This window comes from Photorhabdus bodei, from assembly GCF_003287735.1.
Classification (GTDB): domain Bacteria; phylum Pseudomonadota; class Gammaproteobacteria; order Enterobacterales; family Enterobacteriaceae; genus Photorhabdus; species Photorhabdus kayaii.
The window spans coordinates 1-57,671 of sequence record NZ_NSCM01000027.1; the positions used below are offsets into that span (position 1 = coordinate 1).

The 57,671-nt window shown below is 43.4% G+C and carries 50 protein-coding genes, 1 tRNA gene and 3 pseudogenes (1 of these 54 running past the window's edge); 26 read left to right on the forward strand and 28 right to left on the reverse strand.

Annotated features, from left to right (window positions below; genetic code table 11):
- Window positions 1–167: 167 nt before the first annotated feature.
- Window positions 168–425: pseudogene (locus tag CKY02_RS14725) on the reverse strand (recombinase family protein); the annotation flags it as partial.
- Between the two features lie 190 nt (window positions 426–615).
- On the opposite strand from CKY02_RS14725, the gene CKY02_RS14730 reads away from it, so the two are divergent.
- Together CKY02_RS14730 and CKY02_RS14735 are read left to right on the forward strand one after the other, a co-directional pair.
- On the forward strand, window positions 616–1,206 hold the full coding sequence (locus CKY02_RS14730) for an RNA polymerase factor sigma-70 (protein WP_112895864.1): 591 nt from the start codon (window positions 616–618) through the stop codon (window positions 1,204–1,206).
- Entirely contained in the window at window positions 1,199–1,399 is a 201-nt protein-coding gene (locus tag CKY02_RS14735) for an anti-sigma factor family protein (protein WP_112878422.1), read from the forward strand. The genes CKY02_RS14730 and CKY02_RS14735 overlap by 8 nt, the downstream gene beginning before the upstream one ends.
- Before the next feature lie 10 nt (window positions 1,400–1,409).
- On the opposite strand, the gene CKY02_RS14740 is transcribed toward CKY02_RS14735, so the two are convergent.
- Genes CKY02_RS14740 through CKY02_RS14755 form a run of 4 tightly spaced genes read right to left on the reverse strand, consistent with a single transcriptional unit; the run spans window position 1,410 to window position 3,853 of the window.
- A complete protein-coding gene (locus CKY02_RS14740) occupies window positions 1,410–1,889 on the reverse strand; it encodes a DoxX family protein (protein WP_112895865.1) in 480 nt (159 codons plus the stop codon).
- Window position 1,890: 1 nt separating this feature from the next.
- Entirely contained in the window at window positions 1,891–2,640 is a 750-nt protein-coding gene (locus tag CKY02_RS14745) for an HvfC/BufC N-terminal domain-containing protein (protein WP_112895866.1), read from the reverse strand.
- The gene (gene bufB, locus CKY02_RS14750) at window positions 2,621–3,532 is read right to left on the reverse strand and encodes an MNIO family bufferin maturase (protein ID WP_112895867.1); all 912 of its coding nucleotides are present in this window, start codon (window positions 3,530–3,532) and stop codon (window positions 2,621–2,623) included. The genes CKY02_RS14745 and bufB overlap by 20 nt, the downstream gene beginning before the upstream one ends.
- Before the next feature lie 27 nt (window positions 3,533–3,559).
- Entirely contained in the window at window positions 3,560–3,853 is a 294-nt protein-coding gene (locus tag CKY02_RS14755; RefSeq protein ID WP_112895868.1) for a BufA1 family periplasmic bufferin-type metallophore, read from the reverse strand.
- 215 nt (window positions 3,854–4,068) lie between these two features.
- Between CKY02_RS14755 and CKY02_RS26335 the strand changes: the two genes are divergently transcribed.
- The gene (locus tag CKY02_RS26335) at window positions 4,069–4,200 is read left to right on the forward strand and encodes a hypothetical protein (protein ID WP_274382173.1); all 132 of its coding nucleotides are present in this window, start codon (window positions 4,069–4,071) and stop codon (window positions 4,198–4,200) included.
- A 377-nt stretch (window positions 4,201–4,577) separates the two neighbouring features.
- Here the strand turns inward: CKY02_RS26335 and trpS are convergent, their stop codons facing one another.
- From trpS to pilM, 11 genes are all read right to left on the reverse strand, one after another.
- Window positions 4,578–5,615, reverse strand: a complete 1,038-nt coding sequence (gene trpS, locus CKY02_RS14760) for a tryptophan--tRNA ligase (RefSeq protein ID WP_112895869.1) — start codon at window positions 5,613–5,615, stop codon at window positions 4,578–4,580.
- 4 nt (window positions 5,616–5,619) lie between these two features.
- Entirely contained in the window at window positions 5,620–6,324 is a 705-nt protein-coding gene (locus CKY02_RS14765) for a phosphoglycolate phosphatase (RefSeq protein ID WP_112895870.1), read from the reverse strand.
- The gene (rpe, locus tag CKY02_RS14770; RefSeq protein ID WP_112895871.1) at window positions 6,314–6,994 is read right to left on the reverse strand and encodes a ribulose-phosphate 3-epimerase; all 681 of its coding nucleotides are present in this window, start codon (window positions 6,992–6,994) and stop codon (window positions 6,314–6,316) included. Before rpe ends, CKY02_RS14765 begins: the two co-directional genes overlap by 11 nt.
- A 60-nt stretch (window positions 6,995–7,054) precedes the next feature.
- On the reverse strand, window positions 7,055–7,867 hold the full coding sequence (gene dam / locus CKY02_RS14775) for an adenine-specific DNA-methyltransferase (protein WP_112895872.1): 813 nt from the start codon (window positions 7,865–7,867) through the stop codon (window positions 7,055–7,057).
- A gap of 84 nt (window positions 7,868–7,951) precedes the next feature.
- Window positions 7,952–8,854: an SPOR domain-containing protein gene (locus CKY02_RS14780; RefSeq protein ID WP_112895873.1), complete on the reverse strand. Its 903-nt coding sequence runs from the start codon at window positions 8,852–8,854 to the stop codon at window positions 7,952–7,954.
- A 181-nt stretch (window positions 8,855–9,035) separates the two neighbouring features.
- The gene (gene aroB / locus CKY02_RS14785) at window positions 9,036–10,124 is read right to left on the reverse strand and encodes a 3-dehydroquinate synthase (protein WP_112895874.1); all 1,089 of its coding nucleotides are present in this window, start codon (window positions 10,122–10,124) and stop codon (window positions 9,036–9,038) included.
- A 47-nt stretch (window positions 10,125–10,171) separates the two neighbouring features.
- Window positions 10,172–10,693, reverse strand: coding sequence for a shikimate kinase AroK (gene aroK / locus CKY02_RS14790; RefSeq protein WP_011144496.1), 522 nt, complete (start codon window positions 10,691–10,693; stop codon window positions 10,172–10,174).
- 370 nt (window positions 10,694–11,063) lie between these two features.
- Window positions 11,064–12,098 carry a type IV pilus secretin PilQ gene (gene pilQ, locus CKY02_RS14795; protein ID WP_112895875.1) on the reverse strand — a complete coding sequence of 345 codons (1,035 nt, stop codon included), beginning with the start codon at window positions 12,096–12,098 and terminating at the stop codon, window positions 11,064–11,066.
- The gene (locus CKY02_RS14800) at window positions 12,091–12,636 is read right to left on the reverse strand and encodes a hypothetical protein (protein ID WP_112895876.1); all 546 of its coding nucleotides are present in this window, start codon (window positions 12,634–12,636) and stop codon (window positions 12,091–12,093) included. The genes pilQ and CKY02_RS14800 overlap by 8 nt, the downstream gene beginning before the upstream one ends.
- A complete protein-coding gene (locus tag CKY02_RS14805; RefSeq protein ID WP_112895877.1) occupies window positions 12,623–13,174 on the reverse strand; it encodes a PilN domain-containing protein in 552 nt (183 codons plus the stop codon). Before CKY02_RS14805 ends, CKY02_RS14800 begins: the two co-directional genes overlap by 14 nt.
- 2 nt (window positions 13,175–13,176) lie before the next feature.
- Window positions 13,177–14,007: a pilus assembly protein PilM gene (gene pilM, locus CKY02_RS14810; RefSeq protein ID WP_112895878.1), complete on the reverse strand. Its 831-nt coding sequence runs from the start codon at window positions 14,005–14,007 to the stop codon at window positions 13,177–13,179.
- Between the two features lie 119 nt (window positions 14,008–14,126).
- Between pilM and mrcA the strand changes: the two genes are divergently transcribed.
- Entirely contained in the window at window positions 14,127–16,658 is a 2,532-nt protein-coding gene (mrcA, locus tag CKY02_RS14815) for a peptidoglycan glycosyltransferase/peptidoglycan DD-transpeptidase MrcA (RefSeq protein ID WP_112895879.1), read from the forward strand.
- 42 nt (window positions 16,659–16,700) lie between these two features.
- On the opposite strand, the gene nudE is transcribed toward mrcA, so the two are convergent.
- Window positions 16,701–17,249, reverse strand: coding sequence for an ADP compounds hydrolase NudE (gene nudE / locus CKY02_RS14820; RefSeq protein WP_112895880.1), 549 nt, complete (start codon window positions 17,247–17,249; stop codon window positions 16,701–16,703).
- Between the two features lie 351 nt (window positions 17,250–17,600).
- Here nudE and CKY02_RS14825 point away from each other — a divergent pair, with 351 nt between their 5' ends.
- The 5 genes from CKY02_RS14825 to pckA all read left to right on the forward strand — a co-directional run bounded on the left by CKY02_RS14825 (window position 17,601) and on the right by pckA (window position 24,323).
- Complete coding sequence (locus CKY02_RS14825; RefSeq protein ID WP_112895881.1) at window positions 17,601–19,751, forward strand: intracellular growth attenuator family protein; 2,151 nt, start codon at window positions 17,601–17,603, stop codon at window positions 19,749–19,751.
- Between the two features lie 174 nt (window positions 19,752–19,925).
- Entirely contained in the window at window positions 19,926–21,095 is a 1,170-nt protein-coding gene (locus tag CKY02_RS14830; protein WP_112895882.1) for an RNA-guided endonuclease InsQ/TnpB family protein, read from the forward strand.
- An 82-nt stretch (window positions 21,096–21,177) separates the two neighbouring features.
- Window positions 21,178–21,594 carry a ribosome-associated heat shock protein Hsp15 gene (hslR, locus tag CKY02_RS14835; protein ID WP_112895883.1) on the forward strand — a complete coding sequence of 139 codons (417 nt, stop codon included), beginning with the start codon at window positions 21,178–21,180 and terminating at the stop codon, window positions 21,592–21,594.
- A 22-nt stretch (window positions 21,595–21,616) separates the two neighbouring features.
- A complete protein-coding gene (gene hslO, locus CKY02_RS14840; RefSeq protein WP_112895884.1) occupies window positions 21,617–22,489 on the forward strand; it encodes an Hsp33 family molecular chaperone HslO in 873 nt (290 codons plus the stop codon).
- Between the two features lie 214 nt (window positions 22,490–22,703).
- Window positions 22,704–24,323, forward strand: coding sequence for a phosphoenolpyruvate carboxykinase (ATP) (gene pckA / locus CKY02_RS14845; protein ID WP_112895885.1), 1,620 nt, complete (start codon window positions 22,704–22,706; stop codon window positions 24,321–24,323).
- A gap of 47 nt (window positions 24,324–24,370) precedes the next feature.
- Here the strand turns inward: pckA and CKY02_RS14850 are convergent, their stop codons facing one another.
- Complete coding sequence (locus CKY02_RS14850) at window positions 24,371–25,066, reverse strand: pirin family protein (RefSeq protein WP_112895886.1); 696 nt, start codon at window positions 25,064–25,066, stop codon at window positions 24,371–24,373.
- A gap of 717 nt (window positions 25,067–25,783) precedes the next feature.
- Here CKY02_RS14850 and CKY02_RS14855 point away from each other — a divergent pair.
- The 8 genes and pseudogenes from CKY02_RS14855 to CKY02_RS14890 all read left to right on the forward strand — a co-directional run bounded on the left by CKY02_RS14855 (window position 25,784) and on the right by CKY02_RS14890 (window position 39,997).
- Entirely contained in the window at window positions 25,784–27,121 is a 1,338-nt protein-coding gene (locus CKY02_RS14855) for a sensor histidine kinase (RefSeq protein WP_240002060.1), read from the forward strand.
- A gap of 181 nt (window positions 27,122–27,302) precedes the next feature.
- Window positions 27,303–27,872 (forward strand): annotated as a pseudogene (locus tag CKY02_RS14860) (response regulator transcription factor).
- 107 nt (window positions 27,873–27,979) lie between these two features.
- Window positions 27,980–28,471: pseudogene (locus CKY02_RS14865) on the forward strand (GlcG/HbpS family heme-binding protein).
- Between the two features lie 844 nt (window positions 28,472–29,315).
- The gene (gene pulA, locus CKY02_RS14870; protein WP_112895888.1) at window positions 29,316–32,588 is read left to right on the forward strand and encodes a pullulanase-type alpha-1,6-glucosidase; all 3,273 of its coding nucleotides are present in this window, start codon (window positions 29,316–29,318) and stop codon (window positions 32,586–32,588) included.
- A 408-nt stretch (window positions 32,589–32,996) separates the two neighbouring features.
- Window positions 32,997–34,457 (forward strand): DUF3375 domain-containing protein, encoded by a 1,461-nt coding sequence (locus tag CKY02_RS14875; RefSeq protein ID WP_112895889.1) that lies wholly within the window; start codon window positions 32,997–32,999, stop codon window positions 34,455–34,457.
- A 41-nt stretch (window positions 34,458–34,498) separates the two neighbouring features.
- Window positions 34,499–35,416, forward strand: coding sequence for a DUF4194 domain-containing protein (locus CKY02_RS14880; protein WP_112895890.1), 918 nt, complete (start codon window positions 34,499–34,501; stop codon window positions 35,414–35,416).
- A complete protein-coding gene (locus tag CKY02_RS14885) occupies window positions 35,409–38,804 on the forward strand; it encodes an ATP-binding protein (protein WP_238399156.1) in 3,396 nt (1,131 codons plus the stop codon). The genes CKY02_RS14880 and CKY02_RS14885 overlap by 8 nt, the downstream gene beginning before the upstream one ends.
- Window positions 38,801–39,997 (forward strand): Wadjet anti-phage system protein JetD domain-containing protein, encoded by a 1,197-nt coding sequence (locus CKY02_RS14890; protein ID WP_112895892.1) that lies wholly within the window; start codon window positions 38,801–38,803, stop codon window positions 39,995–39,997. The genes CKY02_RS14885 and CKY02_RS14890 overlap by 4 nt, the downstream gene beginning before the upstream one ends.
- A 36-nt stretch (window positions 39,998–40,033) precedes the next feature.
- On the opposite strand, the gene cynR is transcribed toward CKY02_RS14890, so the two are convergent.
- The 3 genes from cynR to CKY02_RS14905 all read right to left on the reverse strand — a co-directional run bounded on the left by cynR (window position 40,034) and on the right by CKY02_RS14905 (window position 42,068).
- On the reverse strand, window positions 40,034–40,936 hold the full coding sequence (cynR, locus tag CKY02_RS14895; protein ID WP_112895893.1) for a transcriptional regulator CynR: 903 nt from the start codon (window positions 40,934–40,936) through the stop codon (window positions 40,034–40,036).
- Between the two features lie 404 nt (window positions 40,937–41,340).
- Complete coding sequence (locus CKY02_RS14900) at window positions 41,341–41,760, reverse strand: helix-turn-helix domain-containing protein (RefSeq protein WP_046397624.1); 420 nt, start codon at window positions 41,758–41,760, stop codon at window positions 41,341–41,343.
- The gene (locus tag CKY02_RS14905) at window positions 41,757–42,068 is read right to left on the reverse strand and encodes a type II toxin-antitoxin system HigB family toxin (protein WP_112895894.1); all 312 of its coding nucleotides are present in this window, start codon (window positions 42,066–42,068) and stop codon (window positions 41,757–41,759) included. Before CKY02_RS14905 ends, CKY02_RS14900 begins: the two co-directional genes overlap by 4 nt.
- Before the next feature lie 214 nt (window positions 42,069–42,282).
- Between CKY02_RS14905 and CKY02_RS14910 the strand changes: the two genes are divergently transcribed.
- Window positions 42,283–42,903 carry a carbonic anhydrase gene (locus tag CKY02_RS14910; RefSeq protein WP_112895895.1) on the forward strand — a complete coding sequence of 207 codons (621 nt, stop codon included), beginning with the start codon at window positions 42,283–42,285 and terminating at the stop codon, window positions 42,901–42,903.
- A gap of 27 nt (window positions 42,904–42,930) precedes the next feature.
- Window positions 42,931–43,401, forward strand: coding sequence for a cyanase (gene cynS, locus CKY02_RS14915; RefSeq protein WP_112895896.1), 471 nt, complete (start codon window positions 42,931–42,933; stop codon window positions 43,399–43,401).
- A 293-nt stretch (window positions 43,402–43,694) separates the two neighbouring features.
- Here cynS and CKY02_RS14920 read toward each other — a convergent pair whose 3' ends face one another.
- Window positions 43,695–44,570: an alpha/beta fold hydrolase gene (locus CKY02_RS14920; protein ID WP_112895897.1), complete on the reverse strand. Its 876-nt coding sequence runs from the start codon at window positions 44,568–44,570 to the stop codon at window positions 43,695–43,697.
- Window positions 44,567–44,758, reverse strand: coding sequence for a hypothetical protein (locus CKY02_RS23955; RefSeq protein ID WP_146747453.1), 192 nt, complete (start codon window positions 44,756–44,758; stop codon window positions 44,567–44,569). The genes CKY02_RS14920 and CKY02_RS23955 overlap by 4 nt, the downstream gene beginning before the upstream one ends.
- A 578-nt stretch (window positions 44,759–45,336) precedes the next feature.
- On the opposite strand from CKY02_RS23955, the gene CKY02_RS14925 reads away from it, so the two are divergent.
- From CKY02_RS14925 to CKY02_RS14935, 3 genes are all read left to right on the forward strand, one after another.
- Window positions 45,337–45,834, forward strand: a complete 498-nt coding sequence (locus CKY02_RS14925; RefSeq protein WP_112878387.1) for a hypothetical protein — start codon at window positions 45,337–45,339, stop codon at window positions 45,832–45,834.
- Window positions 45,834–46,298 (forward strand): hypothetical protein, encoded by a 465-nt coding sequence (locus CKY02_RS14930; protein ID WP_112895898.1) that lies wholly within the window; start codon window positions 45,834–45,836, stop codon window positions 46,296–46,298. The genes CKY02_RS14925 and CKY02_RS14930 overlap by 1 nt, the downstream gene beginning before the upstream one ends.
- Window positions 46,299–46,757: 459 nt before the next feature.
- Window positions 46,758–47,999: an ATP-binding protein gene (locus CKY02_RS14935; RefSeq protein WP_112895899.1), complete on the forward strand. Its 1,242-nt coding sequence runs from the start codon at window positions 46,758–46,760 to the stop codon at window positions 47,997–47,999.
- A 210-nt stretch (window positions 48,000–48,209) separates the two neighbouring features.
- Here the strand turns inward: CKY02_RS14935 and CKY02_RS14940 are convergent, their stop codons facing one another.
- Window positions 48,210–49,394 (reverse strand): BaiN/RdsA family NAD(P)/FAD-dependent oxidoreductase, encoded by a 1,185-nt coding sequence (locus CKY02_RS14940; RefSeq protein WP_112895900.1) that lies wholly within the window; start codon window positions 49,392–49,394, stop codon window positions 48,210–48,212.
- Window positions 49,395–49,663: 269 nt separating this feature from the next.
- On the opposite strand from CKY02_RS14940, the gene pitA reads away from it, so the two are divergent.
- Entirely contained in the window at window positions 49,664–51,154 is a 1,491-nt protein-coding gene (pitA, locus tag CKY02_RS14945) for an inorganic phosphate transporter PitA (protein ID WP_112895901.1), read from the forward strand.
- A 54-nt stretch (window positions 51,155–51,208) separates the two neighbouring features.
- On the opposite strand, the gene uspB is transcribed toward pitA, so the two are convergent.
- Complete coding sequence (gene uspB / locus CKY02_RS14950; RefSeq protein WP_049583893.1) at window positions 51,209–51,544, reverse strand: universal stress protein UspB; 336 nt, start codon at window positions 51,542–51,544, stop codon at window positions 51,209–51,211.
- A gap of 460 nt (window positions 51,545–52,004) precedes the next feature.
- On the opposite strand from uspB, the gene uspA reads away from it, so the two are divergent.
- Both uspA and gdhA read left to right on the forward strand, forming a co-directional pair.
- The gene (gene uspA, locus CKY02_RS14955; protein WP_036779007.1) at window positions 52,005–52,436 is read left to right on the forward strand and encodes a universal stress protein UspA; all 432 of its coding nucleotides are present in this window, start codon (window positions 52,005–52,007) and stop codon (window positions 52,434–52,436) included.
- A gap of 261 nt (window positions 52,437–52,697) precedes the next feature.
- Window positions 52,698–54,041, forward strand: a complete 1,344-nt coding sequence (gdhA, locus tag CKY02_RS14965; RefSeq protein WP_112895902.1) for an NADP-specific glutamate dehydrogenase — start codon at window positions 52,698–52,700, stop codon at window positions 54,039–54,041.
- Between the two features lie 37 nt (window positions 54,042–54,078).
- Here the strand turns inward: gdhA and rsmJ are convergent, their stop codons facing one another.
- Together rsmJ and prlC are read right to left on the reverse strand one after the other, a co-directional pair.
- The gene (gene rsmJ, locus CKY02_RS14970; RefSeq protein WP_162120412.1) at window positions 54,079–54,822 is read right to left on the reverse strand and encodes a 16S rRNA (guanine(1516)-N(2))-methyltransferase RsmJ; all 744 of its coding nucleotides are present in this window, start codon (window positions 54,820–54,822) and stop codon (window positions 54,079–54,081) included.
- A gap of 5 nt (window positions 54,823–54,827) precedes the next feature.
- Window positions 54,828–56,870, reverse strand: a complete 2,043-nt coding sequence (gene prlC, locus CKY02_RS14975; protein ID WP_112895904.1) for an oligopeptidase A — start codon at window positions 56,868–56,870, stop codon at window positions 54,828–54,830.
- A gap of 236 nt (window positions 56,871–57,106) precedes the next feature.
- Here prlC and CKY02_RS24740 point away from each other — a divergent pair.
- Window positions 57,107–57,201: transfer RNA gene (locus CKY02_RS24740), tRNA-Sec, on the forward strand.
- 304 nt (window positions 57,202–57,505) lie between these two features.
- Here the strand turns inward: CKY02_RS24740 and CKY02_RS14980 are convergent.
- Window positions 57,506–57,671, reverse strand: the final stretch of a protein-coding gene (locus tag CKY02_RS14980) for a hypothetical protein (RefSeq protein WP_112895905.1). The gene runs 215 nt beyond the window's last position; 166 of the gene's 381 nt are visible here — the last part of the coding sequence; the start codon falls outside the window, past its right edge — the gene reads right to left on this strand; the stop codon is at window positions 57,506–57,508.

Below are 57,671 nucleotides of genomic sequence, written 5' to 3' on the forward strand. Positions count from 1 at the left end.
TGAGCTTTGTGCTTTAATCCCCATAAACACCTTTCCTTATTTCAGTTACGTATATTAGCTTGAACATCTATATCGTAACGGAAAGGTGTTTTTCTTGGTATAACCTCGGGTCTCCACCCGCATAGCGGGTGGTTTTATGTTTAAGCAGCTGACGCTACTTAAACTGGCTAAAGCCATAATAAAATGTGCACGTGGTGAACGTGCACATTAGCACTGACACTACTTCCTACTTTCAGATGTTCAATCACCACCCGTTGTTGTTCCTCATTAAGTACCGAACGGCGTCCCATGTGTTTTCCTGCTGCTTTAGCTCGTGCAATACCAGAATGAGTGCGCTCTATCAGTAAGTCTTGTTTAAACTCTGCCATTGCAGCTATTATCTGCATGGTCACTCTCTCGGCAGAACTGGTCAGATTTACTCCTCCATGACGCTATGAAGTTGAACGAAAAATAGGAGGCACTGGGGAAAAGACACATCCCCTGCTGTACAAAAAACAGATTTAATTTAGAATTGTCCCCGTTCCCCAAACGGTCCCTAAGTCATGTGAGTGAATTTAAACGATTCCGCCAGAATACCCGGTTATCCCGAACAATCCTGTTGAGATAGAAACTAAGATGTCCGATATCAATAATCTGCTGCGGGATCCGCAGTTTTTTTCCATGCTGCATAAACAGATGTTGCAGTTTGCTAGCTTGCAGTTGAATGATTTTCATCAGGCGGAAGACGTTGTTCAAGAGGCGCTGGAAGGGGCGATGAAGAATGCTTCTTCCTTTGCCGGACGAGCCGCCTGGAAAAGCTGGGTGTTTACGATCCTGCGCAACAAAATCTCGGACGCCTTGCGTATGCGTTATCGGCACAGCAGCGTGCAACTGACTGATGATGTTGATGAGCAAAATTTCGAAGCGCTGTTTGATGAGTCTGGTCACTGGCCACGAAACGAGCATTCTCAGCGCTGGCATTTACCGGATGAGGCGGCCGAGCAGGAGCAATTTTGGACGGTTTTCGAGCTTTGTCTGACACAGTTGCCAACGCAAAACGCACGGGCATTTATGATGCGCGAATTTATTGGTCTTGAGACTCAGGAGATCTGTCAGGAGATGGCGCTCTCTGTCAGCAACCTGAATGTGATGCTCTGGCGTGCGCGTATGCGTTTACGCGAATGTTTGTCACAACGCTGGTTTTCCCAGGAGGATAAAAATGCTTAGTTGTTACCAAGCTACACGCCTGATGTCTCAGGCGCTGGATGAAAAAATCGTGCTTTCTCAACATGTTCAGCTAATGCTGCATTTGAAAATATGCGACGGGTGCCGAAATTTCAGACAACAGCTCGCCGACCTGCGCACTATCACTTCCGCATTCGCTCGTGGCGAAAACGAGAATCAAAATAAAGTAACGTAGGGAAGGGGAATCAGGTACGATGGCGGTAAATCAGGCGATCAAGCGAAAACCTCCCACCGCCATAAGTCATCAGATACAACTGAGCCGTCAGCCAGGTAGCGTGGACAGGCCAGGCATCTGGATAAACAAATATCTGAATCACCAGCGTCATCACCATTAATGCTAGCGCGGAGAAGCGTGTCGCTAATCCGACAATCAGCAGCAGCGGAAACAAGTGTTCTGCGGTCGCGGCCATGACAGCAGCAACATCAGGTGGTAGCAGAGGAAGCCTGTACTCGTTGGTAAAGAGCGACACGGAGCTGTCGGTAACGCGCGGAATCCCTAGTTGCCAGGGTGTGCGTGTCTCCAGAATATCTATGTTTAATCCAACCACTTTGCTTTGGCCCGATAGCCAGAATGTTGCGGCAAGGCTAATGCGTGCCAGAAGGGGAATAATATTTTCCTGCGCAATGTGTTGCCCTTTTGACCCTAATGTTTTGAGTAATGCCATCTTAGCGCTCCGTGTTGCTATATAGAGAAAGGATCAGTCCATAGTGTTGCATGCGTTGTAAAACCGACTGAGGTTCAAAAGTTGCATCCTCTCCGGCGGCGATCTCTAAGGCTTCGGTAAGACATCGACCAGACTGGAGCATGGTAACAAACTGCATTTCCGCACGGCTGAGCAACATTATTCGTACGTCGTCGTCAACGCGGCACAGTAGCATATGTTCCGGCTGGAATGGGTCCAGCATCATCTCGTTTTCACTTTGTTGGTGTGAGGCCCACAGGCTGAAGACGGCATAATCTGAACTGAAGAGCCGTACCGAAGGATGGAGCGCCATCAGCAACTGTGCGGGATCGTCAATGGGGGCCGCTTCTGCCGTCTGTTCGGCAGGGTCCGCCGCGTGCAGTGATTCGATAAACAACATTTCCAGCCGGGTGAGATCGCTCAGCCAAGGCCAGTCTGCCAACGGCTGAAATGTCGCAATCCAGTCCGGCAATTGTGCGCCATAGCCAGCCAAAACAGGAGAGGGAGGCGGTTGTTGACGTATAAACTCCGCTGCCATCGCACGAAAAAAGCACTCTCCGAGCTGAGCGAGAAGGACGGGGCAGTTTTCGGCCAGTGCATCGATTAGCGATGCTATGACATTATTACGATAAACCGCAAAACGTACTGCTGGATCGCTACCGTTCCAAGCTGTCAGCCCTTCTGGCACCATGAGGTCGGGGTCAAGGAGGGCTTTATACAGTTGTTGTTGCATTTCTCGTGCTCTCCGTAATGTAACGCTGGGCATGGCTGGCTTCGTTCAGCAACACATCTAATGGTGGAATATTGCTGTCCCATTCGAGCAGGGTGGCGATCGGCCCCGTTTCTCGCAGGGTCTTGTTATAGAGATCCCAGACAGGCCCGGTCACATGACTGTCGTGTGAATCAATCAGCAGACGGTCGTTTGCTCCATCGCGGCTTTCCGTATAGCCCGCCAGATGAATCTCATCGACACGGTGAAGTGGCAGCTCGAATAGCATCTTCTGCGGGCAGCGATTATGGTTGACGCCACTGATATAGAGATTGTTCACGTCTAGCAGTAGTCCGCATCCGGTGCGGCGTATCACCTCGGAGATAAAGTCAGTCTCGCTCATGGTTGAGGTACTGAACTCGACGTAGGTGGATGGGTTTTCCAGCAGAATGGGGCGACGCAGCGCATTCTGTACCTGATCGATGTGTTCGCAGACTCGCGTCAGCGTGACGTCGGTGTAAGGCAGCGGCAGCAGATCATTGAGAAATAGATCGTTGTGCGTCGACCAGGCAAGGTGTTCAGAAAAAACGGCCGGCTGGTAGCGTTCAACCAGCGCGGCAACACATTGTAAATGAGTCTGATTTAGAGGACTTTCGCCTCCGATGGACATGCCCACACCATGAATAGAGAGCGGATAATCTTGGCGAATGGCGGTTAGTGCTTGATGAAACGGACCTCCCGCAACTAAATAATTTTCCGCGTGAATTTCGAAAAAACCAATGTCGGGTTTATCGCGCAGGATAGCGCGAAAATGCTCCGGCTTTAACCCGATCCCTGCTCTGGTCGGAAGCCTATTTAGCATGAGACAGTCAGGAGCATCATGAGAGACGCTATGTGAGGGTAAAGAAATTGTCATCGTATGAGCTCCTGCCTGATGCCAGAATTACACTTCTTTAAATGCGTCCAGTTGACCAAAACCAGTCGGGGAGGTCGGAGACTTCATTTTTACGCAGGAACCCGCCGGTACCATTTTCCAGGCATTACCCTGATAATCCTTTTTTGAGGTACCAGCACAGGTGGTGCCTGCACCTGCTTTACAGTCGTTTTTCCCTTTCAGAGAAACGCCATAGCATTTCTCCATTTTGCTGCCGGAATCCGCCATTGCTGAAGTGCCTACCGTAATCAGTGCGCTGCCTAAGGCTAGGGCCAGTAATGCTTTTGCCGTTTGTTTAGTCATAGAACGTTCCTTTTATATTGGTGTAGAAGGTGAATTACTGCTTTGCTGAAACAAGCATTTGCTTCACTCGATTAGTCGCATCACATATTAATTTCTTACAGTGAATATGAGAAAAAAAATGATTTTTTTTATAGTTGACTGATTTTTAATGACTTATTTTTGTGAATCAGATATTGGTCTGTACAAGAAATAGGCTTTTTTAGGATGTTTTACGTATGTTCATCGTAGTAGGCATGAAAGTGGAGTGGGTTGTGGTCGTCATAGTACATCGGTATCAGGGGGACAAAGAACTTCCGATTAAACCGAATAAAAATCAGATGATTAAAAGTGGTAAAAACAACGGTTAAAACCTTATACCATTAAAATTAAAACTAGAAGGTGAAACAACGGCCTTTAATAATGGCTTAAAATTTGCCTGTCATAAAACTATCAATGGAAAATGAGAAGCAAAAATTGGTTTTGTTAATGGTTATATTCCCCGAAAAAAAGTAAATATGAATAGGTTAATCAGGTAATATGTTTTCTAAAATGAACCGCTTTAATAATATTTTCAACCGCAGAATAAACTTTTTAATAAACCAGTTAAATAATCGAATATGAAAAATCGGAATATCTTAAATAGGTCAGTTTAAGCTTGCTTTACACTGTTTTAATTTGTCCAATCGTATTGCTTTTCTGTAGCCTGAAATGCGCACGTGGTGAACGTGCACATTTTATCTCTTAATTAAGGATGAGCAATAAAGCCAACAGCTTCATACACTTTATCTAGCGTAATCTGAGCGCGGGCTTTTGCCTTCGCTGCACCTTCTGCCATGATTTTGTTCAGCAGGATTTCATCATTACGGAAATAATGGAAACGCTCTTGTAACTCAGTCAGCATACCGGAAACTGCATCAGCAACAGCACTTTTTAAATGACCATACATCTGGCCTTCAAATTCTGCTTCCAGTTCAGGAATGGTTTTGTCAGTAACACCCGCGAGGATATCTAATAAATTGGAAACACCCGGTTTTTGTTCCAGATCATAGCGAACACGAGGAGGCTCTTCTGAATCTGTGACTGCGCGTTTTATCTTTTTAGCGGCTGATTTTGGATCTTCCAACAGAGCGATAACGTTGTTACGGTTATCATCTGACTTGGACATTTTCTTTTCTGGGTCTTGAAGGGCCATAACACGGGCACCACCGGTTGGGATAAACGGCTCTGGTAAAGAGAAGATATTGCCGTAGATGGCATTAAATCGTTGAGCAATATCACGGCTCAATTCAAGATGTTGTTTCTGATCGATACCTACAGGAACCTGATTTGTTTGGTATACCAAAATATCCGCCGCCATCAGTACAGGATAGTCAAACAAGCCTGCATTAATGTTTTCGGCATGACGAGCTGATTTGTCTTTAAACTGAGTCATGCGGCTGAGTTCACCAAAATAGGTATAACAGTTTAGAACCCAGCTTAACTGAGCGTGTTGTGGGACATGAGATTGGACAAAAATAGTACTTTTCTCTGGGTCAATGCCACAAGCCAGGTAGAGAGCTAGTGTATCCAGAGTGCGTTTTCTCAACTCTTTTGGGTCCTGGCGGACTGTAATTGCATGTTGGTCAACAATGCAATAGATGCAGTCATAATCATCCTGCATTTTAACCCACTGACGTAACGCCCCCATATAGTTACCGATGGTTAATTCACCGGAAGGTTGTGCGCCGCTGAATACAATAGGTTTTTGGGAGTTTAGTGTTCCAGATACAGTGGGTTTATTCATTTTATTATGCTTCCTGAAGTTTTAAATATGGGAGTCCAATTATGGATAGCAGATCCGAAAAATTCGTTAATATGCAATCTGGATTGCTTAATGCAATAGATTCACCGTAGTTATATCCATAAGTTAAACCAACACAAGGGCAACCAGCCGCTTGTGCTGCTAAAATATCATTACGGGAATCACCGACAAAGAGCAATTCTTCCTTAAGCAGTCCGAATGTGCCCATTGTTAAATAAATAGGTGCCGGATGTGGCTTTTTCTCTTTAACATCATCACCACCTAGCACTAATGAGAAATATTCACTGATGCCTAAAGAAGCCAGCAGAGGAGCAATGAAAGGTGTTGGTTTATTGGTGATGATACCCATTGGCAAATTGTGTTTTGCCAGTTCAGCCAATGTAGTTTTGACTTCTGGGAACAGTTGACTGCCTGTTGTTACAGTTGTTTCATAGAATCGATCAAATAGCTCACGGGTTTCTTTATGCAGTTGCGCGGTCAATTTGACTTTGGCCCATGTCAACGCCCGTTCGACCATAATGTCTGCACCATTACCTACCCAAGCAGCAACCCGCTCTTTTCCCGCAGCAGGGAGATCTTTGGCTAACAGCGCTTGATCCAGTGCATCAGCCAAACCATCGGCGCTGTCTACCAGTGTGCCGTCCAGATCAAAAGCGATAGCACGAATACCTTTTAATACCTTACTTGCCATGAGATACCTTTGACAATTCACTACGCATATTATCAATAACAGTTTTGTAATCAGGCTGGCTGAAAATAGCTGAGCCAGCAACAAACATATCTGCCCCCGCGGTTGCTGCCGCGGCAATGTTGCTAGCTTTAATGCCACCGTCTACTTCAAGACGAATGTCATAACCGCTTTCATCAATGATTTTACGAACCTGACGCAGTTTCTCTAGTGTTCCAGGGATGAAAGATTGGCCACCGAAACCGGGATTTACCGACATCAATAGAATGATATCCAGTTTATCCAGGACATAATCAAGATAACTCAATGGAGTTGCAGGATTGAATACCAAGCCAGCTTTACAACCATGATCTTTGATCAGTTGTAAACTGCGGTCAATATGCTCGCTGGTTTCTGGGTGGAAGGTAATGTAAGTTGCTCCTGCTTTGGCAAAATCAGGGATAATGCGGTCAACCGGTTTTACCATCAAATGAACATCGATTGGTGCAGTGATACCATAATCTCTTAGAGCCTGGCAGACCATAGGCCCAATAGTCAGGTTAGGGACATAATGGTTGTCCATCACATCAAAGTGAACAACGTCAGCCCCTGCTGCCAGCACCTTAACTGTATCTTCACCCAGCCGCGCAAAATTTGCAGATAAAATGGATGGGGCAATCAGAAAGTCTTTCATTATCTTCTCCAAATCGTTTCTATCATCCCTTAATTGCCAGGCAAAAGGGGAGTGGATAAATCAGCGATATAATGCCAAAAGTTCGTCTACCTTACTGCGGGCAAGGATATTCCTGCTGATAGTACGACGTGCTTTGACAATATGAAGTGAAGCCTGATAGTACCATTTTCGTGTCATTGGCGTATCGTGGTTGGATATCAAAACAGGAACTGCACGTTCTGATGATAACTTAAATGCAATATTTGCCAGATTTTCCTGATCTGCAATGTTAAAACTATTGGTGTGATACGCCGTAAAGTTCGCTGTTGCTGACAAAGGAGCATAAGGAGGATCGCAATAGATAACTGAGCCTTTATGTGCTTCATTCAACGTGTGTTGGTAGTGCTCACAGATAAAAGTCGCATTTTGGGCTTTTTCAGCAAACCAGTGTAATTCTTCTTCGGGAAAGTAGGGTTTTTTATAACGGCCAAAAGGTACGTTAAATTTACCATGAGAATTATAACGACAGAGGCCGTTGTAGCAATGGCGATTGAGATAAAGGAATAACACGCTGCGATGGAACGGGTCAGTGCTTTGGTTAAATTGCTCCCGTAACTGATAAAAATGTTCGGCTGTATTGTATTCTTGGGTAAACAGAGGCTGTGTGTGGACGATAAACTCATCAGCCCTGAGTTTTACTGTGTTGTACAGGTTAATCAGGTCACTGTTGATATCAGCGAGGATATAAGAATCGTAGTCTGTGTTCAAAAAGACAGAACCTGCGCCAACAAATGGCTCTATCAGACAACTACCGGCTGGCAGATGACGTTTGATATCATCTACCAACGGGTATTTTCCACCGGCCCATTTTAAGAAAGCGCGTTTTTTTTTCATGCTGTCAATTAATTACTCAATCATTCCAGAGCCGCAGATTGTACTCTGTTTAGGACAGCATATCAGCGCCTAATAAATATTGTTTTATTTTCTTAGGTCTTGTTGCACTTGCTGCATCGTTCTAACCCAAGGTTTTTTCGCCTGAATCTCGGCTGGTAGAGATGAAACGGCCCGTTTGGCTTCAGAAACGGAACGGTAATCACCATGAATTAAAACAAACCAAATTTTTCCATTACGTTTAGTTTCATAAACTTTATAATGGGTAAGATTATGCTTTTTAGCAAAAGCGGTCAGTGTATCTGAGCGGCTGGCACTACTTAATTGCAAAGTGTAGTGGTTTGCCGGGGTTTTTAATTGATCACTACTGGTGCTACTAACCACATTGTTTTTACTACTAGCATGACTTGTCGATGGTTTTGATTTAGCCGGTGTTTCTGATTTCTGCTGTACCACCGGTGGCGGTGTTACTGGCTGTGATTGTTGGGTTTGATTCAGATTCTGTACTGCGTGATTTATATTACTTTGTTGTTGAGTCAGTGCATCAGGAATATTTCCTGATAATTCAATGCGCTGATTTTGGGTTTCACCATTGTTAGTTTGAAGCTGATGAGGTTGAGTTGAAGTACCACTGACAGGAGGAACATTGATTTCCTGTGGTCTGTTGATTGTATCTGTAGTGGTATTCTCTGATGTTATGGATTGATTGTCATCGTTGTTGGATGATGAACTTGATAAATCAATATTCTTCTCGGCAACATTTGGCGATTGCTGTTTTTCATGTTCAGTTGGGGCTTTTAAGGCAGAACTGATAGCAATAATCAGCAGTAGCAGCACTAAAATCCCAATGCCGAGCATCATTTGCTGACGTGAAACCGCAAATTTGGGTTTGTTTAATGGCTGACGCGAGCGTGAAGGACGGCGATCTGAGGTATCTGGCCTAAACTCGTTATTTGCTCTTTGTTCATTTTCTGATTTGAATTCGTCCATATGCCCTCCAAACAGAGCCAATACTGCCAATTGCAATTGAAGTCAGCCCGGCAGGCTGACTTAACGAAGATAGAAATTTGTCTGATAGAGTCGTTATTTTATGACACAACAACCAGATGGATGCAAAAAAACATTTAATTTAATGCTATAAGCATACAACTTACTTAAAATTTACATACTTTCATAGTAAACACTGACGGATAGCGTCAAGAACACAGTTGTGTTCAATATCTGAGCGAAGATCAGCTTTACCTATTTTTGTTGGAAGAACCAGTCGTAATTTACCTGCTATAACTTTCTTATCTCGCATCATATGTGGGAGGTAGGCTTCTGGTGGCATGTTTTGTGGCCCGCGTACAGGCAGATTTGCCCGTTCCAACAATCGGATAATACGTTGAGTATCCTGTTCAAAGAAATTATCAACAAGTTGAGCTGTTCTTGCAGCCATGACCATTCCGGCGGCAACTGCTTCCCCATGTAACCAGACACCATATCCCATTTCTGTTTCGATGGCGTGACCGAAGGTGTGACCAAGATTCAGTAGGGCACGTAAGCCACTCAATTCTTTCTCATCTGCTGCGACAACTTCAGCTTTCAATTCGCAGCAACGACGGATGCAGTAAGACATTGCTTGGTTGTCAAGAGCCAGGAGTTTATCCATATTATCTTCAAGCCAGCTAAAAAATACGCTGTCGAGAATGATACCGTACTTGATGACCTCAGCCAGACCGGAAGAGAGTTCGCGGGCTGGAAGCGTTTGCAGGCAATTAAGATCGACCATCACAGAGACTGGTTGATAGAATGCACCTATCATGTTCTTGCCAAGGGGATGGTTTACTGCGGTTTTTCCTCCGACAGAGGAATCAACCTGGGCAAGAAGGGTGGTAGGCATTTGAATAAAATGGACACCACGTTGATAACAGGCAGCGGCAAAACCAGTTAAATCACCGATTACGCCGCCACCGAGAGCGATAAGTGTTGTGTCCCGGCTATGGTTATTTTCCAGCAAGGCAGAAAATACGTCATTTAATACAGAAAGAGATTTGTACTGTTCACCATCAGGTAGAACCACTTCATCTACCCGAATCCTGGCTTGTTGCAAAGTGGCTTTTACTTTTGCCAGATACAGCGGAGCTAGGGTTTGATTCGTCACCAGCATAACTTGCTGGCCTGCTTTCAATGGTGCAAAAGCAGAAGGATCATCAAATAGCCCTTTTGCAATGGTAATTGGGTAACTACGTTCCCCTAAAGTGACAGTGATCTTTTCCATAAGCAGCCTTCGCCTTAATTATTTATCGCTGTACAGACTTGCTTGAATCAGTTTTTTTCCAGTAACTCAATGATTTGGTTAGCGACAACTTTAGCGCTCTGTTCATCGGTACGGATAGTGACATCAGCAATTTCCTCATACAGAGGATTACGTTCGTTTGCTAAATTTTCTAAAACTTCACGTGCTGGTGCATCAACTTGAAGTAAAGGACGTTTTTTATCGCGCTGAGTGCGTGCTAACTGTTTTTCAATGGTGGTTTCCAAGTAGACCACGACCCCACGGGCAGACAGACGATTACGGGTTTCTCTGGATTTCACAGAACCTCCGCCAGTCGCCAGTACAATGCCTTGTTTTTCAGTGAGTTCGTTAATCACTTTTTCTTCGCGTTCGCGGAAGCCTTCTTCGCCTTCCACATCGAATACCCAGCCCACGTCAGCTCCGGTACGTCGCTCAATTTCTTGATCGGAGTCGTAAAACTCCATATTGAGTTGCTGAGCTAACTGACGACCAATAGTGCTTTTGCCGGCACCCATAGGCCCAACCAGAAAGATATTACGTTTCTCTGCCATGTTTTTGGTATTACTAAGACTATTCGTTAATGATAACCCGCCCCGCTAATCAAAATCAGCAGCGGGACCTAAACTGAAACCTCATGAGCGGTAATGTGAGATCAGATAACAAAATTATCTCAGTACATCAGCCAGTTTTGCAACTATATAAATCAACTACGAGCTTTTTGTGACGGAAGCTCTGGTTTCATTGGCTGATTATTGTGATGTTAAACCCGACCACTCAATTAGTTAACTCTTGTATGCTAAATCGGACTCAGCGTCAAATCTATAAACAGGATTAGTTGGAAAAATCTGCGCATCATCATACGGAACAGTTAAGTTTTTTATATCCAACTCACTGATATAATAGTTATATTTTTACTTTTGATCAAATGTCCATCAATTGGGGTGTAATAAATATGACTAACTCACGTCGGCTGTGTTTATGACCTTTTTGGTTGAATAATGAGCCAATTAGTGGGATGTCCGATAGATAAGGGACCTTCTGGGTTTGCTCGCCTTTTTTCTGTTGAAAAATTCCACCGAGAATAAGTGTTTCACCATTTTTTACAGTAACTTGAGTTATTATTTCCTGTTTGTCGATGGTTAAATTCTCACCTCCTCCTTGACTTATTGAGATCCCTGGCATGTTTTGACTGATTTTCAGAGAGAGCCTGATTTTGTTTTTTCTCAGTATATGGGGTGTGACTTCCATTCCTAGTACGGCTTCTTTAAATTGCACGGTACTTTTCTCTTTTTCTTGGCTGATGTAAGGAATATCAGAGCCTTGCTTGATGCTGGCTAACTGTTGATGTGAGGCGGTTAGTCTTGGGCTAGCGATAATATCTAGTTGGTTTTCTTGTTCTAAGGCACTGAGCTCCATTTCCAGTAAACTGGTGTGAATGCGGGCAATATTGAACGCAAATCGATGCATGTTATCGTTGGCTGCTTGGTTGATATTGAGGCGGTTTATACCCGTTGATGTATTAATATGCTCTCCTATCGGCATACCCCAGTAAATGCCGAGTTCATGTAATGCTTCTCGGCTACTGGTCACGATATGTGCAGTAATCTGCACTTGCTGCTGTGGTGTATCTATCTCTTTCAACCAGCTTTTTATCTGTGCGATGGCGATGGGGGTATCCTGTAAAATCAAACTGTTAGTTTCAGGATCAAAATCAACTTTACCTTCTTTTGTTATCAGTGCGGGCGTATTTTGCCTGAGATTCATGGCGATTCTTTCTGCATCTGCATATTGTAATACGGTTGAGAGGGACTGAATTTCGGTCTCATTGACTGATTGATCAAATAACTCAACCGATTGCTCTTCTGGCTCTATCATCGGGGGAGCAAAAGGATTTCTTATTTCTGCAACAACAATAGCGGGCAGAAAAAGGATAAACAGAATAAATTTTTTAGTCATAAAATTCCTCATGTGAGGTTTCTGACAGGGTGATTTTGACGTTTAGAGATTCACCTGATGGTGAAATGGAAAGCTGTTTAATCAGCAGCGGTGGATATAACGCTTGTAACGCCTCAAGAAAACTTAGCATCTGTTCGTAGTTCAAACAAATTGTGATTTGCCAGAGCGTTTTTTCCCCTTCTTTTTTACGTTGCCACTCAAGAACTTGTGCGCCAGAGTTTATCAATGGCTGTTGTAATTGTTTTATTGCGGTAATTTTTACCTCATTTTGTCGCGGCTTACTGAGTCCATTTTCTATTTGGTTGATGTGTTGTTGTATATCTTCCAATAGCGGTAGCTGATTTAGTCGTTCATTGGCTGTTTTGGTATTGATTTGTTGAGCTGCTATTTTTTGTGTCAGGCTACTTCGCTGTTCAGTTCTTTCTTGCCAAAAGAAAAGATAAAACAGAATCAGAAATGGCATGATAATAGCTTGCTGCCAGATAAAGAGCAGCCAGGTTGGTTTGGCAAACCACCATAGATAGTCACTTTTTATCATCGGATATCTCCGTCTGCCAGTTAGCGTCAATAATAAATTGCCTAATTTGTTGTTCGGTAGTGGTCATCTTTTTTAGTTGAATTTCAGACAATTGCCTGTTGTTTTCAAGATTATCCAGCAGAGACGTCATACTGGAATAATCCAGACTATTAGCAACCAGTTTTAATTGACCTGCCTGATCATCGAAAGCGGTTAACCAACTTCCTTCCGGTAATAATTCAGGTAATTCATTGAATAATTGCCAATGTTGTTGGTTCTGTTTCAGCCACGTTTGTTGTTGTTTTAATTTATAGGCCAGTTTGTTGTGAAGATTAACCGCCTCCTCTGTCTGAGTTATCTGTTGTTGCAAATATAATTGTTGTTGGTTGAGTTGCTGCCATTGTCTTTGATACTGGTTAATCGTTTCCTGTTGTTTTAATAACATCCAGACGAGCACTGTCAGCCACAACATCAATTGCAATAAGAGAAGAATTGCCCACCAACGATAACGATGTTTTAGCCGGGTTTGGCGCCAAGGTAGAAAATTAACCTGATACATCGTTACTTATCATCCGGTCTGAGTGCTAAACCACCAGCTATCACATATTCCATCAGTTGGATTGGCAGTGGTGGTTGATAGTGACGAAATGCTGTCAACATATCCCAAGAGTAAGTTCCTTCAGGTAGGGCTTCTTGTTGGTAGCTACTGTAGTAAACAGGCTGTTCAGCCATAGATGAAGCAAATAATTGACGGATAATCTGCTGTGGAGAAACAGCTGTATTTGCTGATACTAGATCATAAGCGAAGGGGACATTGGCAGGAGATACCCATAGCCAACCAGATTGTTGCCTGTGTAACAGCCAACTATCAGCGGGAACGCCAGCATATTGCGCTATATAGCGTAGGGCACAGGGGGCAATATCAATGGCGTCTGGAAATATTCCTGCTTGTGCAAGACATTGTAGCCAGAGGTTGAGATCTTTCTGGCGAGCGGCGCTGATGTAGGCGTTTTGTTCAATAATACGGTAATCCAGCGCTAGTTCTCGAGTGTTAAAGGGAAATTGTTTCTCGGCACTGGCGTTGATAAACCAGCCTTGTTCCGGCTCTTTAAGATTGATATCTGGAGGTAAAATCAGACTCTTCTGCAATGTTTGTTGTACAGGTAGGGCAAGTCTGAAACTGATTTTTTTAGGTAATTCTTGACGCCATTGATTTAAAATATCACATAATATTTCTGGCCGTTGTAAACGGCCCTCTGGCACGACAGCGTCGGATAAAAGATATTGCCAGCAGTGGCGAAGCTGCCAGCCATCTCGGCGTTTTATAGCTGCGACGGCGCGAAGGATGCCATTTTGGATGTCCAATCCGACATACCATTTTGGTGAATACATATATCGATCTCCATATCAGTAATTTTAATAAAAGACCATATTCAAGGTGCTGTGTAACCTTTATACTACGCGCCGATTGTTTATAAACCACCCGACTAACATGGCATGGGAAATTTCAGGTGAAGTTCGTAAAGTATTTTCTAGTCTTTGTCGTGAGTTGCATTTTTCTGGGAACGGCCTCGATTTTTGGTATGTACAAATATATCGAGCCTCAGTTACCTGATGTGGCGACATTAAAGGATGTTCAATTACAGACACCAATGCAGGTGTTCAGTGCAGATGGCGAGCTTATTGCCCAATATGGTGAAAAGCGCCGTATGCCTCTTGAGCTGTCCGAAATTCCACCCATTATGGTGAAGGCGTTCATTGCAACGGAGGACAGCCGTTTTTATGAACATCACGGGGTTGACCCTGTAGGGATTATCCGGGCAGCCTCTGTCGCGATGAGTTCAGGTCATGCATCACAAGGGGCAAGTACCATTACTCAGCAACTGGCGAGAAATTTCTTTCTCACTCCTGAGAAGACGTTGATGCGTAAAATCAAGGAAGCTTTTCTGGCCATCAGGATTGAGCAATTGCTGAATAAAGATGAGATCCTCGAACTCTATCTTAATAAAATTTACCTTGGTTACCGGGCTTATGGTGTTGGGGCTGCGGCTCAAGTTTATTTTGGTAAGAGTGTCAATGAGTTGACACTGAGTGAAATAGCCATGATTGCTGGTTTGCCAAAGGCACCTTCTACGTTTAACCCGCTTTATTCTTATGGCCGAGCGATTAACCGCCGGAATGTGGTTCTGAGCCGTATGCTCAATGAGGGCTATATTACTCAGCAGCAATATAATCAAGCTAGAAGTGAAAAGTTGGTTGCTAATTATCATGCACCTCAGATTGCTTTCTCTGCGCCCTATTTGTCCGAGATGGTGCGTCAGGAGATGATTGAGCGTTATGGTGAGAATGCTTATACCGACGGTTATAAAGTTTATACCACGATTACCCGTAAACTTCAGTTAGCTGCCGTGGATGCGGTTCGTAATAACCTCATTGATTATGATGTGCGTCATGGCTACCGTGGGGCGCAGGAAGTTTTGTGGAAAGTAGGCGAACCTGCTTGGGATCGAGAACAGATTGTCAAGAAGCTTAAGACCTTACCAAATTATGGGTCGTTAATGCCGGTAGTAGTGACCAAAGCGGGTAGTGATCAGGCGATAGTGATGTTGCCTGATGGCAGCAGTGTAGAATTGTCCATAGCGGGTGTCCGTTGGGCCAGAAAGTTCAAATCTGATAGTGCTCAGGGTGCGATTCCTCGTAGTGTGAATGAAGTGGTTCAAGTTGGTGAACAGGTTTGGGTTCGGAAAGTAAAGGATATTTGGTGGTTGGCACAAGTGCCGGAAGCTAATGCTGCTTTGGTCTCTATTGATCCGAATGATGGTGCTGTGAAGGCGCTGGTGGGTGGGTTTGATTTCAACTTGAGTAAATTTAACCGTGTCACTCAGTCATTACGTCAAATTGGTTCTAATATTAAACCATTTCTCTATACCGCAGCGATGGATAAAGGGCTGACATTGGCTTCATTGCTGAATGACTTACCAATTAGTCGTTGGGATGCAGGAGCCGGTACTGACTGGCGTCCGAAAAACTCACCACCGACTTATGTTGGGCCAATCCGTTTGCGTCAGGGATTAGGGCAATCGAAGAACGTCGTGATGGTTCGAGCAATGCGAGCAATGGGAGTCGATTATGCCGCTGATTACCTGCAACGATTTGGTTTCCCGGCACAAAATATAGTACGAACAGAATCTCTGGCTTTGGGCTCGCCATCATTCACACCAATGCAAATGGTACGAGGGTATTCGGTTATGTCCAATGGTGGCTATCTGATCGATCCTTACTTTATTACTAAGATTGAAAACGAAGATGGCGATGTTCTCTTTGAGGCTAAACCTAAAATTGCATGTCCGCAGTGCGATATTCCAGTAATTTATGGGGATACGGTACGTTCAATCGAACTTTCTGAAAACTCGATTGAGAATGTTGCTCAATCTCATGTCAGCCAACAAGAGATATTGCCGTTACCTGAATTGGAAAGAGCTCCGGTAATTGATAGCCGTGAAGGTGCGCAAGAATATGCTCCTCATGTTATCAGTACTCAGTTGGCATTTTTGATCCATGATGCTTTGAATAGCAATATCTTTGGTGAGCCGGGTTGGTCAGGTACGGGTTGGCGTGCTTCACGCGATCTGAAACGTCGTGATATTGGTGGCAAAACTGGGACAACTAATAGTTCAAAAGATGCTTGGTTCTCAGGTTATGGGCCGGATATTGTCACGACGGTTTGGATTGGTTTTGATGACCATCGTAGAAGCCTTGGCCGTACAGCAGCCAGTGGCGGTGAGGCGGGTGCTAAGAGTGCGCAGCCAATTTGGGATGATTTTATGAAAATTGCGCTGGAGGGGGTTCCTGAAAAAGAAGTTACACCTCCTCCGGGGATTGTTTCTGCCGTGATAGATCGTAAAACAGGTAAACTTGCTGGCGGCGGCGGCGGCGATACCCGTAGTGAATACTTCATTGACGGCACTCAACCTACAGAGAGTGCAGTGCAAGAAGTTGGCACAACTTTAATTGAGAATGGTGAAAGTCAGGAGTTATTCTGATGATAAAACAGGCACAACGAAGCGCTGTTGTGCCTGTGAACTTCAACGGTGTGTTAAGTATTTTTGTGCCAGAAATAGGGCGCAGACATTGCGTGCTTCGTTGAAATCAGCGTGATCCAGTAATGACATCATATCTGCTATCGGCCAACGTATTTGTGGTAGTGGTTCAGGTTCGTCCCCTTCCAGGCTTTCTGGATAGAGATTTTCGGCAATAACAATGTTCATTTTGCTGGAAAAATAGGATGGGGCCATAGTGAGTTTGGCTAATTGTTCTATTTTTCTGGCACCAAAGCTGACTTCTTCTTTTAATTCACGGTTAGCTGCTTCGAAGATACTTTCCCCAGGGTCGATCGCGCCTTTAGGAAAGCCCAATTCGTACTGTTCAATGCCGACTGCATACTCACGAATAAGTAACAATTCATCCCCAATGACCGGGATTATCAGAACAGCTTCCCGATTGGCCGGACGCATCCGTTCATAAACGCGTTTTACACCGTTACTGAATTCGAGATCAACTGACTGAATATGAAATAAACGTGAATGGGCAATGTCCTCTATGTTTAGGATTTTAGGGTTTTTCAGGTCATTCATAATTGCCCCTGATGGTTTAATATTGGTTGAGTTGAGTGCCTGTGCATTATTACGTCATAAATTATTTCATTAACCTTATATTTTATGATGAAATTAGGTACACTCCATAGCTTGACTAAATATGGCCGATTCTTTTGATAAATGATAGTGATTATCGCTGGTTATTGTTGTTACTGTTATCTTTATCCTCTTTGGAAATAGATCTATGTTGTATATAGTTTAGTGCGTTATTATGTAACTCATTGTAAAATAAATTAAAAAAATAAACAGAAATAACCTAATTCAGAACTTAACGTGTAGTTGCTAATTTGCAAACAACAATATCAAGATTGTCATAGGTATAGGGATAAAATGAGCGTAACAGTCGTTATATTGGCTATCTTGATAATTAGCCTGATTGTCATAGCTTCCTTTCTGATTTTCAAATGGAAGCTACATGATAGCGCCCGTTATCTGCCTTCTGTTGCAGAACCAACCTATCGTAAACTTAATGCTGATGAATACCAGGCTATTGAATGTTATCTGAATCGAGAGTTGCCGCCAGTTGTAACAGACCGTATTAATAAAACAAGTTGGCCAATTCTGATGGGTAAAAATGATATGGTTTATACTATCTGTCATTCTATTACCCGGTTTTCTGTTGCCTCAGATGAACGACATAGCTGGCGTTATTATATTGATATGGCAGAAATTCATTTGCCGTTTTTCCTTGAGCCTTTCATTAAACAGCAGAATATTATTGATGTTGTTCACACCGCGACAATACCACTGGTTATTTCGATTAATGGTCACTTTCTGAAAGATTTTCAACAGGATTTTCCTTCTGCTCCGGTAATCTCAGATATATCTCATCAGCAGGCATCGATCCAAAAAAATGGTGAAACCAGCGTAAAGTTACAAAATATTCGTAAAGAGACATTGGAGGAATACCGGTTGAATCACTCATCGGGTATTTGGGAGGGGGGGTTTTTGTGTTTCGGATTTTTCATTTGGTTTCTTGCGTTACTTTCACCGGCACTGCTTTTGCCGTGGCTGATGTTGATTGCAGGTAGTTTAGTCGTTGTCAGTTTTTGGCCATTACTTTGCCCACTTTCAATATGCAGGCGCCAGGATATTCACTGTCTTACCGGTATACCAAAACGATGGGGATTATTTGGCGAATTTGAACAAGGACAAATGAGTAATATTTCTCTTGGTGGGATTGATTTAATCTATCCTCCTCATTGGGAGCCCTATGTTGCTCACTATTTTGATCAGAAAACCAATATTGATATTTACACTAACGGTCAGGTAGTCAGGCAAGGGCATTATCTCTCTTTGCATGATGAAGAGAAAAATTACCCTTATCGTCGTTATGGAAAAAATCTCATGATGATCGTTAGCTGCTTGCTTATTATGTTACTACTCTATTTTTATCAGCCGGTTAGTGTACCGATGAAACTCAGTTTTGCTTGGTTTCGTGGCAGCATCACAAAAGTTATCACTGACGCTAATATGATAGAAGGGATGGAATTGCGAGTTGGGGATATCCTAAAAGCAAAAGGGGTTGGTATGTGTTATATGCCCCCAAACAATATGAACGGTAAAGGCGACACCTATTTTTCTCCGTTCGATTGTTCGGGGATATATTGGAATAGGGTTAATCCACTGCCAATACCAGAATCAGAAATTATAGAAAATGCAGCTAAACTGATCGCGACTGTTAATAAACAATTACGTTTACAGGAAAATGACGATGTAATAAATCCAGACCTTACTCAGGAGATTTTCAAATCTAGTATGATCTTATTGGAAGATTTCTCTGATATTGTATTGAAAACTAAAAAATTATGTGAAAAAGAAACAGACTGTTTACGATTGAAAAATGCTTTGGTTAACCTGGGTAGTGCTATTGATTGGCTAACTTTGTTAAAGAATGCAGAAAGTGGCAAGCTGGATGGCACTCATGTTTTATTGCGCCCGGCAGGTGCTGAAGCTTTAGGGAAATTGGTTGATGCGACGACATCATCATTTATCTACCGGGAAATAGATAAAGTTGCAATGCTGCTTAATAGCCCTTCTCCTGGCGGAGTTCTACTTATCAGTGATGAAGGCAAACAACTGGTTGAGTATATAACGCCAGCCATCATCTCTTATGACCATAGTGCGTTGGAAGACCATAGTGTGTTGGAAGATCATAGTGCGTTGGAACAATGGCGTGAGTTACAGCGGTTATCGGATATGGTATTGCAAACACCCTTTGAGACAACGGGAATTGTCACGGAATTGTCCGTGGATAGTAATGGAACCCGCCGGATTGTGCTGCATAATGAACTAGATACCATGACACTTGCTCGTTGTATTGGTACCACTATTTTATTCTTGGCTCTTTTTACGACCTTAATCATTAATTTTGTGCTGGTTATTAAGAAAAATCGGCAGAATAAACAACGTATAAACAAAATCAGTCAATATTACGATAACTGTTTTAATACACTTTTTCCTCCTACGCATTGGCGATAATCGACAATGGTATGTTAGCAAAAATCGCCGTAAACCCTTGCCCAGTGCGGGCGGGGATATCAGGCGAAAAGCTCAAAGGGCTTTAGGGCTGGCTACTGTGACGTATCTTGGTTGAATTGATATCTGCCTGTAAAACAGGCTAAAATGAATGCACTATCTCCATGAGCGCTGAATATGTTAAGAGCGACCAAAGTCCGCATCTACCCCACACCCGAACAGGCCGGGTATCTTAACGGCCAGTTCGGTGCGGTCCGTTTTGCGTACAACAAGGCGCTGCACATTAAAAAGCAGGCTTACAAACGTCACGGTGTGAGTTTAAATCCGCGCAAAGACCTCAAGCCGCTCCTGGCGGTCGCGAAGCAATCCCGCAAGTACGCCTGGCTCAAGGCATATGACGCCATCGCGTTACAGCAGGCGGTGCTCAATCTGCATACCGCGTTTGATAATTTCTTCAATCCGAAGTTGCGCGCCCAATTTCCCACGTTCAAACGCAAACAGGGCAAGCAATCCAGCTATCACTGTGTTGGGGTGAAAGTGCTGGAGGGCGCGGTGAAGATCCCGAAATTGTCACCGATAGAAGCACGCATACACCGAGAAATTACAGGGGAAGTGAAGAGCATTACGCTCTCTCGAACCGCCACGGGAAAATATTTCGCCGCTATCCTGTGTGACGATGGCAAAGATGCGCCGGAAACGCCGGGCGTTATCATCCGCGTGACCGGTTGCGATATGGGTTTATCCCACTATCTTATCGAGTCGACCGGGGAGAAGGTCAATAACCCCCGTCACCTTATCAACGCCACCCGTAACCTGCGTCGAAAGCAGAAATCGCTGTCCCGCAAACAACAGGGCAGCTCTAACCGCGGTAAGGCTCGATTACGTCTGGCGGCAGTCCATGAGCGGGTAGCCAATGCCCGTGCCGATTTTCAACATAAACTCTCTCGTTCAATTGTTGACGAAAACCAAGCGGTAATTGTGGAGAGACTGAAATCGGCCAACATGATGAAAAATCACCACATTGCTCGCGCTATCGGGGATGCGGGCTGGAATAGCTTCATCAAGAAACTGGAATACAAAGCCGCAGCGGCAGGTGTCCATCTGGTCAAACTGGATCAGTGGTTCGCCAGCTCGAAAACCTGTCATTGCTGCGGTCACAAAGAGCTGGAAATGCCGCTGCGTAAGCGGATCTGGCAATGCCCTTGCTGTGGTGTTGAACATGACCGCGATATCAATGCGGCGCTCAACATCCAGCGCAAGGGCATACTGGAATTACAGGCGGCGGGACTCGTCGTTTCTGCCCACAGAGGCCAGCGTAAATCCGTCATAAAGACGGTGGCGGCCTGAGAAGTGGGAAGCCTCGACGTTTTTTACGGCGGGGAGTAGTCACGCTCTGTTTTATTTGCCAAAGCTGATAGTGAGAGGAAAAATGAAGGGTAATTCAGACTCCGATCAAGCTGTCCGTCTGGATAAGTGGCTGTGGGCGGCTCGTTTTTATAAAACACGGGCTATTGCACGGGAAATGATAGATGGTGGTAAAGTTCACTATAATGGTCAAAGAAGTAAACCGAGTAAATTGGTTGAACTAGGGGCTGCAATTAAACTGCGTCAAGGTAATGATGAACGTATAGTTGAAGTTCTTGCACTAAGCAATCATCGGCGCGGTGCGCCGGAGGCGCAACAACTTTACCAAGAGACGGAAGCGAGTATTACTAACCGGGAAAAAATGGCAATTGCTCGAAAAATGAATGCATTAACTATGCCTCATCCTGATCGCCGGCCGGATAAAAAAGAAAGACGCACGCTGATTAAGTTTAAAAATACCAAGTTAAGCGGGCAGGAATAACCTGCTCGAATGAGAGATATTTATGTTTAAACAAGACCAATTACACCGCTTTTTATTTGAGAATTATTCTGTACGTGGTGAGCTGGTTTTAGCCAGTGAGACTTACCAGAATGTTTTGGATAATCATGATTACCCGCAGCCGGTACAGCAATTATTGGGAGAACTGTTGGTAGCAACCAGTCTATTAACTGCAACCCTGAAATTTGATGGCGATATTACGGTTCAGATTCAGGGAGATGGCCCGGTCAAATTGGCCGTTATTAATGGTAATCATCAGCAACAAATGCGTGGTGTCGCTCGTATTGATGGATTAGTGACTGAAAATAGCAGCTTGAAACAGATGGTGGGTACAGGCTATATGGTTATTACCATTACACCGACTCATGGTGAGCGTTATCAGGGAGTGGTTGCGTTGGAAGGTGAAACACTGGCGGATTGCCTTGATGATTATTTTAGACAGTCTGAACAGCTACCCACTCGTCTATTTATCCGTACAGGCATTCAGGATGGAAGAGTTGCTGCTGGTGGTATGTTGTTACAAATTCTGCCAACAGCGGAGCAGGGGAGTGCGGAAGCTTTTGATCATCTGGTGCAACTTACTGCAACCATTAAAGGTGAAGAGTTATTTTCATTGGAAGTTAAGGAGATCTTGCACCGCCTTTATCATGAGGAGGATGTCATATTATATGAACCGCAAGCGGTTGAATTCCGTTGTACTTGTTCTCGCCAACGTTGTGCTGACATATTAGTCACACTTTCCGATGAGGATGTTAATCATATTTTGCAGAAAGATGGCGCCATTGATATGTCGTGTGAGTATTGCGGCACGCACCATATTTTTGATGCTGATGATCTGGCTGCAATCAGAACAGAAAAAAAGAATCGGCTCCATTGATATTCTATCTAAACAAATTTTCTCACCTTTTAAGGCGCTGATTCGCGCCTTTCTAGCAATATCCATAATACTCAAAACTGCTTTTGTGCCTTTGGCCCCAGATTAAACTTAAAAAAATAGTGGGTTTTCAATTTTTTGATAACTATCGCTGTTAATTAATCATAACTATTTATTATTGCTCACAGAAAAAGCGTGACTACCCAGGAGCAATAACATGAGTGTTAAAGGTATTACCCCGCAGGAACTCGCGGACTATGGAATCCATGATGTTAATGAAATTATTTATAATCCAAGCTATGAGTTGTTATTTTCAGAAGAAACCAAACCTTCACTCGAAGGCTGCGAGAGTGGCACTCTGACCAACCTGGGGGCTGTGGCTGTCGATACGGGGATCTTCACGGGTCGTTCCCCCAAAGATAAGTACATTGTTCGTGATGATGTCACCCGTGACACCGTATGGTGGGCTGACCAGGGAAAAGGTAAAAATGATAACAAGCCATTACAGCAGGAAACATGGACATACCTGAAAGGCTTGGTAACTAAACAGCTTTCAGGCAAACGTTTGTTTGTAGTTGATGCTTTCTGTGGTGCTAATGCAGATACACGATTGAAAGTCCGCTTTATCACAGAAGTTGCGTGGCAGGCCCACTTTGTTAAAAACATGTTTATCCGTCCGTCAGATGAAGAGTTGGTTGAGTTCAAACCAGATTTTATTGTGATGAACGGTGCAAAATGCACCAACCCGCAATGGCAAGAGCAGGGTTTGAACTCTGAAAACTTTGTTGCGTTTAACCTGACAGAGCGTATGCAGCTTATTGGTGGTACCTGGTACGGTGGCGAAATGAAGAAAGGGATGTTCTCTATGATGAACTACCTGTTGCCACTGAAAGGTATTGCTTCGATGCACTGTTCTGCCAACGTGGGTGAAAAAGGGGACGTTGCGGTTTTCTTCGGCTTGTCTGGTACAGGTAAAACTACACTTTCTACTGATCCAAAACGTAAGCTGATTGGTGATGATGAGCACGGTTGGGATGATGACGGTGTATTCAACTTTGAAGGTGGTTGTTACGCGAAAACCATCAATCTGTCCAAAGAGGCGGAACCTGATATCTATAATGCGATTAGACGTGATGCGTTGCTGGAAAATGTTACTGTACTGACAGATGGCACGGTTGATTTCCATGATGGTTCAAAAACTGAAAATACCCGTGTTTCTTATCCTATCTACCATATTGAAAACATTGTTAAGCCGGTTTCCAAAGCGGGCCATGCAACTAAGGTCATCTTTCTGACTGCGGACGCATTTGGTGTGTTACCTCCGGTATCTCGTTTGACACCCGAACAGACTCAATATCACTTCCTATCTGGTTTTACGGCAAAATTGGCAGGTACCGAACGTGGTGTGACTGAACCAACACCTACATTTTCTGCTTGTTTTGGTGCCGCATTCCTGACTTTGCATCCAACTCAATACGCGGAAGTCTTGGTAAAACGTATGCAGGCCGCAGGTGCTAAGGCTTATCTGGTGAATACTGGCTGGAATGGAACGGGTAAACGAATCTCGATTAAGGATACCCGTGGGATCATTGATGCCATCCTAAATGGTGATATTGAAGAAGCTAATACCATTACATTACCTATTTTCGATCTGGCGGTTCCGACAGCGTTGCCGGGTGTGGATACCGATATTCTTGATCCACGTAAGACTTATGCAGATAAATCTCAATGGGAAGAGAGGGCGAAAGATTTGGCTCATCGTTTTGTCGACAACTTTGATAAATATACCGATACACAGGCGGGAGAAGCTTTAGTGAAAGCAGGTCCTAAACTGTAATTGTGAATTTTTTAGCCTCATCCGTTAGGGTGAGGCTTATTTGATATTTATATTGGAGGAAGGTCAAACAACAATATTTCACTATCGTTGCTGCTGCTAAGTTGAAGATTGATTTCATCTCGGATAGCCAGACCATCGCTGGTGGTGGCTTTGACACCATTAACCGTCACTTCGCCACGAATGACTTGTATCCAAATATAACGGCCTTTTTCTGCGACATATTCGGCGGTTTCGTGATCCTTAAGTACCCAACGCCACAAAGTCATATCCTGAAATACTTTTAGTGAACCACCCCGTGCATCAGGCGAGAGCACCAGTTGGCGGCCTTGTACATCATCAAAGCGACCTTGTTCATAGCGCGGTGTTAAACCCGTTTTACTTGGGATGATCCAAATTTGATACAGATGCAATTGGCGATCACTGTTCGGATTGTATTCTGAGTGGCGAATGCCGGTACCTGCGCTCATAATTTGGAATTCACCAGCAGGTACTCGCTCTTTATTTCCTATACTATCCTGGTGTTCAACGGCACCAGAAAGAACATAGGTCAGTATTTCCATATCCTTATGCGGATGGGTACCAAAACCTTGACCTGCTTTGATGAAATCTTCATTAATGACTCTCAATGCTGAGAAATTCATAAAATTAGTATCGTAATAGCTGGCAAATGAGAAGGTATGCCAACTAGTTAACCAGCCATGATCGGCATGGCCGCGATCTGATGCTTTGCGTAAATGGATCATATTCAAATCTCCTCAATGGTTTTTACAGTCTAATTGAGAAGAGATAGCATTAAAGCTTAAAAATCTGACTTAAAAATTCAAATATTTTAAACAAAGGGTGATTGGATTAATTAATAAAAAGAAGCCAGCACCTGGCTGGCTAAAGTAAACACTGGAAGCAATGTGAGCAATGTCGTGCTTTCATCTGTACCCTGAAGGCAGTTCATCTGAAAGCGATACGAATGATAATAATTATCACTATCGATTGTAAAGTGTTTTTTCTGGTCAAATATAGAATAATGGTGAAAATTTATCTCAACTATTTGATAAATATTACTATTTTTTAGATATCGGTGTGATGCCAAAGGGAAAGAAAACCCTTTCATCGAGTCGATTTATTAGGTGATTACCTTAGATTATTCAGTAAATTTGACATGATATTAAGAGCCTTGACAGGGGTTACCGAAACCCTTATCTGGGGTCTATCTATCGAAATAATTTGATCAGGAGCATGAAACATGCTTAGACAAAATAAGCTAGAGCTGGAGTTTCATTTACCATAGGTAACTATTTATTTTAAGAAATGTTTTGATGAAATAATTACACTATAATGAATTTTAATATGCTGCTCAATGCCAAATGTTCTCTAAAATTCAACTCATTCTGTTTAATAGCCGTTTCTTTTATATATTCTGACTGTATTTTAACGTCATGAAAGATATCTTTTCAGGTAATCACATGTGGCATTTTTTTTCGTGGGTTGTGTTAACAGGTTTGACTATTTTGGGAATGATTAATCATTCACTAAATCAGAATTATCAACAACAAACAGTTTCATTTAATATTCTTTATCGAGAGCTGAGTGAAAAGCTGGCACAACATGACGCGATTGTATCGCTAACGGATACTAATATCGAATTAGATCAGCTACAGGAAAATTTTCCACAAATCGTCGGATTACAAGAGATGCCAATGAATGTATTAATATTCCCTATAATCAGTGAAGAGGGAGAGGGAAGGTATTGGCTTAATAGTAAACGCGATAATATCCGGTTATTAATAGATATTAATATCTTAATGAAAGATCTATCATTATTGTCACAATTTCGAATGGTACAACTGGATTGGAATAATCGCCCATTGATTACGTATGGACTGGAGAAAGAGCACTATTTTTGGAACTGGGAGAAAAAGTTAACCAATCGTTTTCAGCCTTTTGTGCTTAAAGTGGGTAACGATCAACAATGGTCTAAAATTCCGTGGGGTTATATTGCTTGTCTGAGTTTTTTATGGGCAGTGATTATCTGTTTTATCTTTTTAATTCAGAAGAATAAAAGATTGAGGAAAATTGCCGATTTACGAGCACATTTCTTTGAATTTACCCGCTTAAATACAATGGATGAAGTGGCAACAGGTGTTGTTCATGAATTAAATCAGCCTTTGACGGCAATTATGAGTTATAACCAAACCGCATTGCGGTTAATGAAAAGGCAGCAATATGATAAAGTGACGCTAATACTGGATTCATCAATTTTGCAAACTCAACGAATCGCAAATTTATTAACGCAGTACCGTCAAAAACTGACGACGGGTAATATTATTTTACAATCTGTAAATATTTTACCGATATTAGGTCGAGTTGAGATATTGCTCGAAAATGAAATTAAGGCGGGTAAGATCAAGATAATAAAACATATTTGTGATGAATTGCCAATGATATCTGCCGAGCCGTTGTGGATTGAGCAAATATTTCACAATTTAATCAGTAATGCTATTCAGGCACAGCAAGGGCAAGGTCGGTCAGAATATCAAAATTGGATCCGCATCGATATCGCCTATATTAATGAAATGATAAAAATCATGATAACAGATGGTGGTCCTGGACTAAGTGATGAAGCTTTAAAAAACGTGTTTATTCCATTCTTCACAACACGTCAACAAGGTATGGGGCTGGGAATGACGTTAACAGAAACATTAATTCATAAACTTGGTGGTGATATTAATGCTGAAAATTGTGAAACAGGAGGAGCGCGTTTTATTATTTGGTTACCAACTAATAAAGGTAAGGAGAAGTAATGGCGGCAGTGATTTATCTTATTGATGATGATGAAGCGATCCGTGACTCATTATCTATACCCTATGGATTTCAAGATGCATCGCGACGGCAAGGGAGTGAATCCCCGGGAGCATAGATAACTATGTGACCGGGGTGAGCGAGTGCAGCCAACAAAGAGGCAACTTGAAAGATGACGGGTATATGTTATTAGAAACAATGAATTGGCAGGTAAGTTCATTTCCTGGTGCGCAAGAATTTCTTGATGAAATTGGCAGTAAGAATATTGCAGCGCTTCAGGGGTGTATTTTATTGGATATTCGTATGCCGGGAAAACCTGGATTGGCATTGCAGGACGATCTTTTAAAACTCAATAGTACATTACCGGTTATTATCATGACAGGACACGGAAATATTGATATTTGTCGTCGTGCTTTTAAGAACGGTGCTTTCGAGTTTTTAACCAAACCTATTGATGCAGATTTACTCATTGAAACAGTTTCAAGTGCATTATTATTTCATCAGAAAGTATTTAAGCAACGTCAGATATATGAGTAGTTAAAAGCTAAATTTAGCCAGTTATCTGAACGTGAAAGGGAGGTGATGAAAATTATTCTGGAAGGTAAAACCAGCAAACAAATTGCTCAACAGTTATCATTATCACCACGTACTATTGAGGTTCATCGAGCCAATATATTTCATAAATTGGATATACATTCTTTACCGCAGTTAGTCAAAGAATATGAATTATTTAAGTCATTATCTTATGACTAAGTATTTCTACTGAGTCGAATAAGTAATTGGCCGAATAGCTATAGCCGATAAACCTCATTAAGTTAGAACAGGATAATTCATCAACTTAAACTTAATGAGGTTTACCTATGAAACATTCTCTTTTCCATACTGTCCTGGCGGCAGGTTTATTCGCTTAATCTGCTTTTGCTTCATCATTAATTACTGAACGTAATATTACTCTTGAGGTAGCAAATAAATTAGCTTCTGAGGCAATTCAGTCCTGTAAATCGAATAATTATAACGTGGCGGTTTCTGTTATTGATAAAAGTGGGGTTTTGAAAGCGGTTCAGCGTATGGATAAAGCCGGGTTGCATACCGTTGAGGCGAGCAAAATGAAAGCTTATACCGCGTTATCTACTCAGAGAACGTCAGAGGACGTAATGAAAACCGCACAATCAAATCTTGGTGCTCAATATTTAGGGGATATCCCAGGCTTCCTATTACTTGGTGGTGGTGTTCCGGTTAAATCTGGTGATGAAGTGATTGGTGCAATTGGTATTGGTGGCGCACCGAGTGGTTCTTTAGACCAACAGTGTGCTTTTGATGCAATTCAGAAAATTTCATCAGATTTATCTTAATCATAATAATTTATAAAATGTACAGGGATAACGATAATAAAATAAATCTCTATTTCTACTTATGATTAAAATATTCGTTGTATTGATATTAGGAATATAGAATTTAGGTTTAATATCTTTCATTATCGTAATTTGCACAGAGGCAATAACTGGAATGAAGTTATTGCTTCTCATTGATTTTTTATGGTTAATAGGTCATATTTATCCTCGGTTTTATTTTAAAATAGAAATTTTATAAATAAACATATTCTTGTATAATTAGTTCCGCTGTTGATTTTATAATAATATTACAAATTAAAATGTTCGTAATAGGCATTTGGAAAATTTATTGAATTGCATGTTGTTTCAATTTAGTTAGCTCTATAGATATTCTTCTGGATTATTATTCTATAACACTATAATATCGCTATCGCTATCGCTATCGCTATCTCTATCTGTCATTTAAGTTGTTTATAAAACCCTATTATATTACGGTTCTAAATTATAATGGAAAACCAATTTTAATCTTAACAGCTTATCATGGTGATGAGCTTGGCTTTAATTGGGATGAAAATATAAATGGACGTAGAAGGACAGACTTTACGCAGGTGTAGGTTCTGTAACAAGTTACACTTATATCTAATGGAATAATACAAATAAACTCACACTAGGCTTATGTAATAAAAGATTATTACATTATTATCGTACGCAATATCACGCAAAAGTATCTCCTCCTAACGCCTCCTCCCTCTTAGTATCAAAACTAGGAGGATGCTGACTCATCTGAGACATTATTTAATATTTCATTCCTATTTTATTAACAATAATATCGGCGACGATTTATTTCTATTAGAAAGGTCTGATTATGGTAGCTCCCTTCTGGAAAAGGGCTTACCTGGCCCTATTAAGCAGTGCATTCGTTTTGCTACTGGCTAGCTGTGATAACAATCGTTCTTTACCCAAAACCCCGGAGGAACCGATGGCGCATATCCCTAATAAAATACCCAGTGAAGCTGCCACTGCTGGCAATTTTCAGGCAGTGATCCACTTGGTGGACATTGCTAAATTAAGTCAAAGCCCAACAACGAATCGTGACTACAGTACCAACACCCTCTACTTATGGAACGATAAAAATTGTGATGCTTTGGCTTCCCCTTCATCAAGCTGGAACGACACCAGTGCAACTCCCACTGGTAGCGATAGTTATGGGCCTTACTGGGTGATACCGTTAACCAAGAACGAGGGCTGTATCAATTTTATCGTGCGTGATGGTAACAACAATAAATTGATCGACGGTGACCTGAAAGTCTCCTTCTCCGATTTTAGTAACCGTACCGTTTCTGTGATACCCGGCAATTATCAAATCTATGGCAGTCGTGCAGCAGCCTTTAATTCTGTGTTTGGTGTTTCTCAGGCTTCGGCACATTGGGTCGACAACCAGACGTTGTTATGGTCGGGTGGAGCGGATAAGCCTGATGTCCGCTTATATTACAACCGGAATGGCAAGGTGGAAGCTAATGATGAAGGGAACTTCATCGATAGTTATCTGACGTTAACGCCGACGACTCTGAGCCAGAAGACGGCTGAGCGATTCCCGCACTTGAAGAAATTAACAGCGTTCCGCCTACCAGAGGACACGGATGTTGATACACTGCTTACCGGTGATCTGGTGGCGTTGGCTACCAATGAAACTGGCTTGCTATTGTCGGCTACTCAAGTACAAACGGCTGGTGTGCTGGATGACCGCTTCGCTAACGCTGCCGTCACACTGGAATATGGAGCGCTAATCAACGATACCGATGTTACCTTCCGTTTGTGGGCACCTACTGCTCAACATGTTGGGTTGGTTATCTATGATGCAAATAAACAGGTCATTGCCAATCATGCAATGAATCGTGATCTTGTTAGTGGTTCCTGGTCATGGCAAGGTGATAAAGAGTTGGTTGGTGCTTACTACCGCTATGCTTTAACGGTATACCATCCATATTTCCGTAATGTGGAGCACTACGAGGTTACCGATCCCTATTCCCACAGTTTGTCCACCAATTCGGAGTACAGTCAAGTCATCAATTTGAATGACGAGGCACTGAAACCACAAAATTGGGATAGCCTGATCATGCCGCGTTCGCAAAATACACCGGCGGACATTGCGCGTATGACCATATATGAAGCTCATGTTCGTGATCTCTCTGTTGCAGATGGCACGGTACCAGAAACTTGGCGTGGTAAGTATCTGGCTCTCACCGCTGACAACAGCGATATGTTCAAACACCTTAGGACATTGAGTCAGGCAGGGGTTACTCATATGGAGCTATTGCCAGTATTCGATGTGGCTTCCATTAATGAATTCAGCAATGAAGTGGCTGATCTGAATCACCCGTTTAGCCGTTTGTGCCAAGTCAACCCAAAGGTGAAGAGCAGCCGTTTCGCTGATTATTGCAATAGTTCACAGACCGTGGGTGAAGTGTTGCAGGAGCTGAAGAGCGGTGACAATGCTAATAACCCGCAGGTACAAGAACTGAATGCAATGATTGCAGAAACCGACTCCTACAACTGGGGCTATGATCCGTTTCATTACTCGGTACCGGAAGGTTCTTATGCTACAGATGCGGAAGGTTCGGTACGTATAAAAGAGTTTCGCGCCATGATTCAGGCCATCAAGCAACAATTGGGGATGAATGTGATCATGGACGTGGCGTATAACCATACCAACGCAGCCGGGCCGACGCACCGATCCTCAGTATTGGATAAGGTAGTGCCTTGGTACTATCATCGTTTGGATGAGATCACGGGCAACGTTGAATCTAACACTTGTTGTCACGATACGGCTCCAGAGCACCGCATGTTCGCTAAACTCATTGAAGATTCGTTGGTGACTTGGGTTAAGGACTATAAAATCGACGCGTTTCGATTTGACTTAATGGGCTATCATCCCAAGGCCCAGATTTTATCGGCACTAGCAAAAGTACGTAGGATTAATCCATCGGTCTACTTCTTCGGTGAAGGTTGGAATTCCGGGCAGGGTGACCGTTTCGAGATTGCTTCACAGATTAATCTTAAAGGTACTGGAATTGGTACTTTCTCTGATCGACTGCGCGACGCGGTACAAGGTGGTGGGCCGTTTGATTCCGCTGACACTATTCGTATTAACCAGGGAGTGGGCAATGGCGCGGGAACGTTGCTGAACGAAATGGCTTGGTTGGATGCTAATGAGGTGCGTCATCTGGCGGATCTGGTACGTCTTGGCATGGCGGGCAATTTGGCTGATTTTGTGATGATCGATAAAGATGGGACGGTAAAAACGGGTAGGGAAATTAACTACAAAGGCGCTATAGCTGGTTATGCCGCTGATCCAATTGAAGTGATTAATTATGTCTCTAAGCACGATAACCAAACGCTGTGGGACATAATCAGCTACAAAGCTGCACGTGAGGCGAATCTGGCAACACGAGTTCGTATGCAGGCAATATCCCTCGCCACGACATTCCTTGGACAAGGATTGGCCTTTGCTCAACACGGATCGGAGTTACTACGTTCAAAATCTTTTACCCGCGATTCCTATAATTCCGGCGATTGGTTTAACCGTGTTAGCTACACCTACCAGGATAACAACTATGATGTTGGTATGCCGGATCAGCGTGTTGATGGCGAAAATTATGCATTGATTGAAAAAGTGAAAAATGTGGTAGATAAACCGGGCCGGACTGAATTATTACAGATGACGGCTTTTTATCAGGAATTGTTGCGCTTGCGTCAATATTCACCACTGATGACTCTTGGTGATGGTACATCGGTTAAACAACGTGTTGATTTCCATAACGTTGGGCCGCATCAGCAGCTTGGGTTGCTGGTGATGACCATAGATGATGGTAATACTACTGGTGATGACCGTGATTCGCGATTTGACGGTTTGGTGGTGATGATTAATGCGGCTCCACATCCTGCCACAGTAAGAGATCTTAACGTCAGAGGGTTGAAGTTGAATAATATTCAAAGGGAACTGGGCCATACATCTCTGGCGGCGGGTACCAGAATTGCGAAAGATGGCGCGGTCACGCTGCCGGCTTGGTCAGTAGCGGTACTGGTTTTGCCGCAAGATGGGAAGCGCGGTACTGGTTTGCCTGTTCGTAGAAAGTAACGCGTAGGAATTTTCCATTGTTTGTATCGGGGCGGTTTGTCCAGACCGCTCATTTTTACCTTGAAAGGGTACTCCCACCGCTTTTCTTGTTGATGATAATTGAGACATTGTTTATCTCCTTATTATCTGTCTGCGCTAGCAGTTTTTGTTTTTCACCATCATGTTGCCGCTATTCTTCAAAAATAGGTGACTTTAATAAGTTTAATACTCCCATTGGTCACAACGCTGAATAGTTTAAAAGTCAGTAATTTGTGTTGACATAATAAAAAAATATGATGTTATGGTTTTATTTGATTGTATCGATTGTAAATTATACAAAATTCTTGGTGGTGGCTTTTTGGAAAGGATAGCCGTGGGCCAATGCTCATCTAATCGCTTTTTATTCATCACCACACAGAGGGAGGCAAGTTGAATTTCCAAGGGTTACAGGCAAAGTACCGCCGTCTATTTCAGGAAAGTGCTGCCTGGAAACTGTTGAGAGCTGATAATGCTCCTGTAATTTTGGCATTTTTGGGGGAGTTATTTTCCGAGGATAGTGAAGTCCCTTTTAGTCGTGCCCGCGTGTCACTTGATGCAGAGTTGGTACGTTGTCGTGAACTTGGCGTTTGGGAAACTGAAACGGGAGCGGGTACTTATCTCAATAAATGGATTCGGGAAGGCTGGTTGCGTGAGATGGATGACACATTAACTAAAACGGATGCCAGTGAAATTGCACTCCGTTTTAGCCAAGGGCTTGATGAACGCAATTCAGGAACCACTGCGTCTCATCTTCGAATTGTACAGGAAGCGGTTAGGGACTTCGCAGTAGCGATTAGCCCAAATGCCGATGAGCGTGTCGCGCTTTTGGAAGATAGAAAATCCGAGATTCAAAGAGAGATTGATGCTCTGAGAGCTGGCGTTGTGACCGAATTAACCAAGGCTGAGCAGCGGGAAAGAATTCGTGAAATTTACCAACTGGCTTCTGTTTTAACGGGTGATTTTCGCCGTGTTGAAGATGAAATTCGTCAGTTGGATCAGGAAATTCGTATTCAAATTATTGAGGGGGATTCCACCAGAGGAGATATCCTTCTTGCTGTTTTAGAAAAAGAAGCATTACTGGCTAAAACGGATGCCGGTAGTGCGTTTGAAAGTTTTTTTGATTTGTTATGTGATCAAAATAGAACTATGGAGCTACGAGATCAGCTTCGAAGTATTTTAAGTCGTCCGGTCGCAGAACACTTAAGTACCCAGCAGCGGCAATTCTTAAGTCAGCTGATGAGAGAACTGAGTCGCGAGAGTGACAGAGTTTTTCAAATCAGGCGAAGAACGGAAGAGAGCTTGCGTGCTTACATAGAGAGTGGTACTGCTCAAGAAAATCGTGCGGTTGATAGATTGCTTGGTCAATTGGAACGACTCGCCATTGAATTAAAGAACTCAGGTTATGACTTACAAACGGCGACAACTCTGTCACTGCCCGTTGGCGCGGCAAGTATTAGCTCTCCTGAAAGCATGCTGCTTAAATCACCTGATGAAAAGCTGGATACTTCAGGTGCTGAAGAACAGCTCAACTCTCGGGAACCGAGTATACAAATGCTGGATTGCCTTGATGTTGTTCAAATTCGATTAATTGCTGAGAGGGCGTTAGCAACGTTAAAAGAGTTTGGTCCAATGACGATTGCGTCTATTGCAAATTATCAGCCGATTAATGCAGGGTTGGAGGAGTTAGTTGCCTATTTGCGGGTGGCCAAATCTGTCGGGGCTGCATTATTGGAAGAAAAGGAATCAATTGAAATCAGTGACAAACGGGGAGTTCGCTTGCAGGCGTCTATACCCACTTTCTTGCTGAGCGCCGACCTGTTTCCAGACAGTTTGGATGAATTGGTTCTTTAGAGTGAATAGAAAATGGTTGTATATATATAGTGAGAGCTGTAATGCATGTAGGTAAAAAGTTGAATAAAGATAATGGTGCCCTCGCTACCCTTGGGAAGTCTCATTCCGATCCTCAGGAAGAACAGAAAACAGGGTTCTTCGATCAGTTGATAAAACACCATACTCAATCAGAGTATGATCCGCTTACAGATACAGCCGGCGTTGAATCTGATGTTGCTTTTTCGGTTGTCAACCAAAGCCCATCTTGTGAAGTTGATGATGTATTAGTCAGTAAGCACGTTGAAAACTCAAACAGTGATATGCCGCCGGATGCGCGCCGGGTGCTGGTTAGCTTGCTGCGTCAGGGCGTTATTTTGTCTTCGCAGAAAGCTAAATTGTTTGAATTACTTTGTCGATACCAATGTGCTGTGCGCAAACATCTGTCAGAAGTCTATTTGAAGTTAATCTTAGATGAAAAAGCAGGTGTTGCCTTTATAGCTGGCTTTCAGAATGAGGAAGATACTGAATCATTGGGTATAGATGATGAAGAGGTTGTCTCTCTGATTAGCCGAAGAACGCTCTCTTTATACGATACATTGTTGCTGTTGGTGCTACGTAAACATTACCAGGACCGGGAAACATCGGGAGAGCAAAGGGTTATCATTGATATAGAACGTATAGAATCCCATCTGACACCGTTTTTACCGCTGACAAACAGTACTAAATCTGACCGGAGAAAACTCAAGGGTGCTCTTGAGAAAATGGTGACGAAAAAAATATTGAGTTCGGTCCGAGGAAGCGAGGATCGCTTCGAGATTACGCCGGTGATCCGCTATGTAGTCAGTGCTGAATTTCTCGAAAGTATGCTCAATGAATACCTGAAAATGGCGGGAGAAAAGGGTATTGAGCTAAATAAAAATGGCAGCGACGCTGTTGATTATCAAAATGAAGGGGAAGAGACAGGAGATGAAAATGACTGATCAAACTCTTTCGGCTAATTCATTATTTCATGTTGGTCAAATCAGATTAGCTGAACTCTCAGTTTATAACTGGGGGTCATTTAATGGCTTGCATACCGCGTTGATAGATCCTATGGGAACGCTAGTCACCGGAGATAATGGCGCCGGAAAATCGACATTTATTGATGGCCTTATGGCTTTGCTGCTTCCTGCCGGAAAGGCAACTTTCAATGTAGCTGCGGCACAGGGTGATCGTTCTGACCGGACTTTACTTTCCTATATGCGGGGAAGTTTTGGATCTGCCCATGACGGAGCGGGGACGAGAGTCAGAAGTAAGCGTGAGTCTGGCGTAGTGACTGGGCTTAGAGCTTTATATCAGGGTGATGATGGGTCAAAAATCACGCTTGCGGCGCTTTTCTGGATTACTAAATCGACGAATGTGCTCGCGGATGTGACACGAGTTTATGTTGTTGCCAAAAGAGACCTGACTCTTAAGGAAATGCTTAATGCTTTTGGGAACGGTAATGCTCGGGCATTCAAGCAATGGCTTCGTGATGACCCGACGATTACGTGCTGTGATGATAATTTTTCTGATTATCAAGAGTTGTACCGAAAGCTCCTGTATATGGACAATAAGAATGCGCCTGCACTTTTGTCGCGGGCGTTAGGTCTGAAAAAAATTGATGATTTAACTGGGTTGATTCGTGAATTGGTACTGGAACCGAGTACGGTCAAGGATGATGCTAAAAAGGTCGTGGAAGAGTTTGCTGATCTGGTGGCAATTCATAGTCAATTAGTGGATGCAAGAGCACAAAAAGTGCACTTATCCAGGTTACCTGAACTCAACGCAATTATCGAAAAAACAACGAAAGAATTTGCGGAGCTGATAGCTGAGAAAAATAGTCTCCCGGTCTACTTTGGGGAGATTTTCGCACAATTGTGGAGTGAAAAAATTGCCGATATTGAGGCTGAACTGGAAGCGCTACTCCTCAAAATTAGCCAAGCTGAAGAGCAGAAAGTGGATGTGAATAAGTTGGTTGAGCGAAGGCACGAGGAATATCTTCAATTTGGTGGGGATAAAATAGAGTCGTTGAGAAAAGAGGTTGATCATACCCAAGCTCAATTGAATCGGGTGGTTAGAAATTCATCGCAATATCAAACTCATGCTAACGAGCTGGCTCTTCCTTCTGTATTAGAGGAGGCGGTATTTCTTAAAAATCAATCCACAGTATCAACCCGGCTTGCCAGTATTCAGCAAGAAGAAGCAGAGTATCAGGACAGGTTTGCCACCATCAGTGCTAAATTCAGTGAGCTACAAGCCAATATCCATGATATCTCTCAGGAAATTCGTGAGATCGAGGCAAGACCCGATTCCAATATTGATGTGAAATATCAGCAACTGCGAGATGAACTGGTTAATTCTTTAGAATTAAGTAAGGACCAATGTGTATTTATCGGTGAGCTTATCGATGTCGAAGATCGTGAAAAGAGCTGGCAGGGCGCGATAGAGAGGGCGTTAGGCGGGTTACGAACCACACTTGCTGTGCCACATCATTGTTATTCGATGGTGACTCGCTGGTTGAATACCCGACATACTGGTTTACATGTCCGTGTTCAAGTTGTGAATGATTCTACAACTCAAGGCCAATCGGTGGTGTTTAAGTCTGATGGTTATCTAAGGAAACTGGTATGGCGTAATCACCCTTATCGAGAGTGGCTCAAGCACCATTTGCAGCGATTTGACCTGCAATGTGTTTCAAGTACGGAAGAATTGGATCAAACCCCGTTTTCGATGACACAGCAGGGGTTGATGCACATGGATAAGGGGCGCTTTGAGAAAAAAGATCAGCACCGGATAGACGACAGAAGGCGCTGGTGTCTGGGTTTTTCGAACAAGTCACGTTTAGCCATTCTTAATAACGATAAAAAAGAGTTAACTCTGCAACTGGCAGAAACCGAGAAAAAGGTGAGTCAAGCCCGTCAAGATTTGAATTCTGTTTCTGATCGTAAAATTCTTTGGGAGAAGATCCAAGGTTACCGCTGGGATGATATTAATGCTCCTTACTGGCACGAAAAGCTGTCTGATTTGCAGGCTGACCTCAAGGTGTTGGAACAGTCAGGGGGTGATCTTGATAAGGCCAGAGAGCGTTGGGAGTCGGCTAAAGAGCAGCTAGCTCAAATTCAATCGGTATTAAATCAGCTCAACTCTGATTCTGGTGGCGTTAAAAATACGCTGAAAAATGCAAAAGAGGAATGGAGCAAAGCGCAGGCAAAAGCGTCGAAAGGATTACCTGATTCAGCCCGGCAATTACTTGCGATTCGGGTTGGCGTACTTAATACAAACGATTTAGGCCGGATGTCTGAATTGGTATTGAAAGTTGAAGACGATTTAGAACGTCTGTTAGATATTAGCCGAAACAGTAAAGACAAAGCGGAAAGATTAGCCATTAGCATTATGGTCTCATTCAGGTCTAACGATAAATGGCAAGTCTTCACGGTTGACTGGCAAAGTAATATTGATGGCTTACCTGATTATCTTAATCATTTGCGACAACTGGAAGAGGAAGGGCTTCCCAACCTTGTGGAGCAGTTTATTGAGCGGTTGAATAAGCATGCAACGCAGTCACTGGCGCGGATTAAAACTAAGCTTGAATCTGAACGGGAAGATGTTCTCGAACGGATTGATATCATTAACCGGGTGCTCAAGCGTACAGAGTTTCGATCAGGGACACATTTAAAGCTGGGTTCAAAGAGAGAGAAATTCCCACATGTTAATGAGTTTGAACAGCATTTGCGTAAGGTGCTGAGTCAGGTAACCAGTGATGACCATGAAGCACGGTTCCGTCAATTGGCTAAAGTAGTTGAAATACTTGGGAAAGCAAGTGCGCCAGGTTCCTCAAATACATTAGAAAGTTTAAGGTTGCTTGATCCTCGTTATCAGATGTCATTTTATGCCGAAGAGTTGGATAGTCATACCGGTGAGATTCGTGATGTATTGGAGTCATCCAGTGGAAAGTCAGGTGGCGAGAAAGAGTCATTTGCGGCGACTATTGTCGCGGCAAGTTTGGCCTATGTTTTGACGCCAGATGGCTATGATCGTCCGGTTTACTGTACTGTTTTCTTGGATGAGGCATTCTCAAATACGGCTGAAACGGTAAGTCGGCGGGTGCTCCGAGTATTTAGAGAGCTTCATATTCACGTTAATTTGATTACGCCTTATAAAAACCTGAATCTGGCAAGGGAATCTGCTCGTTCACTGCTCATTGCGGAAAGAGATCAGGAAAACCATGACAGCCATTTATGTGAAGTGACTTGGGAAGAGATTGACCGGAGAATGGGCGAAGAGAAGGAGAAAAAGTTGCCTGATGAGGCTGCTGATCTGGGTATTGAGTTTGAGAAACTGACATGAAAAGAGGGCAGTATGAGGTGCGTTGGGGGTTATTGCCAGCACAAGTTAAAAGCATCATTAGGCAGCGTGAGTGGGATAGCCCTCCCTCACTAAAAGCCCGGTTACTGGGCATCAAGGCATTCCCTATTCGCGTTGGCTTGAAACCACCCAAAGGGAATTCTGCCATATTAGATATAGTTCATTTCCAACGGTTTATTGATGAGTGGAAATCATTTCCCTATCAGGATGTCGTAGAGTGGTCTACTAAGAATTTCAGGGAGCTATCTGAGCAACGCATTCCAACTTTTGTTGTCATTGAATCGATGCAATGTCTGATTCAATTTTTAGGGAGTGATGCCCTTTCCCGAAGTAAGGTATGGGAAAGAAATATGAAGCCATTTTTGTGGGTTAATAAAGATCTCTATCCTGTATTGGTTAAGTGCATAGATATTGTGGAAAAACTCTCGTTGAGAGATGCGGAATTATTAGCAAAATTGCTGCCACAATTAAAGCAAGGCTTAGGCGAAGGACAATATTTAAGAGCACTGCCACTCATTGGGATTGATACTAAGTTTCTTGAGAACCACCAGATCCTGATTGAAGAGCTGGCCGATATCATTCACAAGGGAGCTGTTTCGGCATCAGGTGGTCTTATTTCCTGGTTAGGGTGTGCAATAAATCCCAAAGGTTGGTTAACTATCAGGCCGCTTTGCCATGCCGCGACTGCGGCGCTTGGGGGAATGCCAATACTACAAATACCCGGCGAATTACTTAGACAGTACGAACTTCCGGCATCGAATATTCTAGTAGTAGAAAATCTACAGTCTGGTTTGGCATTACCCGAAATGCCTGACACGATAGCGGTGATCGGAGGAGGTAAAAACATTGCTTGGATGGATGCGGCATGGCTGAGAAGTAAACGTGTAGGATATTGGGGAGATATTGATACTTGGGGTTTGTCTATTCTCAGTGACGCCAGAGACAAGTTTATGGATATTGAGCCTTTGATGATGGATGTTGAAACTGTTAAAGCCCATGAAGATAGAATGGTTCCTGAACCAAATCCAGTTGAATCCAATCCTACATTGCTAAATGAGGATGAAGCAAAGTTGTTTAATGATCTCATTTCTGGCCGGTTCCAATCTTCACGTTTAGAGCAGGAGCGTCTTTCATCTGATTACATTAGAAACAAGCTTATGAATTGGCTGTCTTAACACAGAAGCCGCTAGACACGATATTTTTTCCATTTATCAAAAATCGTCACTTTCTTGGTATACATCGAAATGGTGTGTGATCAGATTGGCAAACGCCTGGCTTGCAGCGCTTCGATATGCACCACGGCGCCACAGCAGTACTGCATTGCGTTGCGGTAACGTAGGTCGAATTGCAATGGAATAAAGCCCGGTCTGTTCGTGGGCTATGATATCAGGTAACAAAGTCGCGAGTCGTCCTCGACGGACAATTTCTACGATTGCACTGATTGAGTTGGCTTCAATTGCAATGCGCGGAGTGATTCCCTGTTTCTGGAAGTACAAATCAATATGGCTCCGTGTTGCAAAGTCTTTGCTTAATAGTGCTAGCCTTTCATGTTCCAACATTTTCGCCGTCAATGATGTTTGTTGGCCAATGAGTCGATGCGATTGACCAACGATCAGGCTGAGTGTTTCGATGAATAATGGTTCGCTATCAATGTCGGGGGAGCGTACTTCTGAGAACGCGATGCCGAGATCGAGCTGGTTCTCCGCTAAAGAGACTTCTATTTGATCTTGCGTCATTTCCTTGATATTCAACGCAATTCCTGGATAGAGTGCGTTGAAACGTTCTACCCAATGGCCGATGAAGTAAGTGGTGAAGGTGGGTGTCATTGCTAGTCTGAGCAATCCGCGGCTTAAATCCTGCACATCATGAATCGCACGTTGCCCAGCATCCAGATCCTGTAATGCACGACGGGCGTAACTTATGTATACCTCGCCAGCATCAGTGAGTCGTACAGTCCTTCCAGAGCGGTCGAACAGTTGCACGTGCAGTGACTCTTCAAGTTGTCTGATTTGTTGCGATAAGGTTGGTTGTGAGATATGAAGTTCTTCTGCGGCGCGAGTGAAGTTCTGATGTTTGGCAACTGCCAGCAGATAACGAATGTGTCGCAGCAGCATATCAATTAACTATTTGAAAATAATATGGAAAAAATGACATCCTGATCTTTGAGACAATAGAAAAATTCGTTCATTCTTCACCTGCTAGCTGTCTTATCGGCCACGATGGAGTGAAGACTATAAGGGCTTCTTGAACATGTCAACGCTGGTTTGTCCCAGTTCCGAAGTTAGTGCTAACGTTGGTGGTATAACTCCGTAGCTTATCCCTGAGCAGATCATGAAACTTAGCAAGGTAGTAGATGAGTTAGAAGGCTCGTTATCAGATTTAGAGAGCCAGTCGATCTGTTGGTTAGTGAGACAGCTTGCCTGACAACCCGGTGGTAAGATTTAAACAAAATGAAGGCGATAAAAAAGCCGCATCACTTGCATGGTGCGGCCACGATGACATCAATTATTCTGAATCATTAGAGAAATAGATCTGGCCTTACGTTGAAGCGCTTGGAAAGCGCTTTAATATGCGCAATCGTTAATGAGCGCTTACCAGATAGAATCTGGCTGACAAGTGATTTGGAGCCAATTTCTTCTTTCAGGTCTGAGTAAGAGAGCCTGTATTGATCCATCAACACACGCAGCGCAGCTACACCGGTTGGTATGTCATCCACTGCTTTATTAAATGCAGCAAAGCGTTCATTGTTGTTTTCATACTCAGCGATTTTAGTGGCTAGAAAGTCAATCAGTGGATTTTCATCATCGTGCTCAATGAGGTAATCCACCATTGCCAGCGCGTCATTATAGGCATCCTCGGAAGTGCAGCTCCCTAAGAAGGGAACAGCAGCTACCAGTACCTTTGTGGCTTCAAGTGCTTTGGTAGGTTCTGCAATCATTCTTTCGTCTCCCGATACTGCTTAGTTAATTTGTTATATTCTGCATGAGTGGCTATATGCTTGACATATAGGCGTTTATTAACGAAATTTATATAGGCAATCATTCGTAAGCTTTGCCCACCTATGTCTATTACCCACCATTTGTCTCTGTACTTGAAATTATCAAGACTGGGGAACTGACTTCGTAATTCCACAGGGTTCTCAAAATCTTTTTCTTTTAACTGCTTATACGTTGCAATAATTGCATCTGCATCATTTGGGAAATCGCGAGCAGCTTTCTCAAATGGATCTTTGGAAATAACGTGCATGTCACTCACTCAGTTTACATCATGTAAACACTATAGCGTCATCATTTTCCGTTCACAAGATGTAAACAACAAAAAACCAATACGTCGCCGCAGAACGACAATCAACTATTGGAAAATACTATAGAGATGATAGTAATCCGATCTTTGACGCTATAGATAAATTCGTTCATTCTTCATCCATCCGCTTTCTTATCGATCACGATGGAGTGAAGACATGCAGGATATTATTGAAGGCTTTTTACAATTCCAGCGCGAGGTATTTCCAAAGCGTTGCGAGCTTTTCAAGCGGCTTGCCGCCAGCCGTGTGGTTCCAGAGCTTCTGACTCAGAGTGAGCCAGGTGATCTGTTCGTGATACGTAATGCTGGTAACATCGTTCCGTCGTACGGTGCAGAATCTGGCGGTGTTTCCGCTACCGTTGAGTATGCGGTCGCTGTGCTTGGGGTCACCGACATTGTGATCTGCGGACATTCAGATTGTGGTGCCATGACCACAATTGCAAGCTGTAAATGTATGGATCACCTTCCCGCGATTACAAGCTGGTTACGCTATGCGGATTCTGCGAAAGCGATTAATCAGGCATGTGCGCACGTTAGTGAGACTGCTCGAATTGATTCGATGGTACGTGAAAACGTCATCGCTCAAATTGCTAATATCAAGACTCACCCGTCCGTGGCGCTCGGGCTGGAACAGGGACACTTGAATCTACACGGTTGGATTTACGACATAGAGGCTGGTTCGATCGATGCTCTAGACGGCTTGGTCGGCCAATTTGTTTCGCTTGCGGACTATCCGCATGTTTCTGCAACGCAATCCGTGTTTCACCACGGTATTTAAATAGCTTATTAATCCAAAGGAATCATTATGACACAATCTCAATACTCCCAAACTCCCCGGCTGGCCCTTACTGATGCTATCATCGACGCCAAGACACGCAAGAATTTGACGTTTGAGGATATTGCACAAGGAACGGGTCTGAGCCTCGCATTCGTCACTGCTGCACTGCTCGGCCAACATCCTTTGCCCGCTGATGTTGCGAGGATTGTGGTTGACCGACTTGAACTCGACGAAGATGCCTTCCTTCTGCTGCAAACTATCCCTGTACGCGGTAGTATCCCCGGAGGTATACCGACTGATCCGACTATTTACCGATTCTATGAAATGGTGCAAGTTTACGGTTCAACGCTTAAGGCGCTTGTCCACGAGAAGTTTGGTGATGGCATTATCAGTGCAATTGACTTTAAACTTGATATCAAAAAGGTCGATGATCCGAATGGCGGTTCACGAGCTGTAATTACGCTAGATGGGAAATATTTGCCGACTAAGCCGTTCTAAAACAATTGCAATTGTTGGCATCGGCAAGAGGTTTGAATTTGAGAGATAAACCTCTTGCCATTTCAAATTAAAGTTTATTAACTAGCCACTTCGGTTTTGTATAAGATGTATAGGGAGTAGATCGAAATTGCCGTTTCGCTCCCTGAATGAATGAGCAAAATCAGGCCATACCAAGGCCAGCAAAGCCTGCGACGACGATGATAATCTCTACATCTGTGGTCTACGGTATGTCTGTTTGTGGATCATGGTCTGTGTACTTTTATTCATCATAGTTCTCCAGAGGATCAAAGGGATTATGGCAGGTCTGAAGGGATTATAGTTCCAGCAGGATAAAACGAAGGGTTCGCACAGAATTGGTCAATAACCTGCATCAACTGCGAAGGGCGCTCATAAACGACCGCATGTCCGCACTCTATCTCTGTAAAGCGTGCATCCTGAATTGCACCAAACAGAGCTTTGCTGTGGCGGATGGGCGTCATTTGATCATGTGTACAGCCAATAATCAGTGTTGTGGCTTTTATCGTAGGAACAATTTGAGTGATATCAACCCGGCCATTAAGGTCCATTTGTAATGCTTCAAATTCCTCTGGTATGGCATTTTCGAAGCTGATTGCAAACTGATCTGGAAACATATTTACATGACTGGCACCGCTGAAAGCGCAAAACATCACAAAGTCTGCAATAGCAGGTGATTGGATCTCATATAACTGACGCCAGACAGATAAAAATCGTTCTAACTGTAAATCTGTTTTCATCCATCCTGCGATCAGAACCAAATTACAAACCAGATCCTGACGTTTAGCGGCAACAGAAGCAGTAACAACAGCTCCCAACGAGTAACCTATTAGTGTGACAGGTTCTCCCAACGCTGCTGCTTCAATAACAGCTTCGACCTGTTTTTCAAGATGTTCGAGGGTAAGCGTTTCGTTTGCTTTTACGGGTTGAGAAAAATCTAGGGATATAACTCGATTTTCCGAGGCAAGCAGTTTAAAGAGATAACCGAAATGTATCTCTGTGCTGCCGCCAGTGCCATGTACCAAGACGATAGGATTTCTCTTGGCGCTATTCTTATTTGGATCTAGAGGTTGGGATGTGAAGAACTTTACATCTTTTCCATCTACGTTTATGACATTTTCGTTGATATTAAATTTTTGCTCGGATTTATTCATGGTAATGAAATATCTCCTGATAGATATGGGTTATATAGAAGCCAAATATAAATATACCTGTCATCCTTCAAGTTGCCTCTTTGTTGGTTGTACCCACTCACTCCGGTCACATAGTTCGCTATGCTCCCAGGGATTCGCTCCCTTGCCGTCGCGATGCATCTTGAAATCCATAGGGTATAATTAAACAATTATCTTGTTAGTTTCTTAATTAAATTAGTAACTCAGTATAGAGTTATTGTCAAATTATAAAATTAAAATAGTGTCGTGCTTGAATATTAATATTATTATAAATTCCAATATTAGATCTTGTTTATTGTGTTTTTGCGATATTGCAGGCAGGGAAAATAAGTTTCAACCTATTAATTAGGCTGAAAGTTTTTTTCTGGCTGAATGGAGGTAATATCAAAATATTAAAAAGCTTATATGCTGGATTGTCTTATTAATTTCTTATTTCACATTGACAGAATTTCATCCTCATACCATAGTGATTACATCACTTTTTTATATATGATTGCATTGTTAAATAATTTTATTCACCTATTTCTTGAATATTATTGATTGATAATTTATATGATTAAGAATTACCATTAATACACACAGATCATTTTTCGAAATATTTCATGAAGTATTTTTTTCGTTCTGACAGCATTCTGTTACGACGCTCGACTCGGTTTATACAATTCATCAGCGTGTATAGTCTGCTTCAGAGGGATAAAACTGAATGGCATCATCAGATATTTAACACACCTATTTCAGGAGATGAAAAATGTCTACTCAAATCGTGAATGAACCAGATCCGCAATATGTGGTGGCAGAAGGTGAGAAACGAGCTATACGCACGATTAAGCTATTTATTTCTTTGGGCTTTATCGCAGAGGCTGGATTTCTTTTAATGAGTTTTATTTTATTTCCCGACAATGGCCCTCTGGTATGGCGTCTCGTATGGGCGCTTGGTTTATGTGGTATTGGCATGGGGGCCGCTGTTGGGGGACTGACTTACTTGGTATCAGCACGTTTCACGCCAGGAAGTACCGGCGCTTATATCATGACCGCCGTGAGTAGCGCTCTGTTATTCAGTGTTTGCCAAACACTTTGTTGGGGCTTGGACCACAACGTGGGGCTGAATTATTGGGGTTCAATAGAAATGCCGTTGCTATTCCTGATTAAAGGATACACTGCCGCACTTATTGCTGGCATTTTGGGTAGTTTTCTTCTTAACTCAGTAACTGGTGCGAGATTCCTTGCTCGTCTCAAGGTCTTTTAGTGAATAAGAAATTAACTTTGCCTAACAGTTTCGCTATTTCCATATTTCTGGCTGTATTGGCTGCATGCCTAAATCTTATATTATGGTGCGCTGATATTTTGGAAATGGCACATAGCGTCCCGCTAAAGGGGTTAATGATTATTTGGTATCTCTTGGGATGGGGTTTTGCTCCGGGCTGTCTGACCGTGCTCACCATCAATTCAATCAGGGGAAGATTACCTCAGAGGGTGGGTTCGGTGGTTGCCATGTTTATAAGCTTTCTGTTGGTTACAGGGATTTGCGGCTTGGTTTATGCTTACCTGACAAACTCCTCTTTTATGCAAATTGCTATGGGAGGCATGGCTGATCATCATTCTTCGGTGAATCACGGAACTATTCTTGGTTTTATTACGCAACTGCTGCCCAGTTTATGTGCAACGGTTATTTCAATCATGAATGCTTTTTCGATAAAAATGGGGAAGTAGTTTAGCAAAAACCGCCGTAAACCCTTGCCCAGTGCGGGGATATTAGGCCCTAGTTTTGCGAATGCAAGATTGGGGCTTCCTCACGATACAGCTTTACAGTAAGCTTTTTAAGTCCGCCGGCGCTCCTTATCCTCTCTGTGTGCTGGATACAGAGTTCACTGGCGTCGACTCCTCTACTGTCTGATATTGTTAGATTTATTCCTCCAATTACTCTAGCTTTTCGTTACAGTCGTGCCTTTAAGTCCAAAGGAAAAGTTTTGATTGACGTGTAAGAACGTCAGAAATCGACAAATAGACGGAAAGGAAACCAGCAAATAGACGCTATAAAAACCAGCATTTGGACGATGGAGTAGCCAGCAAATAGACGCTGTACAAACCAGCATTTAGACGATAGCATAGCCAACAAATAGACGGAGCAATTTAAGCTTCGTTCTCCACATTGAACATAAAAGAACAACCTTGAATAACGCACTACACCCAAGATACATAGCACCACAGCTCAAGGCAGCATTGGCTGATACACCAGTGGTGTGCCTGCTTGGTCCTCGCCAAGTCGGCAAAACAACGTTGGCGAAATCTCTAGAGCCTGGGCGGGCTTACCTAACTTTCGATGACAGCACTCTGCTTAACACAGCTAAAGCCGATCCCACTGGATTTGTACAAAGCTTGCCAGAACGTGTCACACTGGATGAAGTACAGCGAGTGCCAGAGATCTTGCCTGCCTTAAAAGCAACTATAGACATTCATCGTCGACCGGGGCGGTTCATACTAACTGGTTCAGCTAATTTGCTACTTCTGCCTGGAGTACAGGAATCACTAGCAGGTCGCGTCGAAGTAATCTTTTTGCAGCCACTTTCTGAACAAGAAAAGCAGCATAGTCCAACATCGTTACTCGAACAGCTGATCACTAACAAAATTTCTCCTTCAATCAAAGGGGAACAAATCCTCATTGAAGGCGTAGCAGAAGCTGTAGTACAAGGAGGTTATCCAGAGCCGAGTATGCGCAGTGAGGCGCGAGCTCGTCAGTGGCATAAGCAGTACCTCAACGCCATTATTCAACGTGATGTGAAAGACATTGCAGCGATTCGAGATGAAGACGAATTACTGAGACTCATTAAGATCCTCGCATTGCGTACTGGTAGCCTTTTGAACATCAGTGGATTAGCGAAAGATGTAGGTCTTCAGCGAGAAACCGTTGACAAATACATCACTATTCTGGAGCGCTTGTTCTTAGTGAGACGCTTACCTGCTTGGCATAAAAACCAAGCCAAACGTTTAATAAAAGCTCCTAAAGTTCATGTAGTAGATTCCGGTTTAGCTTGTGCTTTAAACAATCTGAGAGTCGATGATTGGCATAACCTTAGTAATGACTTTGGTGCAGTACTTGAAAGCTTTGTGGTGCAACAATTGATCTGCCAATCGGGTTGGAGTGAACATGAACTGCACTTCTCCCACTATCGTGATAAAGATCAGGTTGAAGTTGATCTGGTTATTGAAGATGGTCGAAGAATCTGGGGAGTTGAAGTTAAAAAAGCAGCCAGCATACAGCCGAAAGATGGTATGGGGTTGGCAAGATTAGCTTCACTGGCTGACAGAGATTGGCAGGGAGGCATCTTACTTTACACAGGTAACAATTGTCTGCCAATTAGCCACGTACCGAACACATTTGCAGTACCAATGAATGCGCTTTGGGGGCATTGATATCCACCATGTCCTAAAGGTTACGAGCAAATTTTTTTACGATTTCACCCTTCTAACACAGTGTTCATTTGGTTCAATAATGCCAATTTCACCCGACGAAATAGATTATGCTAAATTTGCAGTTTTTGATGGGTTGAATATAGCAATATCAATAAATTGTTCATCAAAAACTGCTCCTTATGGGCAAACTTTATTGTCTCTCCACACCAGTCACAATGCTTGAGCACATGCCCAGGCGGAACTCCATGCCCACTGGAAGTTATAGCCACCAAGCCAGCCGGTGACGTCTACCACTTCCCCGATAAAATAGAGTCCTTTTGCCTGATTAGCTTCCATCGTTTTGGATGAGAGTTGGTGAGTGTCAATGCCTCCCATTGTCACTTCGGCGGTGCGATAGCCCTCCGTGCCGTTGGGTTGTACCCGCCATGATTGGAGGTTTACCGCCAACTGTTTTTGTTGATTTGGGTTCAGTTGTTTAAGAGCAATATCTGGGATCTGACCGAGCGTTTGCAGGCACTCTGTCAGCCGCTTTGGTAATAATTTTGCCAAAGTATTTTTTACGCTTTGGTTTGGATGAGAACTCCGCTCTTTCTCCAGAAGGGCTTCCAGATCATTATCTGGAAGTAAGTTAATACTCACAAACTCTCCTGATTGCCAGTAACTGGAAATTTGTAAGATTGCTGGACCAGAGAGTCCTCGGTGAGTAAACAGGATATTTTCTTTGAACAGAACGCCATTTTCGGCGGTAACAATGGCGGGAACAGACACGCCAGAGAGCATATGAAGTTGCTCCAGTAGTGGTTTATGCAGAGTAAAAGGTACAAGGGCAGCGCGGGTTGGCAAGACTTTCATGCCGAACTGTTCTGCAATTCGATAACCAAAAGGCGTAGCTCCAAGACCTGGCATAGATAACCCACCGGAAGCGATAACAAGTGAGCGTGTACTTACTTCTTTTCCGTTAACGATGATAACGAACCCTTGCTCATTTTTTTCTACCTGGCTAACTTCACTGCGCAGACGAATAGTGACCTGACCGGCTTCACACTCTTTCAGCAACATATCAACTATCTGTTGGGCGGAATCATCACAGAAAAGCTGTCCTAGTGTTTTTTCATGGTAAGCAATGCCATGACGTTGAACCAGTTCGATAAAATCCCATTGTGTATAACGGGCCAGAGCAGATTTGCAAAAATGGGGGTTAGCAGAAAGATAAGCTGATGGTTCTGTGTACATATTAGTGAAGTTGCAACGTCCACCACCGGACATCAAAATCTTACGCCCAGCTTTTTTACCATTATCCAGAACTAGTATCCGTAAACCGAGCTGTCCAGCCTGAGCTGCACAGAACAAACCTGCTGCACCAGCACCAATAATCACCGCATCAAATTTTTCCACTGTTTTTCTCTTTATGACTAAATAATTTAGTGGGGAATTTCCCCTAATATGTTGTATTTTTGATAAGTTTGTAGGGAAAAAGTCCTTTATAACTTAAAATTGTCAATTTTTTAAAAGATATGTAATTTAATGATATATAAGGAGTATTCCTATTTCTTATTGTTATCTAGTTGTCATGAAATCAAAAAAAGTTCATATTTCACTTCCCCCGCTAGCATTTGTCACTGATAATGCGCCGCGTTCATGTCCAACTAACTGGCTTAACGTTTATGCTACATCTTTTTACTGGCTTGGATTTTCACACCAGCCTAATGTTAGTACTGGCACTACTGTTTGTGCTATTTTATGAAGCCATTAATGGCTTTCATGATACCGCGAATGCGGTAGCAACAGTTATTTATACCCGTGCTATGCGAGCACAGTTCGCCGTTGTTATGGCTGGGGTATTTAACTTCTTTGGTGTTCTTCTTGGTGGATTAAGTGTCGCTTACGCGATTGTACATTTACTTCCAACCGATCTTCTTCTCAATGTCAGTTCTGCTCATGGCCTTGCTATGGTGTTTTCCATGTTGCTGGCTGCGATTGTCTGGAATCTTGGGACCTGGTATTTTGGTTTACCTGCATCCAGTTCTCATACCCTGATTGGTTCTATCATTGGTATCGGTTTGACCAATGCGATCGTAACCGGTTCTTCTGTGGTTGATGCGTTGAATGTGCCAAAGATGATACAGATTTTCCTGTCGTTGATCCTCTCTCCTTTAATCGGATTGATCATTGCGGGGGCAATCGTGTTTCTACTGCGTCGTTACTGGAGTAGCACCAAGAAACGTAAACGTATTCATCTGACTCCCGCTGAACGTGAAAAGAAGGATGGTAAGCGTAAACCTCCTTTCTGGACACGCACTGCGCTGATTTTATCTGCGGTAGGTGTCAGCTTCTCTCATGGGGCGAATGATGGTCAGAAAGGTATCGGTTTGATTATGCTGGTGCTAATTGGTGTGGCTCCAGCGGGATTTGTCGTAAACATGAATGCCAATGGTTATGACATTGCCCGTACCTACGATGCCATTACTCACTTGCAGCAATATTATCAGCAGCATGGCGCAGCGTTATCCCATGCAATTGAACTGACGCCCTCGGTTGCTGTTGCGGAAGATGAACCGGAAGGGCGATTCCATTGTGATATTACGCGTGCTGTCGTTGTTCTTGATCAGACAGAAAGCCTATTAAAGGGCATTCAGAACTACAGTGAGCTGAGTGCTGAACAGCGTAACAATATGCGTCGCATGTTAATGTGTATTGCTGATACGGCTGAGTCTCTGGCTAAACTGCCGGAAACCCGTGCTGAAGACGCCCGTTTCCTGAATAAATTGCGGAAAGATTTATTACACACCGTTGAGTATGCACCTGTCTGGATTATCATTGCGGTAGCACTAGCTCTGTCTTTGGGAACGCTGGTTGGCTGGAAACGTGTTGCGGTCACTATTGGTGAGAAGATTGGCAAAAAAGGTATGACCTACGCGCAGGGTGTTTCAGCTCAGATGACTGCTGCTGTTTCAATTGGTGTTGCGAGTTATACCGGTATGCCGGTTTCTACTACGCAGGTACTTTCTTCTGCGGTGGCTGGAACGATGTTAGTCGATGGCGGTGGTGTTCAGGGTAAAACCATCCAGAATATCATGTTGGCTTGGATACTGACGCTGCCGGTTTCAATCGGGTTGTCTGGTACGCTTTACTGGTTCGCTTTGAAACTGATTTAATTATTTTAATGGATAATTTGAAGGCGGTATGGATCAACTATACCGCCTTTTTCTTTAATACCAAATCAACATAGAAATTAGGCAAATAACAACTAGTCCACTCAGTGCACTGGTCAAAATAAATTGTTTTCTCAACCTTTCACAACGAAGAACAACTTCTGGATCATGATGATCAAGGTAACGTTGTGAATTGATGTAGTTCACTAGCCGTATTTGCTTATTAAGTTGCCCATGAGTAGTGAAAAAGCCGTTACCGTCTACTGATTGATAAAGTAAGGGATCAGACTGACGAAGAATGGACAGCAATGCTCGTAGTGAAGAGAAGTAGCGCATCATATTGATAATGCAGACAAGACACAGAGCCCAAAACAGTGCGATTGTACTGAACATAATCCCCTCCTTAGAATGGTTAGCTAGAGCTGTCACAAAAAAGAAAAAATCAAAATTGCAGGTGGTGACACCTTATATTTATTGTAGGAAAGATAGTCAGATAGTACAAAAAACCTGTTCTGTGTCAGTTGGGACAAAACTGGCGGAAAAACATCATAAACACTTATCTAGTCAGTTTTATCCAACCATACAACTCTAGAGAGACTGATTAGTTGTTCGCGTAAATATATTGAGTTTCAAGGAAAGCCATAAGTTCAGAGCAGGATTTTGTTATCCATCAAGTGGCAGGAAGAACAATTGTGGTATATGTTGTTTGGTGGATGTTCTTTGTCCAGTCGCTAAATACGATGAGCTGTGATCGAAATAGTACTTGAAGAACATTCTCAGTAGTAATAAACACAGGATAGTGGCAATTTGCCCTGCCAACTCACTAATTCGGCATTATGGAAGGAGTTCGCTTATGGCTTACAAACATATTCTTGTTGCGGTTGATTTATCCCCGGAAAGTCAGGTTTTGGTGAGAAAAGCTGTTTCTATGGCTAAACCGGACAATGCCAAAGTTTCCCTGATCCATGTTGATGTTAACTATTCCGATCTCTACACCGGTTTGATTGATGTTAATCTCGGTGATATGCAGCAACGTATTACTGACGAGACCCGCAGTGCGCTGAAAGCTCTCTCTGCAGATTCAGACTATGACATTCAGGAAACTCTGAGTGGTAGCGGTGATCTGGGGCAAGTACTCGTTGATGCAATTAAGAAATATGACATAGATATGGTTGTTTGCGGTCATCATCAGGATTTCTGGAGCAAATTGATGTCTTCTGCTCGTCAGTTAATTAACACGGTGCATGTTGATATGCTGATTGTTCCTCTGCGTGATGATGAATGACAACAGATTGAAAAGTTATTCGATAAAATCGCCTGCTTATGCAGGCGTTTTTTTGGGTGAAATGGAGTGTTGTTTGGTTTATGCCCGGTGCAATCAAGAAATTTTTTTTACCTTTCTGCAAAAAAACTTCTTGAAAGATGAATATAGAACAGTGATATATTCAAAGGGCAAACACAACTTACCTCACATTTTCGACAAAAATAATTATTAGAAAATGATTGGGGTTCCATCACAACCGAAGTAGAAATAAGGAATAACTAAATGAGCTGTTTACTATCTTTGTCTTCATTTCTTGGATCGATTCAACGCAGGGATGAATATCAACCAGAATATCTCCAGGCTGTTCGGGAAGTATTCACCTCTCTTTGGCCGTTTCTTGAACAAAACCTGAAATACCGCGAACACAGCTTATTGGAGCGTATGGTGGAGCCAGAAAGGGTTATCCAGTTCCGAGTTTGTTGGGTAGATGATCAGGGTAAAGTTCAGGTAAACCGTGCATGGCGAGTGCAGTTCAACTCAGCCATTGGGCCATATAAAGGTGGTATGCGTTTTCATCCATCGGTGAATCTCTCTATTCTGAAATTCCTGGGCTTTGAACAAACCTTGAAAAATGCGCTGACAACCTTACCAATGGGTGGAGGTAAAGGCGGTTCAGATTTTGATCCTAAAGGAAAAAGCCAAGGCGAAGTGATGCGTTTTTGTCAGGCATTAATGACAGAATTGTACCGCCATTTGGGGCCAGATACCGATGTTCCCGCAGGCGATATTGGTGTGGGTGGCCGTGAAGTGGCTTTTATGTCAGGGATGATGAAGAAGCTTTCTAACAACACGGCTTGTGTATTTACTGGCAAAGGTCTCTCTTTTGGCGGTAGTTTGATTCGCCCGGAAGCAACTGGTTATGGTCTGGTCTATTTCGTCAATGCCATGTTAAAACGTCATGGCATGAGTTTTGAAGGTATGCGCGTATCGGTTTCCGGTGCTGGTAATGTCGCGCAATATACGATTGAAAAATGTATGGCATTGGGAGCGAAAGTGGTAACCGCTTCGGATTCCGGCGGTACCTTGGTCGATGAGGAGGGTTTCACACCAGAGAAGCTGGCTCATCTTGAAGAGATAAAAAACCAACACTATGGCCGAGTGGAAGAATATGCCAGAGAGCGGGGTCTGACTTTCTTGAAAGGGTTACAACCGTGGTCTGTGCCGGTTGATATCGCTTTGCCATGTGCTACCCAGAATGAACTGGATTTGGATGCGGCTAAGGTTCTTATCAAGAATGGCGTTAAAGCTGTTGCTGAAGGGGCGAATATGCCAGCAACTATTTCAGCAACTGAAGCCTTTATTGAAGCAGGTGTGCTATTTGCACCAGGTAAAGCAGCCAATGCGGGTGGCGTGGCAACATCTGGTCTGGAAATGGCACAAAATGCGGCCCGTTTAGGTTGGAAGGCTGAAAAAGTGGATGCACGTTTGCATCACATCATGCTAGATATTCACCACGCCTGTGTTGAGTATGGTGGCGAGGGTAAACAGACCAATTATGTTCAGGGTGCGAATATTGCTGGATTTGTGAAAGTTGCCAATGCCATGCTTGCTCAAGGTATTCTGTAGGCTAAAAGATATCAGCCGCAATATACGGCTGATTTTTTTAACAAGGATAAATGTCAAAACGGTGGTTTTTCGTGGTGATAGCTGCTGATGCAGCGACTCCAGCTAAGGGTTCTGCATAATCAGGCCGCTTTACCACGACGCGGCGTTTTGCCAAAGCGCGTGCAGGGGATAGCAAACTATCAGCATCTTCATCAGCGCCAACCAGAGATTGGAACACTCGCATCTCTTTTTTAACCAGTGCACTTTTCTGCCTATGTGGATACATAGGATCAAGATAAACGATATCGGGCTGTGGCGTAATATCGGCCAGCGCTGTAATGCTGGAGGCATGGAGCAGTGTCATGCGCTCTTGCAGCCAGCCACCAATTTCTTCATCCTGATAACCCCGTTGCAGCCCATCATCCAGCAATGCTGCGACTACAGGATGGCGTTCCAGCATTCTTACATGACAACCCAGAGATGCCAGTACAAAGGCATCGCGCCCCAGGCCTGCGGTAGCATCTACGACTGTTGGCAGATAATCTTTTTTGATCCCTATGGCCTTAGCGATAGCTTCACCGCGTCCGCCACCAAAACGGCGGCGATGGGCCATTGTACCTGATACAAAATCGACATAGATGCCACCTAGCTTTGGTTCATCTCGTTTGCGAAGTTCAAGGCGTTGAGGGGTAAGGACCAACGCCATAATAGCGCTTTCGTTATGCACCAACCCCCAGCGCTCTACCAGTTGAGATAAGGCGCTGTTATCAGCGCCTTGTTCACAGATTAAACAGATACCCACCTTAATTATCCTTTGATACCGGCCTTGCGCAGCATTGCATCCAGTTTTGGTTCACGGCCACGGAAGCGTTTGAACAGCTCCATTGGTTCTTCGGAACCACCACGGGACAAAATGTTATCAAGGAAAGATTGCCCGGTTTCGCGGTTGAAAATGCCTTCTTCCTCGAAGCGGGAGTAAGCATCGGCTGCCAACACATCAGCCCATAGATAACTGTAGTAACCCGCGGCATAACCACCGGAGAAGATGTGGGTGAATGAATGTGGGAAACGGCCCCATTCAGGTGAAGGCACTACCGAGACCAATTTTTTCACTTCCTTTAAGGTCTTCATGGTCTGAGCACCTTTCTTTGGATCATACTCAACATGCAGACGGAAATCGAACTGACCAAACTCAAGCTGACGCAAGATCCGCATAGCCGCTTGATAGTTTTTCGCTGCTAAAAGATTATCCAACATGGATTGTGGTAGAGGCTCTTGGGTTTCATAGTGACCAGAGATAAATGCCAGTGCTTCTGGTTCCCAACACCAGTTCTCCATGAACTGGCTTGGCATTTCGACTGCATCCCACGGTACACCGCCAATACCGGAAACGCCGGCAGTTTCAATCTGGGTCAGCATATGCTGTAGACAGTGACCGAACTCGTGGAACAGCGTATTAACTTCATTGTGGGTGAACAACGCTGGTTTATTACCAACAGGTTTATTGAAGTTGCAGTTCAGATAAGCGACAGGTTTTTGCAGTTCACCGTTGGAACGACGCATTCTGCTGATACACTCATCCATCCAGGCGCCACCACGTTTATTCTCGCGTGCGTACAGATCCATATAGAAACTACCGCGCAGCTCATTGGTGTCATCGTACAGATCAAAGAAACGGACATCCGGATGCCAAGTTTCTACATCATGGCGCTCTTTGGCAGTAATACCATAGATACGGCGAACAACTTCGAATAACCCTTCAACAGCCTTTTGTTCAGGGAAATAAGGACGTAACTGCTCATCATTGATAGAGAACTCGTACTGTTTTTGTTTTTCGCCATAGTACGTCATATCCCAAGCTTCCAGCTTGTGGGCACAATGATGCCATTTAGCAAAACCTTTTAATTCATCTACTTCTTCTTCGCCCTGTGGATGCGCGCGTTTTGTCAAATCATTCAGAAAATCCAATACTTCCTTCGGGTTTTTTGCCATTTTGGTTGCAAGGGATTGTTCAGCATAATTTTTGAAACCAAGCAATTGAGCCTGTTCGTGACGCAGCGCAAGGATTTCGGCGATCACTTCGCTGTTATCCCATTTACCTGCATTTGGGCCTTGATCGGATGCGCGGGTATTGTAGGCGTGGTAAATTTCTCGACGCAGTTCACGGTTATCTGCATAGGTGATAACCGGCTGATAACTTGGTGCTTCTAAAGTCAGTAGCCAGCCTTTTTGCCCTTTAGCTTCTGCTTGTGCTTTAGCGGCGGCAAGCGCGCTTTCAGGCAGACCAGCCAGATCTTTCACGTCAGTAATTAATTTGGTCCAGCCCATAGTGGCATCAAGCACATTATTGTTGAATTGCGAACTTAAATCTGACAAACGAGCACTGATCTCGCCATAGCGTTTCTGCTTCTCTTCAGGCAGACCAATACCTGATAGTTTAAAATCACGCAGTGCATTTTCGACAACTTTGCGTTGAGGCACAGAGAGCTTCTCAAACTCCGCGCTTTCACGTAATGACTTATAGGCTTGATATAGTCCCTTGTGTTGACCTAACCAGGTACTGAATTCGGACAGTAATGGCAAACTTTCTTCATAGACGGCGCGTAATTCTGGGCTGTTTTTAACCGAATTCAGATGATTGACTGGTGACCATGCACGGGATTGCTTATCACTTGCTTCGGCCAATGGCTGACACAGATTATCCCAGGTAAAAACGGTATTCTCGGCCAATATTTTTTCGATAGTTTGGCGATAATTGGCAATGACTTCTTTTACAGCGGGAACAACATGTTCTGGTTTAATAGAAGAAAATTTTGGTAAACCTGATGGAACGAGTAACGGATTAGTCATATAAAGCGTCCTTTTTATGTGTTGGATACATTGCTGAGAGGAGCAACCTTGTATCGTAATGGGTATCGGCTAATAAGATGTAGGTAAAATTCGACAAACTCAACGCGAATGTTGAGTTTATGAACAACAAAATTTAATGCTTTTTAGGAAATTGAGAATGATTTCAGCAAACGGATTCAGAAGCCAGATAATATGCGTTATGATTAGCTCCTTTTCATAATTCTTTGTATTTATATGGAAGATCATCGTCCCCGGTGGGGCGGCTGGACTTCAAATCCAGATGGGGCCGCCAGCGGTCTCTGGCAGGTTCGACTCCTGTGATCTTCCGCCATCCGCACTCGCCCCAGAAAAAGTCATCAAAATTAGTTTTTGCAATCAGCCGAGCGCCGAAGCTTTTTAACGCCTGTAGTTGTTCCGGGGTTCTGGAGGCGTGCCGGTTGTACGTTTTGATGCTTATCTATTTTCCCGGCGTTTTGTACATTAAAATCACTCTTAATGCACAGTCGGGCTGGGAACTGTTGGTGAGGCAGCAGGTTTCTTCGCTCTTATTACGACCTATTTACGACCTATTGGCTGAAAAAATTATAGGGACAGCTTTGTGTCGCAGCACAAAATGGTAAACAGTGTCACGGACTCTAGCCATCCCTTCCATTTTTGCCATTTTGACCACCATTAGGACCTCCTTTCCCTCCTGATCCACCTTTTCCTCCTTTCCCTCCATCGCCACCACTGCCTCCATTACCACTTCCTGAACCATTCCCTCCTCTCCCACCATTTCCACCGTTAGGTCCTCCTTTTCCA

What these genes read in the sequence shown, in the direction of transcription:
- CKY02_RS14730 (WP_112895864.1), top strand. Translation starts at nt 616, where the DNA reads ATGTCCGATATCAATAATCTGCTGCGGGATCCGCAGTTTTTTTCCATG.
- CKY02_RS14735 (WP_112878422.1), top strand. Translation starts at nt 1,199, where the DNA reads ATGCTTAGTTGTTACCAAGCTACACGCCTGATGTCTCAGGCGCTGGAT.
- CKY02_RS14740 (WP_112895865.1), bottom strand. Translation starts at nt 1,889, where the DNA reads ATGGCATTACTCAAAACATTAGGGTCAAAAGGGCAACACATTGCGCAG.
- CKY02_RS14745 (WP_112895866.1), bottom strand. Translation starts at nt 2,640, where the DNA reads ATGCAACAACAACTGTATAAAGCCCTCCTTGACCCCGACCTCATGGTG.
- bufB (WP_112895867.1), bottom strand. Translation starts at nt 3,532, where the DNA reads ATGACAATTTCTTTACCCTCACATAGCGTCTCTCATGATGCTCCTGAC.
- CKY02_RS14755 (WP_112895868.1), bottom strand. Translation starts at nt 3,853, where the DNA reads ATGACTAAACAAACGGCAAAAGCATTACTGGCCCTAGCCTTAGGCAGC.
- CKY02_RS26335 (WP_274382173.1), top strand. Translation starts at nt 4,069, where the DNA reads ATGTTCATCGTAGTAGGCATGAAAGTGGAGTGGGTTGTGGTCGTCATA.
- trpS (WP_112895869.1), bottom strand. Translation starts at nt 5,615, where the DNA reads ATGAATAAACCCACTGTATCTGGAACACTAAACTCCCAAAAACCTATT.
- CKY02_RS14765 (WP_112895870.1), bottom strand. Translation starts at nt 6,324, where the DNA reads ATGGCAAGTAAGGTATTAAAAGGTATTCGTGCTATCGCTTTTGATCTG.
- rpe (WP_112895871.1), bottom strand. Translation starts at nt 6,994, where the DNA reads ATGAAAGACTTTCTGATTGCCCCATCCATTTTATCTGCAAATTTTGCG.
- dam (WP_112895872.1), bottom strand. Translation starts at nt 7,867, where the DNA reads ATGAAAAAAAAACGCGCTTTCTTAAAATGGGCCGGTGGAAAATACCCG.
- CKY02_RS14780 (WP_112895873.1), bottom strand. Translation starts at nt 8,854, where the DNA reads ATGGACGAATTCAAATCAGAAAATGAACAAAGAGCAAATAACGAGTTT.
- aroB (WP_112895874.1), bottom strand. Translation starts at nt 10,124, where the DNA reads ATGGAAAAGATCACTGTCACTTTAGGGGAACGTAGTTACCCAATTACC.
- aroK (WP_011144496.1), bottom strand. Translation starts at nt 10,693, where the DNA reads ATGGCAGAGAAACGTAATATCTTTCTGGTTGGGCCTATGGGTGCCGGC.
- pilQ (WP_112895875.1), bottom strand. Translation starts at nt 12,098, where the DNA reads ATGACTAAAAAATTTATTCTGTTTATCCTTTTTCTGCCCGCTATTGTT.
- CKY02_RS14800 (WP_112895876.1), bottom strand. Translation starts at nt 12,636, where the DNA reads ATGATAAAAAGTGACTATCTATGGTGGTTTGCCAAACCAACCTGGCTG.
- CKY02_RS14805 (WP_112895877.1), bottom strand. Translation starts at nt 13,174, where the DNA reads ATGTATCAGGTTAATTTTCTACCTTGGCGCCAAACCCGGCTAAAACAT.
- pilM (WP_112895878.1), bottom strand. Translation starts at nt 14,007, where the DNA reads ATGTATTCACCAAAATGGTATGTCGGATTGGACATCCAAAATGGCATC.
- nudE (WP_112895880.1), bottom strand. Translation starts at nt 17,249, where the DNA reads ATGAATGACCTGAAAAACCCTAAAATCCTAAACATAGAGGACATTGCC.
- CKY02_RS14825 (WP_112895881.1), top strand. Translation starts at nt 17,601, where the DNA reads ATGAGCGTAACAGTCGTTATATTGGCTATCTTGATAATTAGCCTGATT.
- CKY02_RS14830 (WP_112895882.1), top strand. Translation starts at nt 19,926, where the DNA reads ATGTTAAGAGCGACCAAAGTCCGCATCTACCCCACACCCGAACAGGCC.
- hslR (WP_112895883.1), top strand. Translation starts at nt 21,178, where the DNA reads ATGAAGGGTAATTCAGACTCCGATCAAGCTGTCCGTCTGGATAAGTGG.
- hslO (WP_112895884.1), top strand. Translation starts at nt 21,617, where the DNA reads ATGTTTAAACAAGACCAATTACACCGCTTTTTATTTGAGAATTATTCT.
- pckA (WP_112895885.1), top strand. Translation starts at nt 22,704, where the DNA reads ATGAGTGTTAAAGGTATTACCCCGCAGGAACTCGCGGACTATGGAATC.
- CKY02_RS14850 (WP_112895886.1), bottom strand. Translation starts at nt 25,066, where the DNA reads ATGATCCATTTACGCAAAGCATCAGATCGCGGCCATGCCGATCATGGC.
- CKY02_RS14855 (WP_240002060.1), top strand. Translation starts at nt 25,784, where the DNA reads ATGTGGCATTTTTTTTCGTGGGTTGTGTTAACAGGTTTGACTATTTTG.
- pulA (WP_112895888.1), top strand. Translation starts at nt 29,316, where the DNA reads ATGGTAGCTCCCTTCTGGAAAAGGGCTTACCTGGCCCTATTAAGCAGT.
- CKY02_RS14880 (WP_112895890.1), top strand. Translation starts at nt 34,499, where the DNA reads ATGCATGTAGGTAAAAAGTTGAATAAAGATAATGGTGCCCTCGCTACC.
- CKY02_RS14885 (WP_238399156.1), top strand. Translation starts at nt 35,409, where the DNA reads ATGACTGATCAAACTCTTTCGGCTAATTCATTATTTCATGTTGGTCAA.
- CKY02_RS14890 (WP_112895892.1), top strand. Translation starts at nt 38,801, where the DNA reads ATGAAAAGAGGGCAGTATGAGGTGCGTTGGGGGTTATTGCCAGCACAA.
- cynR (WP_112895893.1), bottom strand. Translation starts at nt 40,936, where the DNA reads ATGCTGCTGCGACACATTCGTTATCTGCTGGCAGTTGCCAAACATCAG.
- CKY02_RS14900 (WP_046397624.1), bottom strand. Translation starts at nt 41,760, where the DNA reads ATGATTGCAGAACCTACCAAAGCACTTGAAGCCACAAAGGTACTGGTA.
- CKY02_RS14905 (WP_112895894.1), bottom strand. Translation starts at nt 42,068, where the DNA reads ATGCACGTTATTTCCAAAGATCCATTTGAGAAAGCTGCTCGCGATTTC.
- CKY02_RS14910 (WP_112895895.1), top strand. Translation starts at nt 42,283, where the DNA reads ATGCAGGATATTATTGAAGGCTTTTTACAATTCCAGCGCGAGGTATTT.
- cynS (WP_112895896.1), top strand. Translation starts at nt 42,931, where the DNA reads ATGACACAATCTCAATACTCCCAAACTCCCCGGCTGGCCCTTACTGAT.
- CKY02_RS14920 (WP_112895897.1), bottom strand. Translation starts at nt 44,570, where the DNA reads ATGAATAAATCCGAGCAAAAATTTAATATCAACGAAAATGTCATAAAC.
- CKY02_RS14925 (WP_112878387.1), top strand. Translation starts at nt 45,337, where the DNA reads ATGTCTACTCAAATCGTGAATGAACCAGATCCGCAATATGTGGTGGCA.
- pitA (WP_112895901.1), top strand. Translation starts at nt 49,664, where the DNA reads ATGCTACATCTTTTTACTGGCTTGGATTTTCACACCAGCCTAATGTTA.
- uspB (WP_049583893.1), bottom strand. Translation starts at nt 51,544, where the DNA reads ATGTTCAGTACAATCGCACTGTTTTGGGCTCTGTGTCTTGTCTGCATT.
- uspA (WP_036779007.1), top strand. Translation starts at nt 52,005, where the DNA reads ATGGCTTACAAACATATTCTTGTTGCGGTTGATTTATCCCCGGAAAGT.
- gdhA (WP_112895902.1), top strand. Translation starts at nt 52,698, where the DNA reads ATGAGCTGTTTACTATCTTTGTCTTCATTTCTTGGATCGATTCAACGC.
- prlC (WP_112895904.1), bottom strand. Translation starts at nt 56,870, where the DNA reads ATGACTAATCCGTTACTCGTTCCATCAGGTTTACCAAAATTTTCTTCT.